The 49,502-nt window shown below is 67.3% G+C and carries 50 protein-coding genes; 22 read left to right on the top strand and 28 right to left on the bottom strand.

The window, feature by feature from the left end; genetic code table 11:
* Window positions 1-198 precede the first annotated feature (198 nt).
* The 8 genes from CCS01_RS04625 (at window position 199) to CCS01_RS04660 (ending at window position 7,601) form a co-directional block, all read left to right on the top strand.
* Window positions 199-621, top strand: a complete 423-nt coding sequence (locus CCS01_RS04625) for a hypothetical protein (protein WP_104517657.1) — start codon at window positions 199-201, stop codon at window positions 619-621.
* Between the two features lie 257 nt (window positions 622-878).
* Window positions 879-1,073, top strand: a complete 195-nt coding sequence (locus CCS01_RS04630) for a hypothetical protein (protein WP_104517658.1) — start codon at window positions 879-881, stop codon at window positions 1,071-1,073.
* Window positions 1,074-1,536: 463 nt separating this feature from the next.
* On the top strand, window positions 1,537-4,044 hold the full coding sequence (locus CCS01_RS04635; protein WP_104517659.1) for a hypothetical protein: 2,508 nt from the start codon (window positions 1,537-1,539) through the stop codon (window positions 4,042-4,044).
* Window positions 4,037-4,354 carry a DnaJ domain-containing protein gene (locus tag CCS01_RS04640; RefSeq protein WP_158258234.1) on the top strand — a complete coding sequence of 106 codons (318 nt, stop codon included), beginning with the start codon at window positions 4,037-4,039 and terminating at the stop codon, window positions 4,352-4,354. The genes CCS01_RS04635 and CCS01_RS04640 overlap by 8 nt, the downstream gene beginning before the upstream one ends.
* A 27-nt stretch (window positions 4,355-4,381) precedes the next feature.
* A complete protein-coding gene (locus tag CCS01_RS04645) occupies window positions 4,382-5,056 on the top strand; it encodes a nucleotide exchange factor GrpE (RefSeq protein ID WP_104517661.1) in 675 nt (224 codons plus the stop codon).
* A complete protein-coding gene (locus CCS01_RS04650; RefSeq protein ID WP_104517662.1) occupies window positions 5,053-6,783 on the top strand; it encodes an Hsp70 family protein in 1,731 nt (576 codons plus the stop codon). Before CCS01_RS04645 ends, CCS01_RS04650 begins: the two co-directional genes overlap by 4 nt.
* A 3-nt stretch (window positions 6,784-6,786) precedes the next feature.
* A complete protein-coding gene (locus CCS01_RS04655; RefSeq protein WP_104517663.1) occupies window positions 6,787-7,050 on the top strand; it encodes a hypothetical protein in 264 nt (87 codons plus the stop codon).
* A gap of 191 nt (window positions 7,051-7,241) precedes the next feature.
* Window positions 7,242-7,601, top strand: a complete 360-nt coding sequence (locus CCS01_RS04660; protein WP_104517664.1) for a hypothetical protein — start codon at window positions 7,242-7,244, stop codon at window positions 7,599-7,601.
* Between the two features lie 64 nt (window positions 7,602-7,665).
* Here the strand turns inward: CCS01_RS04660 and CCS01_RS04665 are convergent, their stop codons facing one another.
* Window positions 7,666-8,178 carry a GNAT family N-acetyltransferase gene (locus CCS01_RS04665; RefSeq protein WP_104517665.1) on the bottom strand — a complete coding sequence of 171 codons (513 nt, stop codon included), beginning with the start codon at window positions 8,176-8,178 and terminating at the stop codon, window positions 7,666-7,668.
* Between the two features lie 584 nt (window positions 8,179-8,762).
* On the opposite strand from CCS01_RS04665, the gene CCS01_RS04670 reads away from it, so the two are divergent.
* The 4 genes from CCS01_RS04670 to CCS01_RS04685 all read left to right on the top strand — a co-directional run bounded on the left by CCS01_RS04670 (window position 8,763) and on the right by CCS01_RS04685 (window position 12,888).
* Complete coding sequence (locus tag CCS01_RS04670; protein ID WP_158258235.1) at window positions 8,763-9,917, top strand: GNAT family N-acetyltransferase; 1,155 nt, start codon at window positions 8,763-8,765, stop codon at window positions 9,915-9,917.
* A gap of 116 nt (window positions 9,918-10,033) precedes the next feature.
* Window positions 10,034-10,672 (top strand): YidH family protein, encoded by a 639-nt coding sequence (locus CCS01_RS04675; RefSeq protein ID WP_204848141.1) that lies wholly within the window; start codon window positions 10,034-10,036, stop codon window positions 10,670-10,672.
* Between the two features lie 67 nt (window positions 10,673-10,739).
* Complete coding sequence (locus CCS01_RS04680; protein ID WP_104517668.1) at window positions 10,740-12,233, top strand: arylsulfatase; 1,494 nt, start codon at window positions 10,740-10,742, stop codon at window positions 12,231-12,233.
* Window positions 12,234-12,339: 106 nt separating this feature from the next.
* Window positions 12,340-12,888: a hypothetical protein gene (locus CCS01_RS04685; RefSeq protein WP_104517669.1), complete on the top strand. Its 549-nt coding sequence runs from the start codon at window positions 12,340-12,342 to the stop codon at window positions 12,886-12,888.
* Window positions 12,889-12,911: 23 nt separating this feature from the next.
* On the opposite strand, the gene CCS01_RS04690 is transcribed toward CCS01_RS04685, so the two are convergent.
* Window positions 12,912-13,760 carry a CDP-diacylglycerol diphosphatase gene (locus CCS01_RS04690; RefSeq protein WP_104517670.1) on the bottom strand — a complete coding sequence of 283 codons (849 nt, stop codon included), beginning with the start codon at window positions 13,758-13,760 and terminating at the stop codon, window positions 12,912-12,914.
* A 120-nt stretch (window positions 13,761-13,880) separates the two neighbouring features.
* On the opposite strand from CCS01_RS04690, the gene CCS01_RS04695 reads away from it, so the two are divergent.
* Window positions 13,881-14,741, top strand: a complete 861-nt coding sequence (locus tag CCS01_RS04695; RefSeq protein ID WP_104517671.1) for an alpha/beta fold hydrolase — start codon at window positions 13,881-13,883, stop codon at window positions 14,739-14,741.
* Window positions 14,742-14,749: 8 nt separating this feature from the next.
* On the opposite strand, the gene CCS01_RS04700 is transcribed toward CCS01_RS04695, so the two are convergent.
* Both CCS01_RS04700 and CCS01_RS04705 read right to left on the bottom strand, forming a co-directional pair.
* Window positions 14,750-15,376: a DsbA family protein gene (locus CCS01_RS04700; RefSeq protein ID WP_104517672.1), complete on the bottom strand. Its 627-nt coding sequence runs from the start codon at window positions 15,374-15,376 to the stop codon at window positions 14,750-14,752.
* 21 nt (window positions 15,377-15,397) lie between these two features.
* Complete coding sequence (locus CCS01_RS04705) at window positions 15,398-15,856, bottom strand: acyl-CoA thioesterase (RefSeq protein WP_104517673.1); 459 nt, start codon at window positions 15,854-15,856, stop codon at window positions 15,398-15,400.
* 338 nt (window positions 15,857-16,194) lie between these two features.
* Here CCS01_RS04705 and CCS01_RS04710 point away from each other — a divergent pair, with 338 nt between their 5' ends.
* Window positions 16,195-17,412, top strand: a complete 1,218-nt coding sequence (locus CCS01_RS04710) for an acyl-CoA dehydrogenase family protein (RefSeq protein ID WP_104517674.1) — start codon at window positions 16,195-16,197, stop codon at window positions 17,410-17,412.
* A 435-nt stretch (window positions 17,413-17,847) separates the two neighbouring features.
* Here CCS01_RS04710 and CCS01_RS04715 read toward each other — a convergent pair whose 3' ends face one another.
* Window positions 17,848-18,249 (bottom strand): TraR/DksA family transcriptional regulator, encoded by a 402-nt coding sequence (locus CCS01_RS04715; protein ID WP_104517675.1) that lies wholly within the window; start codon window positions 18,247-18,249, stop codon window positions 17,848-17,850.
* Window positions 18,250-18,446: 197 nt separating this feature from the next.
* Between CCS01_RS04715 and CCS01_RS04720 the strand changes: the two genes are divergently transcribed.
* Both CCS01_RS04720 and CCS01_RS04725 read left to right on the top strand, forming a co-directional pair.
* A complete protein-coding gene (locus CCS01_RS04720; RefSeq protein ID WP_104517676.1) occupies window positions 18,447-20,600 on the top strand; it encodes a molybdopterin-containing oxidoreductase family protein in 2,154 nt (717 codons plus the stop codon).
* Window positions 20,601-20,620: 20 nt separating this feature from the next.
* Complete coding sequence (locus CCS01_RS04725) at window positions 20,621-21,364, top strand: SDR family NAD(P)-dependent oxidoreductase (protein WP_104517677.1); 744 nt, start codon at window positions 20,621-20,623, stop codon at window positions 21,362-21,364.
* A 9-nt stretch (window positions 21,365-21,373) separates the two neighbouring features.
* Here CCS01_RS04725 and CCS01_RS04730 read toward each other — a convergent pair whose 3' ends face one another.
* A complete protein-coding gene (locus tag CCS01_RS04730; RefSeq protein ID WP_104517678.1) occupies window positions 21,374-21,979 on the bottom strand; it encodes a tyrosine phosphatase family protein in 606 nt (201 codons plus the stop codon).
* Between the two features lie 1,027 nt (window positions 21,980-23,006).
* Between CCS01_RS04730 and CCS01_RS04735 the strand changes: the two genes are divergently transcribed.
* A complete protein-coding gene (locus tag CCS01_RS04735) occupies window positions 23,007-25,346 on the top strand; it encodes an Orn/Lys/Arg family decarboxylase (protein ID WP_104517679.1) in 2,340 nt (779 codons plus the stop codon).
* A gap of 165 nt (window positions 25,347-25,511) precedes the next feature.
* Here the strand turns inward: CCS01_RS04735 and CCS01_RS04740 are convergent, their stop codons facing one another.
* From CCS01_RS04740 to rplM, 3 genes are all read right to left on the bottom strand, one after another.
* The gene (locus CCS01_RS04740) at window positions 25,512-26,072 is read right to left on the bottom strand and encodes a cupin domain-containing protein (protein WP_104517680.1); all 561 of its coding nucleotides are present in this window, start codon (window positions 26,070-26,072) and stop codon (window positions 25,512-25,514) included.
* A 241-nt stretch (window positions 26,073-26,313) separates the two neighbouring features.
* Window positions 26,314-26,838 (bottom strand): 30S ribosomal protein S9, encoded by a 525-nt coding sequence (rpsI, locus tag CCS01_RS04745; RefSeq protein WP_104517681.1) that lies wholly within the window; start codon window positions 26,836-26,838, stop codon window positions 26,314-26,316.
* A gap of 5 nt (window positions 26,839-26,843) precedes the next feature.
* Entirely contained in the window at window positions 26,844-27,311 is a 468-nt protein-coding gene (rplM, locus tag CCS01_RS04750) for a 50S ribosomal protein L13 (RefSeq protein ID WP_104517682.1), read from the bottom strand.
* A gap of 215 nt (window positions 27,312-27,526) precedes the next feature.
* On the opposite strand from rplM, the gene CCS01_RS04755 reads away from it, so the two are divergent.
* Complete coding sequence (locus CCS01_RS04755) at window positions 27,527-29,182, top strand: flavin-containing monooxygenase (RefSeq protein ID WP_104517683.1); 1,656 nt, start codon at window positions 27,527-27,529, stop codon at window positions 29,180-29,182.
* On the top strand, window positions 29,182-29,433 hold the full coding sequence (locus CCS01_RS04760; RefSeq protein WP_104517684.1) for a DUF1272 domain-containing protein: 252 nt from the start codon (window positions 29,182-29,184) through the stop codon (window positions 29,431-29,433). Before CCS01_RS04755 ends, CCS01_RS04760 begins: the two co-directional genes overlap by 1 nt.
* A 455-nt stretch (window positions 29,434-29,888) precedes the next feature.
* Here CCS01_RS04760 and CCS01_RS04765 read toward each other — a convergent pair whose 3' ends face one another.
* The 6 genes from CCS01_RS04765 to CCS01_RS04785 all read right to left on the bottom strand — a co-directional run bounded on the left by CCS01_RS04765 (window position 29,889) and on the right by CCS01_RS04785 (window position 34,140).
* Window positions 29,889-30,305 (bottom strand): (R)-mandelonitrile lyase, encoded by a 417-nt coding sequence (locus CCS01_RS04765; RefSeq protein WP_104517702.1) that lies wholly within the window; start codon window positions 30,303-30,305, stop codon window positions 29,889-29,891.
* A gap of 205 nt (window positions 30,306-30,510) precedes the next feature.
* Window positions 30,511-31,128, bottom strand: a complete 618-nt coding sequence (locus CCS01_RS04770) for a Fic/DOC family protein (RefSeq protein ID WP_104517685.1) — start codon at window positions 31,126-31,128, stop codon at window positions 30,511-30,513.
* On the bottom strand, window positions 31,125-31,358 hold the full coding sequence (locus tag CCS01_RS32530; RefSeq protein ID WP_146101563.1) for a hypothetical protein: 234 nt from the start codon (window positions 31,356-31,358) through the stop codon (window positions 31,125-31,127). Before CCS01_RS32530 ends, CCS01_RS04770 begins: the two co-directional genes overlap by 4 nt.
* A 580-nt stretch (window positions 31,359-31,938) precedes the next feature.
* On the bottom strand, window positions 31,939-32,922 hold the full coding sequence (gene gshB, locus CCS01_RS04775; RefSeq protein WP_104517686.1) for a glutathione synthase: 984 nt from the start codon (window positions 32,920-32,922) through the stop codon (window positions 31,939-31,941).
* Window positions 32,923-32,994: 72 nt separating this feature from the next.
* Window positions 32,995-33,393, bottom strand: coding sequence for a glycosyltransferase family 4 protein (locus tag CCS01_RS04780; RefSeq protein WP_338049961.1), 399 nt, complete (start codon window positions 33,391-33,393; stop codon window positions 32,995-32,997).
* 384 nt (window positions 33,394-33,777) lie between these two features.
* Complete coding sequence (locus CCS01_RS04785) at window positions 33,778-34,140, bottom strand: hypothetical protein (RefSeq protein WP_146101564.1); 363 nt, start codon at window positions 34,138-34,140, stop codon at window positions 33,778-33,780.
* A 252-nt stretch (window positions 34,141-34,392) separates the two neighbouring features.
* Between CCS01_RS04785 and hslV the strand changes: the two genes are divergently transcribed.
* Window positions 34,393-34,959 (top strand): ATP-dependent protease subunit HslV, encoded by a 567-nt coding sequence (gene hslV / locus CCS01_RS04790; protein ID WP_104517688.1) that lies wholly within the window; start codon window positions 34,393-34,395, stop codon window positions 34,957-34,959.
* Complete coding sequence (hslU, locus tag CCS01_RS04795; RefSeq protein ID WP_104517689.1) at window positions 34,959-36,281, top strand: ATP-dependent protease ATPase subunit HslU; 1,323 nt, start codon at window positions 34,959-34,961, stop codon at window positions 36,279-36,281. Before hslV ends, hslU begins: the two co-directional genes overlap by 1 nt.
* A 925-nt stretch (window positions 36,282-37,206) precedes the next feature.
* Here hslU and CCS01_RS04800 read toward each other — a convergent pair.
* The 7 genes from CCS01_RS04800 to CCS01_RS04825 all read right to left on the bottom strand — a co-directional run bounded on the left by CCS01_RS04800 (window position 37,207) and on the right by CCS01_RS04825 (window position 42,665).
* Window positions 37,207-38,727 carry a 4-hydroxyphenylacetate 3-hydroxylase N-terminal domain-containing protein gene (locus CCS01_RS04800; protein ID WP_104517690.1) on the bottom strand — a complete coding sequence of 507 codons (1,521 nt, stop codon included), beginning with the start codon at window positions 38,725-38,727 and terminating at the stop codon, window positions 37,207-37,209.
* 92 nt (window positions 38,728-38,819) lie between these two features.
* Window positions 38,820-39,980 (bottom strand): MFS transporter, encoded by a 1,161-nt coding sequence (locus tag CCS01_RS04805; protein ID WP_104517691.1) that lies wholly within the window; start codon window positions 39,978-39,980, stop codon window positions 38,820-38,822.
* Between the two features lie 8 nt (window positions 39,981-39,988).
* Window positions 39,989-40,435 (bottom strand): SufE family protein, encoded by a 447-nt coding sequence (locus tag CCS01_RS04810; protein ID WP_104517692.1) that lies wholly within the window; start codon window positions 40,433-40,435, stop codon window positions 39,989-39,991.
* A gap of 84 nt (window positions 40,436-40,519) precedes the next feature.
* Window positions 40,520-40,900, bottom strand: coding sequence for a type II toxin-antitoxin system death-on-curing family toxin (locus tag CCS01_RS04815; protein WP_104517693.1), 381 nt, complete (start codon window positions 40,898-40,900; stop codon window positions 40,520-40,522).
* The gene (locus tag CCS01_RS04820; RefSeq protein WP_104517694.1) at window positions 40,897-41,121 is read right to left on the bottom strand and encodes an AbrB/MazE/SpoVT family DNA-binding domain-containing protein; all 225 of its coding nucleotides are present in this window, start codon (window positions 41,119-41,121) and stop codon (window positions 40,897-40,899) included. Before CCS01_RS04820 ends, CCS01_RS04815 begins: the two co-directional genes overlap by 4 nt.
* A gap of 148 nt (window positions 41,122-41,269) precedes the next feature.
* Complete coding sequence (locus CCS01_RS32535; RefSeq protein ID WP_146101565.1) at window positions 41,270-41,536, bottom strand: hypothetical protein; 267 nt, start codon at window positions 41,534-41,536, stop codon at window positions 41,270-41,272.
* A 697-nt stretch (window positions 41,537-42,233) separates the two neighbouring features.
* The gene (locus CCS01_RS04825; protein ID WP_104517695.1) at window positions 42,234-42,665 is read right to left on the bottom strand and encodes a cytochrome C; all 432 of its coding nucleotides are present in this window, start codon (window positions 42,663-42,665) and stop codon (window positions 42,234-42,236) included.
* 776 nt (window positions 42,666-43,441) lie between these two features.
* Between CCS01_RS04825 and CCS01_RS04830 the strand changes: the two genes are divergently transcribed.
* Entirely contained in the window at window positions 43,442-44,080 is a 639-nt protein-coding gene (locus tag CCS01_RS04830; protein WP_104517696.1) for a hypothetical protein, read from the top strand.
* A 707-nt stretch (window positions 44,081-44,787) separates the two neighbouring features.
* Here the strand turns inward: CCS01_RS04830 and CCS01_RS04835 are convergent.
* From CCS01_RS04835 to CCS01_RS32540, 6 genes are all read right to left on the bottom strand, one after another.
* Window positions 44,788-45,348, bottom strand: a complete 561-nt coding sequence (locus CCS01_RS04835; RefSeq protein ID WP_104517697.1) for an HPF/RaiA family ribosome-associated protein — start codon at window positions 45,346-45,348, stop codon at window positions 44,788-44,790.
* A gap of 11 nt (window positions 45,349-45,359) precedes the next feature.
* Window positions 45,360-46,448 (bottom strand): baeRF3 domain-containing protein, encoded by a 1,089-nt coding sequence (locus CCS01_RS04840; RefSeq protein ID WP_104517698.1) that lies wholly within the window; start codon window positions 46,446-46,448, stop codon window positions 45,360-45,362.
* 50 nt (window positions 46,449-46,498) lie between these two features.
* Window positions 46,499-46,726: a hypothetical protein gene (locus CCS01_RS04845; protein WP_104517699.1), complete on the bottom strand. Its 228-nt coding sequence runs from the start codon at window positions 46,724-46,726 to the stop codon at window positions 46,499-46,501.
* A gap of 415 nt (window positions 46,727-47,141) precedes the next feature.
* Window positions 47,142-47,288 carry a hypothetical protein gene (locus CCS01_RS33475; protein ID WP_158258236.1) on the bottom strand — a complete coding sequence of 49 codons (147 nt, stop codon included), beginning with the start codon at window positions 47,286-47,288 and terminating at the stop codon, window positions 47,142-47,144.
* Window positions 47,289-47,314: 26 nt separating this feature from the next.
* Window positions 47,315-47,674, bottom strand: coding sequence for a DUF2934 domain-containing protein (locus CCS01_RS04855; protein ID WP_104517701.1), 360 nt, complete (start codon window positions 47,672-47,674; stop codon window positions 47,315-47,317).
* Between the two features lie 1,370 nt (window positions 47,675-49,044).
* Window positions 49,045-49,200 (bottom strand): transposase, encoded by a 156-nt coding sequence (locus tag CCS01_RS32540; protein ID WP_146101566.1) that lies wholly within the window; start codon window positions 49,198-49,200, stop codon window positions 49,045-49,047.
* Between the last annotated feature and the right edge of the window lie 302 nt (window positions 49,201-49,502).

Below are 49,502 nucleotides of genomic sequence, written 5' to 3' on the forward strand. Positions count from 1 at the left end.
ACCCAACCGCTCCCTCACCCCCGGCCCCTTCGCGGACCGCCTCGCCGCCTTCCTGATGCCCTACTGGGCCGGCGTCACCAAGGACTACGACCTCGCCCGCGCCGCCATGGAGGCAACCATCGCCTCCTACGGCGCCCAGACCCGCGCCGACCTCTCAACGCCGTCCAGATCATCGCCAACAGCTTCGCCGCGCTCGAAATGCTGGCCCGCGTCAAGATCCAGGAACAGGACCTCTCACCCACCCTGCACCTGCGCTACCGAAGCTGCGCCAACAGCCTCAGCCGCGCCTGCCGCTACGCGCAAAACGCGCTCGACAGGCGCCTGGCCTGCGACTCCCCCGGCGCCCGCAAACCAACCCCGCAACCGGCGGCGGACCCGCCCGCCGACATCTCGGAGGCGGAAGCGGCCGAGATGCTCCGCCGCACCCAGGCGGCGATCGACGCCTGCCGCAACCGCCTCGCCAACGCCCAGCCGCCGACGCGACCGGACGGGACGCTGAACTTCCCCCCGGACCGCTCCCAGCGCCGCAGCGCCAGCGCGCTCATGCAGGCGCTGTCCGCCGGCGGCCCGCCCAAGGCGGCTGTGGGGTCGGCCACCGCGGCGGCCGCGTTCGGACCCTGACGCCCCCGGGCGGCCGATCGCGCGGCGCGGCCGGCGGCAAGCTGGCGCGCCATCCCGGCATCGGCCGCTCGGCCGGCAGCGTCCGCATGGCCCCGGGCGGCCGCGGCCTCCGGCCTCGGCTGCGCCGCCGCCACCGGCGCCAGCCCGTGTTCCCGCGCCGGCTGCGACGGGCGACGCGGACCGCCCCGCCGGCCCGGCCGTCTTCCACCGGGACCGCCGCCATAGTATAAGGCAATGGCCAGGACAGGAGACCGCTGATGGACCGTCCTTACGACGCTCCGCCGGACGAAGCCGCACCACCCATGCCGACCGAGGGGGACCTGCGCGCGGCGATGGCCGAAAGCGCCCAGGACGTCGCCGCCGGGCGTACCGTGCCGCTGGCCGGCGTCCTGGCGGAACTGGACGCCGTGGCAGACCGGATCGAAGCCCGGACTCGCGCCCGCCAGGCGTAATTCGCCCCGGAAGCCCGGCACGGCAGCACAAATGTGTGCGCCGATCCGGGTGACGACGGGATACCGGTGAAATCGCGGCTCCCCACCAGGACCGGGGACATCGTCAAGCCGCGGCGGCGATCCTCGATACGCCGCAACCCGGGCTGCCGGGGTAGCCGCAGCAACAGCACCGCGGTATCAGCCAGACCAAGCCGCTGAACTGCCAGACCCCTCGTGCCACCGGATGATCGGCTGCGTCCTGCGGCCAGTCGCGCCGAGGAAGGGCTCCAGCCAGACCCCGGCATCGACAGCGCAAGAGCGGTCCCCACCCGATTGCGCGCCCGAAACAGGGGATCGCGCACCCGCGCCGAACGTGCGAAGCTGCCCCCAGGGGCCTGACAAACGGCCCCGAGCGACCTAAGTCGCCGTTCTGGTGGACGCATCCGAACGTCAGCCGGTTGCAAGCTGTATGGAGAATTCACCTGTGAGCAAACCCCAGCGGCGTGGTTTCCCCGCAACCTCCGCTCCTGCCGATGTCCTGGCCGCACGGGGCGCCGAGGCGCTGGCGCAGGAGAAATTCAAGGAGGCCGTCGAACTCTTCAAGCAGCTGGTCCGCCAGGACCCGCGGCCCGACTGGAAGGACTCGCTCGCCGACGCCTACTGCGGCCGCGCCCGCGCCATGGCGGCCAAGTCCATGTTCAAGGAAGCCGCGATGGTGCTGGAGAACACCATCGCCCCCGACGGAACCGTGCGCGACTCCCGGCTCTATCTGACGTGCCTGCTGCGCGACGGCCAGCAATCGAAGGCCGCGGCCTATGCCCTACGCTGCCTGGGCAGCGACGCCGCCCCGGCGCCCGACCGGGCCGCGCTCGAGGATATGGCGGCGGCCCTGCTCCTGGCGGTCCCCGAGCTTCCCGCGCTGCCCCAGGGCGCGTCCTCCGAATCGTCCCGCTGGCGCGACCTCGCCGCCGCCGCCCGCGACGCGCTCGCCGCCTGGATCGATGGCGCATCCGCCGAGGCGATCGAGCCGCACCTCAACCGCATCTCGCTCCGCTCCGCCTTCAAGCCGATCCGCCTGCTGCTGAAAGGCCTCACCAGCCTGCCGGTGGACGAGGAGCGGGTGCGCCAGCTGCTGGCGACGATTCCGCCAACCTCGGCGTTCTACCCGTTCCGCCAGGCGGTGGAGGCGGCGGTGTTCCAGGCCGCCGCCCTGGACGCCGCCGGCTGGGAGCGCCTGACCCCCGCCCAGCAGGCCTTCGTCGCCGAAACCCGCGGCCTTCCCGCCGAAACCGCGCAGTTCCTGGCCCGCTCCGCCGAGGCCGCGCAGGCCGGCCCGGGGGCCTTGTTCAGCTTCCTGACCCGGCAGTCCGGCCTGCCCCAGGCCGAGGTCCGCAGCGCCTGCCTGAACCTCCTGCCGCAGATCCCCGATCGGCTGCCGCAGTTCGAACGGCAGTTCGGGCCGCTGCGGGAGCCGGAGCGCATGCGCGTCAAGGCGCTCGCGGCGGAGGCACGTGGCGACTGGGCGGCCGCGGCATGGTCCTGGCAGGACGTCGCCACAAACTTCGCCGGCAGCCCCGCCGATCGGCTGGCCAGGCTGTCGCAGGCGGTGGTGTACCGGCACCTGGCGCATCTCGCCCAGGTGCACGAGGAGGTCGAGGGCGAAAACCCGTTCGAGAATCCCGTCATCTCCTACCTGGAACGCAGCTACGCGGCCGATCCCGACCACATCCCCGCCATCCTGGAGCTGATCGGGCTTTACCGCGCGGAGTCGCGGACCAAGGACTGGCACCGGCTGGCCGACGAGGCGGTCCAGCGCTTCCCCGAGGACAGCCAGATCCTGCTGCAGGCGACCGAGTCCGCGGCGGCGCGCAAGGCCTACAAGAAGGCGGCCGGGTTCGCCCGCCGGCTGTTGCAGATCAACCCGATCAACCCCGGCATTCGCCGCCAGATGATCGAGCTGCAGGTCGCCCAGGCCCGCAAGCAGATGCGCGCGAAGCATCCGGACCTGGCGGCGAAGGAACTGGCCGCGGCGGCCGAATGGGAACGGCCGGACGCCCCCAGCGGGCAGCTGCGCATCGCCCGCGGGCTGGTCGGCCTGCAAACCGGCCCGCGCGAGCAAGCCGAGGCCTGGGTGCGCGAAGGCGTGGCGCTCGCCGGCGGCGGCGTCGCCGGCTGGTTCCGGGCCCGGCTCGAAGGCGAGCTGATGAAGCTCCCCGGCGCCGACCTCGCGTGGCTGCGCAAGGAACTGGACGCGGCGTGCGCGACCCCGCCGGCGAAAGAGGTGGTCATGGCGATCGTCGCGACCCTGGGCCAGCCGGAAGCGCGCGAGAACAAGCGCACGGTCACCGACTTGCTGGCCGGCGTGCGGGTGTGGCTGGAGCAGGGCGCCGCGCTCGACTGGCCGGAGGCGGAATTCCACACCCTGGGCGAGGCGTTTGCCCGCTTCGACGCCTTCCAGTTGCTGTCGGACTACGCCCGGGCCGCCAGCAGGCGCGATCCCACGAATCCGACATGGCGATTCCACGCCATCGTTGCCCGCACCAAGGCCAAGGCGGATCGCCTCACCCCGGCCGAAACGGACGATCTGTTCGCGATGGCCGAGGCCGCTGCCAGGCGGCAGGATTTCCACACCGCCCGGCGGGTCACCCAATATCTGGAGGGCGGAGGCCGCCCCGGCCCGCGCCGCGCAAACCGGGCCACGGCCGCCGCGATGGAGGCAATCGACGCGGAAGATCTGACAGCGGTTCTCCTGTCGATGATGGGCGACATGCCCAAGGCCACCGCCAGGGAATTGCGCGCGCTGGCGAACGATCTCGGCCGCGACGCGGCTGTGGCGGCCATGGTCGCCGAGATGCGCGTCGCCCCGTTGGCGCCGGACATGCCCGAGGCGGTAATGCGCATGCTGAGCGAGGCGCTGGTGGACCAGGCGCTTGCCGGCGACCGCCCGCGGCGGCATGGAAGGGCGCGAAGGAGCCAGTTTTTCGATGCGTGATCCGTTTACCGTGCTCGGCGTGACCGAGGATGCCGGCGACGCCGAGATCCGGCAGCGCTACCTCGCCCTGGTGCGCGACTTCCCGCCCGACCGCGCCCCGGATCGCTTCCGGGAGTACCGGGCGGCGTACGACGCACTCATCGACGAGCGGAAGCGGCTGGAGACCAAGCTGCTGCATACCAACGAAGCCGCACTGTCCCGGCTGACCGCGGTCACCTTGCAGGCCGCTTCGCCCGGCGCGGGACGGGCGGCGAAGCGGACCGTGGCGGCCCTGCTGACCGAGGGTGTCATGCGGACCTTGACGGATTGATGTCCCCGTCGCGGGCGAGGAGACAAGGTGGACGACAACATGAAGCAGGCGCTGCTGAGCCGGTTCAGCGCCTATCTGGACACGGTGGAAGACGAGCCGGAGCCGCCGGAAGACCCGGGTGAAACCACGGACCTGTATTCCGTGTTCGTCGAATTGGCGGGGCTGCGCAGCGAGCTGCGCACCGAATCGCGCCTGGTGAAGGACGCGCTGGACCAGTTCCGCGGCGTGTTCGACCTGCTGCGGACCAGCCAGGCGAGCGTGCAGCAGGAACTCGACCGCGCCCGGGCCGACACGCGGGATCGGGAACGCGCGGCCCTGCGCCCGCTGCTGCTGGACGTCGTCGATCTGCGGGACCGTCTGCTCGCCGCCCTGACCCTGGCCGCCGCCGCCCGCCCCGGCTGGGCCGCCCGGCTGCTGCGCCGGAAGCGGACAGGCGGGCAGGAATGGCAGGACGGCCTGCGCATGATCGTGCGCCGGCTCGACCAAGTTCTGCTCGACCGCGGCATCGTCGCCATGCGCCTGATCGGCCAGCCGTTCGACCCGCGGCGGGCGCGCGTCGTCGCCCTGTCGGCGGACCGGTCCGTGGCCGAGGGAACCATCATCGAAGAGGTCCGCACCGGCTTCCTATGGGATGACCAGGTGTTGCGGACCGCGGAAGTCGTCGTCAGCCGCAGCGGCGACGCGACAGGAGAACGGACATGACGGACGAAATCGTCGGAATCGACCTGGGAACCACCAACTCCGAAATCGCCATCTACCGCAACGGCCGGCCGGACGTGCTGGCCGACGCGCAGGGGCGGGTGATCCTGCCGTCGGTGGTCGGGCTGTCCGAAACCGGGGACCTGCTCGTCGGCGAGGAGGCGCGCAACCAGTTCCTGCTGTATCCGGAACGGACCGTGCGGTCGATCAAGCGGAAGATGGGCAGCGACGCGCGCGTGCACCTGGGCGAGCGCGACTACTCGCCGCAGGAAATCTCCGCCATCATCCTGTCGCGGCTGAAGGAAACCGCGCAGCAGCGGCTCGGCCAGCCGGTCCGCAAGGCGGTGATCACCGTGCCGGCCTACTTCTCCGACGCGCAGCGCCAGGCAACGCGTGAGGCCGGGGAAATCGCCGGTCTGGAGGTGGTGCGGATCATCAACGAACCCACCGCGGCGGCGCTGGTCTACGAGGCAGCGCAGCAGCAGGGCAAGCGCATCCTGGTCTACGACCTGGGCGGCGGCACCTTCGACGTCTCGGTGGTGCGGATCGAGGCGGGGGTGGTCGAGGTCATCTCCAGCCACGGCAACAACCAGCTCGGCGGCGACGATTTCGACCACAAGCTGGTCGAGCATGTGCTCGAGCACCTGAAGCTGAAGCACGAGGTCGACGTCTCGGGCCAGCCGCGGGCCATGGCGCGGATCCTGCGCAGCGCCGAGGCCGCCAAGAAGCAGCTCTCGGATCATCCCTTCGCCCGGATCGCCGAGGAATACCTGACCGAGATCGGCGGCAAGGCAATCAACCTGGACCTGGAAATCAGCCGGGAAGAGTACGAGGAGATGATCACGCCGTTCATCGAGGAGACGCTCGGCGCGATCCACATCGCCCTGGAATCGGCGCACCTGGTGTCCTCGCAGGTCGACGAGATCCTCCTGGTCGGCGGCGCCACCCGGACCCCGCTGATCCGGCGCCGCCTGACCGAGGTATTCGGCAAGGACCCCCGCGGCGAGGTCGATCCCGACCTGTGCGTCGCCATGGGCGCGGCCATCCAGGGGGCCGCGATCGCCGGCACCGAGGTGTCGGCGGTGCTGGTGGACGTCACCCCCTATACCTTCGGCACCAGCGCGCTGGGCGAGCTGAACGGCGAACTCTACCCGTATCAATACGTCCCGATCATCCCCAAGAACACGCCGATACCGGTGCGGCGGAGCGAAGCGTTCTTCACCGTCGTCGACGGCCAGAAGAGCGTCCAGATCCTCATCTACCAGGGCGAGAACCCAGACGCGCTGGAGAACATCAAAATCGGCGAGTTCCGCGTCGACGGCCTGAGCGACGTGCCGGCCGGCAACACCGTGATCATCGACCTGGCCCTGGACCGCGACGGCATCCTGCAGGTGTCGGCGCGCGAGAAGAAGACCGGCCTGGAACGCCGCATCACCATCGACAAGGCGGTGTCGCGCTTCGACCAGGACCAGCTGGACCAGGCACGCGAGCGCATCGGCTCGCTGTTCGAAGGCCGGGAGCAGGATGCCTCGGCCGGTGGCGCCGGTTCGGCGGTCGACGCCCTGCTGGCGAAGGCGAGCGGCAAGCTCGACCAGGCCGGCGAGGAGGACCGGGCGGAGATCATCGACCTGATCGAGACGATCAGGGACGCCAGGGCCAGCGGCGACAGCGCCGCCCTGGAGCAGGGGCAGCGGCAGTTGCAGGACCTGCTGTTCTACCTGGAGACCTGATGCATGGAGCGCTGTCCGGTCTGCCGCGCCGCGCTGAACGGCGCCGAGACCTGCCGCCGGTGCCGGGCCGAGCTGCAGTCGGCGATACGCGCGGAACGCGAGGGGCGGATGCTGGTCGACGCCGCCCTCCATCGCCTCTCGCTTGACGACACCGGCACGGCCGAACGCTTGCTGCGGCGCGCGCTGACGGTTCACGCGACGCCGGAAACCCGGGTCCTGCGCCGGCTTGTGGAAGCGTGGCCGCGGCGAACCGTCCCGTCGTCATGACGGCATCGTGCGGCCGGGCTCTCCATGACTGCGCCACATGCGGCGGTTGTTCGCGGACAGGTCCTTAATTTGACTGTGTCAAAAACTGAGAGATAGTCAATGTTATCAATGGGTTATGGGAGCTCTAGTTTGCGAGAAAACGTCGTAATTTCAATGTGTTAGGCGGAAACTGACACAGTCGAATTAATCATTTGGAAATCATTGATCGCTATGCTGCGCCGATGGCCGATACCCGCATTCGGAATTCACTGACGTTCGCCGTGCAACTGGGATGGCTCGAGTTCCACGATGACGGGAGCGACAGGATCGCCCGCATCCTGCGCTCCAATGCGTTCAGGTTCTACTGCGACCAGCAGGGATTGGCGGTGCTGGCGACCTGCCGTGCCCACGGGATCAAAGGCGTCCCCGACTACATCATCCATGAGGACGTTCACCCGGATCTGCCGCTCGTTCTCAAGCTTTCGCTCGAGGAAGTCGCCCTGGTGCGCGTGTATCACCCTGACGTTCGGGTCTGGTGGGAGGATGACTGCGGCAATACCGGAAGAGCCTGACATGGCGGACGACCGGGCTGCGTGCCTGCGCCGCCCCATGACGGCGCAACGGGCCGGTTGCCGGCTATCCGTCCACGGGTGGCGCCGAAACAGCCCCGGTTTCAATCTTTCGAACGTAACGAAAGGCAGGAAGCCGTGACAACTCGTCCGTCACGGCAACCGGCCTGGGCGAGATGGTTTCCACGGCGACGCGCTGGGACGCTTCGTTGCCGATCCCAACGAACGCTTCGACGTAGAATGCCGGGACTCCCACCCGGGAAAGCTCGTGGCGCACGTCGGCTATGGCGACCTTCACGGCGCTCCGCGCGCGTCCCTGGTTGCGGTAGGCTTCGGGAACCGCGTATCCGATCTGAAAGCACGGCTTCCCGTCGATGCAACCATTGTCTGCAAGCATCACCAGCGTGGTCAGTAGGCCGTCTTCGATCCGCATGTAGGACAATCGGGCCTTGCCGTCCGGATGGTCGATACAACAGAAAAGTTCCTGGTCGACAGTCCCGCGCCGAAGCGGTATCTCGCCACGGGAAAGGGCCTGCTGAAACAACATCAGCGCGTCGTGCGGGTCGATCGTTCTCGCCATTGCCGCCTCCTAGCACGGGGCGGTTGTGATCGGCACCGAAAGAATGTTCCTCGCCTACGGTGCCGCTGGTCGGTGCGTGGATCGGCAGCCTGTCGTCGAGGCGGACGCGGGCACGGCCGAGCGGTTTGAACCTCACCGGAGCGCCCAAGGCCTGGTTCCCATTGTTGCCAAACGCGAGCAGAAGTGGGCCGGAGCGCGCCCGCTCCGGGAAAATGTTTCAACAAAGATACGAAGTGGCAAGTGCATCGTTCCGCTGCACGACTCTTGTGGCCGGATTCTCTGCCGTCGCCCGCGGCGCCCGGCCGGTAGCGGCTGGACGGCGGCGCGGCTTGCCAGGCCTCGCGCCTTGCGTCTGCCAACGTGCCGTGACCCCGCGTACCGGCCCGGCCGCTAATGCCGCAGATGTGATTCCAGTAACGGTCCAGAGCGGGTTGGATCAGGCATGCTCCGTCGCGTAGAGGCAGCCTTACTCGATGTTGCCGAGTGACGACAGTGCGGCACAGATCCACAGCGGATATTGGCACGCCCACGAGGACAGGCAGCCGCGGCGGTCGGTTCGTCGGAAGGAGTTGAAGGTCAGCGTAATGGACGAACTGCGGATCAACGTCATCGACAACCTCGCGCAGATCGAGGCTTTGTGGCGCCGCGCGAGCCGCGAACTGGCCGGCTACGTCTTTCAGTGCTTCGACTGGCTGGTGGTCTGGAATGCGACAGTCGGCATCCCAGAGGGCATTACCCCCGCCCTGGTTCAGGTCAGCAATACCGCGGGACAGACCCTGATGCTCATCCCGCTTGGCATCCGGCGGCTGCACGGATGCCGCGTGCTCGGCTTCCTGGGGGGCGAGGAGTCCGATTACAAGGCGCCGCTGATCGACCGGGCCTTCGCCACTTCCTGCTGCGCTGCGGCGTTCGCTGAACTCTGGGCGATGATCCTGCGCCGGCTGCCGCCCGTCGACATCATCTGGTTTTCGGGGATGCCGGCGACGGTCGCGGGCGCCCCCAACCCCTTCGTCACGCTGCGTGGCGCGGTAAGCGTCGGCTGCGCCCACGCGGCAACGCCGCTGCCAGATAATTTCGAATCATACCGAAAGGCGCACAAGTCGGCCCTGTTCCGCAAAGCGGCGCGTCTCTACCGGAACGGCGCGGGCAACAACCCGGTGCGCCTCGAACGCGTCGCCGATCCCACGGAGATGCTTGGGACGCTCGACCTGACGCTGGCGTGGGGACGCAGACGCTATGGCAACGACTTCATGAGCGCGAGCGTCGAGCGATTTTACCGTCAGATCCTGCGGTCGCGCCTCGATGCCGCCACGCCTTTCGTTGCGCGCCTATGGATCGAGGATGTGGTCGTGGCAACCGAGGTCGGCATGGTGCAGGGCAATCGGTTCTATGGGCTGCTGACGGCCCACGAGTCCGGTCCCTGGGCCCGCCTGTCCCCCGGACGCCTGCTGATGGCGGAGATCGTCAGATGGTGCATCGCCGAAGGGATTGAAACTTTCGATCTTGCCCGCGGTGACGAGCCGTACAAGAAGGATTTTACCGATACCGAAATGTCCCTGCATGCCTACAGCCACGGCCCGAGCCGCAAGGGTTGCATCGTCCTGTTCTGTTACGCAATGATGACGCGCATCTATCGGCAGGCCCTGAAGAACCCACGCCTGCGCACGCACATCGTGGCCCTGAAGGATCGGCTGCTGGCCGTCATCGGCGGGCTCCGGTCAGCATCCGCTTACCGGTAGCCTGGCGCACGGCGCGTCCTGGCAGCGTTTGCGCGTCTGGACCATTCCGCGCCGCGGTGTACCGAGACCGCCGTGCCCGCCCCGCAGCGGTCATCGCCCGGTCTCGCCGATCGGCGATGCGGCTTCTGTTTCTGCATAGCCAGGGCGCGATCCCGGTGTCAGGCTCATGGGCGCATTCAAGACCCGACATCCCGGGGACGGACTCCCGGAGCGGGAGAAGGTATTTTGATATCAAACCTGTTTTCGATGCGGCCGATCGATACGGGCATGGGCGATGCTGGCTGCCGTTGCGCAGTCCGGCCATGAGCGATTCCGGGACGACGAAACACGCGCCGATCGGCGGCCGGTTCGAGGCGCGGGTGACGGCGGACAGCCACATGGCCTGGGTCCGCACGCGTCTCGCCCTTGAGCGTACGATGATGTCCTGGCTGCGAACGGCCGTCTCGCTGATCGGCTTCGGCTTCGCGATCGTGCAATTCTTCGAGCATCTGCAACAGTTTTCCGGCGCCCAACCGGCGCTTCTTCCACGCGGGCCGCTGTATCTGGGACTGGCGCTGATCGCCTGTGGCGTCCTCGCGTTGCTGGTGTCGATCTGGCAATACGTCTGGACCGTTCGCTACATGTGGAACGAAATGTTCGTGCCGATCGCGGGGCTGAAACGGGACGGGATGAAATCGCCGGTTGTCGCGGTTGCCGTTCTGCTCGTCTGCATTGGCCTGTATGCTTTTGCCGCAGTGCTGCTGCGTCTCGTCTAGCTGCCTGCGCCAGAGACTGCGTCTGCCGTGATCTTTCTTCCGCCTTAGCAAGAAAAGGGATAGCGATATGGCTCGATCAGGCAAGCCGAACATCCTCATCCTTTGGGGGGACGACATCGGTTGGTGGAACATCAGCTACAACAACCGTGGCCAGATGGGCTACCGGACCCCTCATATCGACCGCATCGGAAACGAAGGCGCGACCTTCACTGACTATTACGGCCAGCAAAGCTGCACCGCCGGCCGTGCCGCCTTCATCACCGGGCAGAACCCGATCCGCACCGGCCTGACCAAGGTCGGCATGCCCGGCGCCGATGTCGGGCTGCGCGCGGAAGATCCGACCATCGCGGAATTGCTGAAGCCGCTGGGTTACGCCACCGGCCAGTTCGGCAAGAATCATTTCGGCGACAAAGACGAGTTCCTGCCCACAATGCACGGCTTCGACGAATTCTTCGGCAACCTGTACCACCTCAATGCCGAGGAAGAGCCCGAGAGCCCGGACTATCCGAAGGACGCGGCCTTCAGGCAGCGGTTCGGCCCCAGGGGCGTGCTGCACGCCTGGGCGGATGGCAAAGGCGGACAAAGGATCGAGGACACGGGCCCGCTGACGAAGAAGCGCATGGAAACCATCGATGACGAGGTCACCGAACACGCCCTCGGCTTCATTGACAAAGTCCACAAGGAAGGCAAGCCGTTCTTTATGTGGTACAATACCACCGCCATGCACTTCAGGACCCATTGCGCCGAGAAGCACAAGGGCAAGAGCGGGCAGGGCGACTACAACGACGTCATGGTCGCCCACGACGAGAACATCGGACGGATGCTGGCCAAGCTCGACGAACTGGGCATCGCGGACGACACGATCGTGATGTACTCGACCGACAACGGCCCGCACTACAACAGCTGGCCCGATGGCGGGATCACGCCGTTCCGCAGCGAGAAGAACACCAACTGGGAAGGCGGCTGGCGCGTGCCCATCTTCGTGCGCTGGCCAGGCAGGATCAAGCCGGGCACGGTGCTGAACGACATCGCCTCGCACCAGGACTGGCTGCCCACTCTGCTGGCTGCCGCGGGCGATCCGGACATCCCGGCGAAGCTTCTCGAGGGCCATAAGGTTGGAAACAAGACCTTCAAGGTCCACATCGACGGCTTCAACCTGCTGCCCTATCTCACCGGCGAGGCGGAGGAAAGCCCCCGGAAGTCCTTCTTCTACATCAGCGACGACGGCGACATCCTGGCGCTGCGGATGGGGGACTGGAAAGTGGTGCTGATGGAGCAGAGAGCCAAACAGCTGATGTGCTGGTTCGAGCCGTTCGTGAAGCTGCGGGCGCCGAAGATTTTCAACCTGCGGCGTGATCCGTTCGAACGGGCGGACGAGAACTCGAACACATACTGGGACTGGGTGATCGCCCATGCCTACCTGTTGTACGAGATGCAGGCGATCGTCGCGCAGCAGATTGACGGATTCATGAAGTTCCCGCCACGCCAGAAGCCCGCCGCGTTCAACCTGGACGCCGTGCTGCGGCAGATGCAGGACGCATCCGGCAGCGGCTACCATTAGGCGGGGAAGGGGCCGTTGCGGACCCGTTGCATATCGGCAGGGCTGCTTTGCGGCCCTGCCGGGCGCAAGGGGCTTCACAGGTCACGGATTCATCGTGGAGATTGCCATGGGTGAGCAGTCAGCAGCCAAGATCCCACTGCATGAGAGAGCGCTCGACGAATTCAAGGAACTCCTGGTTCTGACCGCCTACCTCTATGTCTGCCTTGGCGCCCTGATGTTGCAGAAGACCGCGGTGCTGCAGGACGCGGGCATCAGCTTCGACATGTGGGGCATCGCCCTCGTGAAGTCGTTGCTTCTTGCCAAGTTCATGCTTGTCGGGCGGGCCCTGCACATTGGCCAGCATCGGTTCCGGAACGAGGCGCTGATCTGGCCTACGCTGTACCAGTCGGTGCTGACCCTGTTGCTGCTGCTGGTCCTGGACACGGCCGAGGAGCTGCTGGTCGGCCTGATCCACAAGCGAGCGCTGGTGGATTCGCTCGCCCATGTCGCGGGCCCAACGCCTTTGCAGGTGGCTGCGAGTTGCCTGATCATGCTGCTGATCCTGATACCGTATTTCGCATTCCAGAACCTTGGCGAGGTGCTGGGTGGCCGCACCCTGGTCCGCTTGTTTCTGGCCGATCGGCGCACGCCGGTGGCGCCGCCCGGCCAGATCTGACATGGCGGCCTGGCGAAGCATTCTCACGATGCCGGGGGCCATTCAACGCGCCGTGCGGGGGATTGTGCCAGGGCACAACGGTGATCCTGCAGCGCCTCACCCCACTTGCTGCCACGGTCCGGGCTGGTCCGTCCGGCGAGCAGAATGAATCCCGGGCGCCGATCCGCGCCGGTTTCGCCCGTGACGACCAGGCTTTCTTCACCCATGGCCGCGCGGGCTTCGGGAAGTCCGGCCAGCAAGCGAAACGGATTGACTCCGGAAAGATCGGCGCTGTCGATCCGCCTGGCGAGATACGGTTCGCCAGCCAGCAGAACCGGAAATGGCGTCCAGTGCGGGCCAATCGCCCTGGCATGGGCGCGCAGCGCAGCCTTCACGGCCGGCTTGATGCAATCGATGTGGATGTGCAACTGATCCTGGGTGCGCCCGTAAACCGAGTTGACCGCCAGGCTGAGTTCATCCCGCCCGAGGACCCGGCCAGCACGCTGGTCGACATAGCGGCGGGCGCGCCAGGCCTCCGCCCAGTAGTTCGACGCATCCGGCGAGAGCAGCACAGGGTCCTCGATCCCGCTGATGCGAGTCGTCGGGACCAGCAGGAAGTGCGTCTGGGCAAAGGGATCAGGGTCCCTGACGATCGCATAGCCGGCGGCGAGATCGACCGCGGTGCAAGGGACCGGACTTGCGAATATCCGCTGATCCGGCACGCAGACATTATGCACCACGTGCCAGAGAGCATTGCGTTCACGCGCGATGCCCTGCGCCATCGATGCGCAGGCGGTCAGCAGAGGCACACATATCATTGCGATCCGCAATACGAATCGTCGCTGCATCAATCCACCTCTGTCCCGGCGCATGATCCGGTCGGTTGTCGCCACTAATATGGCTGCAGTAGGGCGCCACGGCCAACGCCGTCCGATGACGCGACAGGGGGGGCCGACATTGACCCGCCGGCGCCGCAATGCTGTGGTCCGCCACCCACAGCGTCCAGGGTCCCGATGCTCACCACGCGCACCATCCAGACCGCCCCCGGCCTCGCCTTCGACACCTCCGTCGCCGGCCCTGCCGACGGGCCGCTGGTGCTGATGCTGCACGGCTTCGGCGTCTCCCGCTTCCTCTGGTCCGACCAGGTGGAAACGCTGGGGCAGGCGGGCTATCTCGCCGTGGCGCCGAACCAGCGCGGCTATGCCCCCGGCGCCCGGCCCGACCCGGCCGATCACGCCAGCTATCGAGTCCCGCACCTGCTGGCGGACGCGCTGGCGATCGTCGCGGGGCTCGGCCATGGCGACCGCCGCTTCCACCTCGCCGGGCACGACTGGGGCGGCAGCCTGGCCTGGCACCTCGCGGACGCGCATCCCGGCCGCATCGCCTCGCTGACCATCCTGTCCCGCCCGCATCCCCTGGCCTTCAACCGCGCCATCGACCTGCCGGACGGCGAGCAGAAACGCCGCTCGGCCCACCACACGCGGTTCCTCGACCCGCAGGCCGGCCCGGACAACCTCGCCGACGACGCGCGCTGGCTGCGCACTCGCCTGAAGGCCAACGGCGTGCCGGCGGAAAAGATCGAGCAGCACCTGTCCGTCATCGGCAATCCGCCGGCGATGGAGGCGGCGCTCGCCTGGTATCGCGCCCGCGGCGTCCGCCACGACCCGGCGGGGCCGACAAAGGTCCCCACGCTCTACATCTGGGGCGACGCCGACGACGCGGTGGGCCGCGCCGCGGCCGAGGGCACCGGCGATTTCATTGCCGCACCATACCAATTCGAAATCCTGCCGGGCGTCGGCCACTATCCGTCAGACCAGGTCCCCGGCCGCGTCACCGCCCTGATGCTGGCCCACCTTGGCCGCTACCCGGCCTGACCCTCCGCTCAGGCCGAAGCCAGCATCGCCCGGATCTCCGGCAGATGCTCGCGTCCCCAGAAGATTTCGTCTGCAACCACGAAGGTCGGCACGCCGAACACCCCCCGGGCCTCGGCGGCGCGGCTGATCGCCACGGCCTCGTCCCGCAGCGCATCGGCTTCCACGGCGAAGCCGGCGCCGTCCGCGCCCGCCTGCGACAGCACCGCCGCCAGCGCGTTGACGCTTTCAATGTCCAGGTCGCGCTTCCAGAACCGCTCGAACACGGTGTCGTGGTAGCGGCGGAACACGGCGTCGCCGATCCGCTGCGCGTACAGCATCCCGGCGGCGGCCAGCGCGGAATCCCAGATCTTCTGCGTACCAAGGATGGTCAGGCCGCGCTTCCGCGCCTCGCGGCGGCAATCCATGTAGCTGTAGCGCACCCGCCGCCACTGATGGGCGTTGCGGTCCTGTTCCAGCACCGTGCCGGCATTGTCCACCCGGGCCGAGCCCAGGTAGCTCGGGATGTCCAGGATATAGGGCCGCCAGTCGAGCCGCACCGGGCAGTCCCGCTCCAGCTCGTAGGTCGGGTCCTTGGCCAGAAACGCGTAGGGACTCTTGTAGTCCGTATAAGCAACGACCACCTGTGTGCCGGCCATGTGTCCTCCCTGTCCGGTTCGTTACTGGTCCTTCAGAAGATCACCCGTCGCCGCGATCCGTTCCAGCTTCGCCCGGGCGTCGTCCGGAATCCGCACCGGCTTCTGCGCCCCGCGCTCGACGAACACATGCACGAAGTGCCCCTCGGCCGAGGCGACATCCTCATCGTTGCGGAACACACCGATCTCGTACCGAACGGACGACCGGCCGATGCTGGCGACGCGGATGCCGACATGCACCACGTCGGGGAACGCCAGCGAGGCATGGTAGCGGCACGCCACCTCGGCCACCACGCAATGCACCGGCCCTTCCAGCAGGCCGACAACCTGCTCAGTCATTTCATACAGTGTCACTGCGGTATCGAAGTAGGAGAAGTAGTTGACGTTGTTCACATGCGCGAACACGTCGTTGTCCATCCAGCGGGTGGTGATGGTGTGGAACCAGCGGTAGTCGGCGCGTTTCCCGGGCGGGTGGCGAGTCATCGATGCGTCGGTCCTGAACGTTGGCGATGCCGTCTCCATACCCGACCGCCGCGCGAATGGACAGCGACCGCGCCGCCGCCGGATGGTGTCGAGCCATGACGGTCGTGCAGCGGATTGCTGGCGTGCGCGGCTTGCGGAAATGCCGCGTTGTCTGATCAAGTGCTGTCCGGGAAACGCGGGGACGCCATCGGGAAGCGGATGAACAGCCATCAGCACCAGGTTCGGATGCGCGGTTCGGGACCACCTCCGGACAACCGTGATCGCGTCGTGGCCTCGGCCGGAGGACCGGGCGCTGACAGGGCATTCCCCCGCATCGACGGCAGCCGCAGGAGGAAGCAATGGACGCAATCGCCGAACCGATCCGCCTGCCGGCGGATGTCGACGCGCAACCCCTGGTGCGGGCCGCCCTCGCGCTGCAGCCGGTGCTCCGCGGCTGCCACGCGCAGATCGAGCATGAGCAGCGCATGCCGCCGGACCTGCTGGCGCGGCTGCACGCGGCCGGCCTCTACCGGATGGTGGTCCCGTCCTCGCTGGGTGGCATGCAGGCCGATCCGCTGACCTACCTGCGCGCCGTGGAGGTGCTGTCGGAGGCCTGCGGCTCCGTCGGCTGGAACATCGCCAACAACGGCATCGCGCAACTGGTCACCCTGGGCCTGCCCGACGACGGCGTCCGGGAGATCCACGGGCGCGGTCCCGCGGTCGTTGCCGGCACCGCCGTGCAGGGCGGCGGACAGGCGGTGCCGGTCGAGGGTGGCTACCGCGTCAGCGGGCACTGGACCTTCGGCAGCGGCTGCCAGCAGGCCGCTTGGATGCTGGGCAGTTTCCAGATCCTCGACGCCGGCCAGCCGCGCCGTGGTCCGGACGGGCGCCCGCTGTTCTGGCGTGGCCTGTTTCCCCGTGCGGAAGCCGAGATCATCCCGGACAGCTGGGACGTGACCGGGCTGCGCGGCACCGGCAGCCTGGACTGGACGGTGAACGACGTCTTCCTGCCGGAGCGGCGGTGCATGGTTCACGCCGGCGCCCCGCTGGACAACCAGTGGGCGCGCTGGCCCGGCGTCACCTACGCCTTGCCAACGCAGTGTTGGGTCGGCCCGCATCACAGCGCGGTGATCACCGGCATCGCGCGGGCCGGGATCGATGCGCTGATCGCGCTGGCCGGCGAGAAGACGCCGCGCGGCCGGACCGGCATGCTGTGCGAAAACCCCCAGGTGCAGGAGGCTGTCGGGCGGGCCGACGCGATCCTGAACGCCGGCCGCCTGTATCGCAGCGCGACGATCGCCGATCTGTGGAACAGCATTGCGGCCGGCGGGGACACCACGCTGGAGCAGCGCGCCCGCTGCCGATTGGCCTCGACCTATGCCGCCGACAGCGCGCGGGAGGCGATGGACCTTGTGTACCGGCATGGCGGCAGCACCTCGTTCAAGCGCGAGAGCCGTCTGGCCGAATGCTGGCGCGACCTGCATGTCGTGGGGCAGACGGTGACGGTCGCGCCGGAATGGTATCCGATCTGCGGGCGGGTCTACCTAGGCATGGACCCCGGGTCGCGCCTGCGGTAGGGCGGACGCGGGTCGGTCAAGACGGGGCGACGGCGTTCCTTCATTGTCATGGCGGGCGCAGGCCCCATTGGCGTTAAAATAGCGTGGCGGCGGCACGATGCTTGCCATTCCGTCATGGCCCGGCTTGTCCGGGCCACCTGTCGCGGCACAGTGCTGGAATAGGTGGCCCGGACAAGCCGGGCCATGACGAGGAGGCAACAGCCAGCCCTATTTTAACGCCAATGGGGCGCAGGCCCACCATCCACGCCTTACGGTGGTGGTATCGGCAAAAGGCGTGGATGGTGGGCCTGCGCCCACCATGACGGCGCTGCAACGGCCGTGCCCCTGCTCCCCGTGGAGTCAGCGCCTATACGGACAAGCCGGGCCATGACGGTGAGGGCCAGGGCCGCGGCGGCACGGTTGGGTCCAGCACCAGCCGCCGCACACGGGCGGCGCTCAGCTTCCCGGCCGTTCCCGCCGCGCCTGGGCTTCGGTGGTCAACGTGGCGGTCGGTTGCGCATCCAACCGGCGCAGCTTGATCGGTTCGCCGGTATCTTCGCAGTAGCCGTAGGAGCCGTTGTCGATCCGGGCGAGCGCCTGATCGATCTTGTGCAGCGCAGCCTGGGCACGCTCCCGGTTGACGATGTCGAATTCCCGGTCCACCGCGGCACTCGCCTGGTCGGCCTGATCGCCCTCCCGCAGGGCATCATCCGCGCCGGCGGCGGGATTTGCGGCCAGTTCACGCTCGGCGTCCGCGCGCAACTGCAGCAGCTTGCGGCGGAAGTATTCCACCTGCAAAGGGTTCATGAATTCTTCAGCGTCCGACGGCTTGTAGTCGGCGGGCAGGGTCACGGTCATGTTTGGTAGTATAGCAGCCGCGCGTGACATTGAAAAGGGGCCGGAATGAGCGATTGACCGGCCGCGCTGCACGGCTGCCGGTGGCGCGGCGTTCACGATCGAACGGCCTGCCACCGATATGGATTGATCTTGCAGCCGATCACAGCCTAGCGTCCGAAGTATCGCAAAATGCGCATTGTCCAACGGGAGGAATTGCCATGACCGCAGACGCCGGCGGAACCAGCCTTGTCCGCGTTGCCTGCCCGCATGATTGCCCGGATACCTGCGCCATGCTGGTAACGGTCGGCAACGGGCGGGCGTTGGCCGTGCGCGGCGATCCGGATCATCCCTTCACCCGCGGCGGCCTGTGCGTGAAGGTCAACAACTACGAAAAGCGTGTCTACAGCGCCGATCGGCTGCTGTATCCGATGCGGCGGTCGGGGCCCAAGGGCAGCGGCCGGTTCGAACGGATCACCTGGGACCAGGCGCTGGCCACGATAAAGCAGCGATGGTCGAACATCATCGAGGAATCGGGGCCGGCCGCTATCCTGCCGTACAGCTACCTCGGCACCGAGGGAATCCTGAACGGCCTGAATGCCGGGGACGCCTTCTTCAACCGGCTCGGCGCCACGATCAGCGAGCGGACATTCTGCGATTCCGCCTCGTGCACGGCGTATTTCATGACGATCGGCCCGTCCCCGGGCATGGACCCGGAAAGTTTCAAATACTCCAAATACATTATCCTCTGGGCCTGCAACACCATCAGCACCAACCTGCATCACTGGCCGTTCATCGCCGAAGCGCGGCAGAACGGCGCGAAGCTGGTGGTGATCGACCCGGTCAGGACGCGCACCGCGCGTGAGGCCGACTGGCATATTCCGATCCGCCCGGGCACCGACGCGGCGCTCGCCCTGGGCATGATGCACGTCATCATCAACGAGGATCTCGTCGACCGTGACTATGTGGCGCAGTACACGGTCGGCTTCGACGAACTGAAGCAGCGCGCCGGCAGCTACACACCAGAGCTGGTTTCAAGCATAACCGGTATTCCGGCCGACGACATCAGGACCCTGGCGCGCGAGTACGCGACGACTCAGCCCAGCGTCATCCGCATCGGCGTGGCGATCGAGCGCCATGCCGGCGGCGGCCAGACCGTGCGCGCAACGGCCTGCCTGCCGGCGCTGGTCGGCGCCTGGCGGCGCATCGGCGGCGGCATGCTGCAACTGCCGATCTGGGCGTTTCCGGTGAAATGGGAGAACCTGATGCGGCCCGACTGGATCACGTCCGGCACGCGGGTGCTGAACCAGTGGCGCCTGGGGGCGGCCCTGATGCAGGAGGAACCGCTCGATCCACCCATCCGGTCGCTGTTCGTCTACAATTCCAACCCCGTCGTCGTCTCGCCGGAGCAACAGAAGATCGTCAAGGGGCTGGAGCGCGAGGACCTGTTCACTGTCGTCAGCGAGCAGTTCCTGACGGACACGGCACAATACGCCGATATCGTCCTGCCGGCGACGACGCAGCTGGAGCAGTTCGACATCATGTTCTCCTGGGGGCACCTGTACCTGACGCTGAACCAGAAGGCGATCGAACCGCTGGGCGAGGCGGTGCCCAACACCGAGCTGTTCCGGCGGCTTGCGCGGACCATGGGCCTGGACGATCCGCACTGGATCCGCAACGACGAGGACATGGCGCTGGACGCCCTGGACTGGACGCACCCGGCCATGCAGGGGATCACGATGGATTTGCTGAAGCAGAAGGGCTGGGCGCGGCTGGCTGTCGGAACGCCTGAAACCTATCTGCCGCACGCCGAGGGCAACTTCCTGACGCCATCGGGCAAGTGCGAGTTCAAGGCGTCGATGGCGGCGGGCGGCAACTTCGTCCTGCCGCTGTTCCGCCAGGGGTCCAATGAATTCCAGCCGGGCGACCCGGTCGATCCGCTGCCGGCCTATACGCCGTCGCGTGAAAAAGCACCGATGGCGACATCCGGCCGGTATCCGCTCAACGTCATTTCGCCGAAGAGCCACGCCTTCCTGAATTCGTCCTACGGCAACCTGCCGGCCCAGCTTCATCACGCCGGGGAGCAGGTCGTGCTGGTCAACCCGGCCGACGCCCGCGCGCGCAACGTCGGCGACGGCAGCCCGGTGCGGATCTTCAACGACCGCGGCAGCGTCGAGGCCGTGGCGAAGGTGACCGAGGACGTGATGCCGGGGGTGATCGTTGCGCCGATGGGATACTGGCGCAGCCTCAGCCGGGGCGGCGCCACGGTCAACGCGCTCAATCCCGCATCTTATGCGGATTTCGGCCGCGCGCCGGTGTTTTCCGACACGCTGGCCGAAATGGTCGTGGCAGGCGCCGCAATGGCCGCCGAGTAGCACTGGAGAAACGACCCGGCATGGAACGCAGGAACGCAACGGCCGCGGTGATCGGCGCAGGCGACTTCATCGGCGGCGCCATCGCGCGGAAATTCGCCGCCGAGGGCTTCACCGTCTTCGCCGGCCGGCGGAACGGCGAAAAACTGGCGCCGCTGCTGGCGGAAATCGAGGCGACCGGCGGGCGGGCAACCGGCCGTTCGCTCGACGCAAGGAAAGAGCACGACATCACCGCCTTCCTGCAGGAGGCGGAGACGGCGGCGCCGCTGGACGTCTGCATCTTCAACATCGGCGCGAACGTCAACTTCCCGCTGCTGGAAACAACCGAGCGGGTGTTCCGGAAGGTGTGGGAGATGGCGTGCTACTCCGGCTTCCTGGCCGGGCGCGAGGCCGCGCGCCTGATGCTGCCGCGGGGGCGGGGCGCGATCTTCTTCACCGGCGCCACCGCCAGTCTGCGCGGCGGCAGCGGCTATGCCGCCTTCGCCGCCGCGAAATTCGGCCTGCGCGCGGTGGCGCAAAGCGCGGCGCGTGAACTGGGGCCGAAGAACATCCACGTCGCCCACCTGGTCATCGACTCCGGCGTCGATACCGCGTGGGTGCGCGAACGGATCAGGCAGCGCGAGGGGGACGAGGCGCTGAAGAACCTCGATCCGAACCGCCTGATGCGGCCGGAGGCGGTGGCGGAAGCCTACTGGCAGCTCTATCGGCAGCCGCGTGATGCCTGGACGTTCGAGATGGAGATCCGGCCGTTCGGCGAAACGTGGTGACGGGTAGCCCTATTTGCGTAGGGTGTTCTGGCCGAGGGCCACCGCCACTTCCCGGCCTCGTCCACCGGCCTGCATCTGCCGGGCAAGGTCCGGGTCAACCGCCAGCCGCGTGCGGTAGAGGCTGCTCGCCGCCATGACGAGGTCGCCGTCCCGCCCGAGCTGTCGGTCGCCGATTTCCAGAATGCGCAGGTTCGGCCAGGCCTGCGGGCGGAGGCGCAGGATCTCGTCAATGATGCGCGCGCCGGAAACCGCGGGAAGCGCCTGGGCAAGCAGGAGCGCCATCGACGCGGTGGAGCGCGAGATCCCGGCATGGCAGTGCACGAGCAGGTGCGCATCCGTCCGCGGCTCACGCAGCAGGTCGCGTCCGAAGGCGAGAAGTTGCAGGACGTGCGCCTCCTGCGGCGCGGCGGCCCCGGGATGATCCGGCTCGATCACGTCATGGAAGCGCAGTTCGAGCTTCGCGTGCTCGCCGAATGCGCCGAACGCTTCCGGCACAGGCCAGTCCGGGTCGAGAATGGACAGGACATGGCTGACCCGGTTCCGGCAATGGCCGGCCAGTTCCTCGAGGCCGCAGATGCTGGTCCTGAACGGCGCGAAGGTATCTGTTGACGGCATTCGCAAGATCGCGATCCACTGTGCTGTAAACTTTGACGCAGCGCCATGATAACCGCAATGGGAATTCCAGTGGTTAACGTTGCATGAAACATGACTCGATGGCGTTACATTGTGTCATTTGATTTACGGAAAGTAATGTGCGGAGACAACCGCAAGATCGGACGCGTTGGCAAACGGCAGGTGGGTTGAGACGAATGTGCCGGATCGACAGCGACAGCCAATGGCGGCACGGATGCCGTCTATCGGGCGGCAAGGTCACGTCCACGCAGCGCCTGGCTGCGGCGTTGGCGGCCGATCGGCGATGTCGTACTGGCGGAAAATCCGCGGACTTCACCACAGAGTTAGCCAGCCGGCGCGCCGGCACCGCGATGGCCGAAAATGGGCGAAAGGTCCGTTGTCTCTCCGTCATGGCTGGGCGTGTCCCGGCCATCCACCCCCCCGCCGTTCGTGCGCAGATGGCCGGGACACGCCCGGCCATGACGATGAGGAAACGACCTGGCCCCACCCTGCCATTGGCGCCTGTGGGTCCGCATTTTCATAGGAGACACAGAGCCACAGAGATCAGAAGCGCCGCGCCGCCGACGGCTTCGTTGCAATCTCTGTGTCACTGTGTCTCTGTGGTGAACCATCGTCGGCCGCAGCAAGCACCGGCCATGACAGGGACGCACGTCGCTGACCGCGCCGTCATGGGGTCTGGACGGGTACTGCATGAACGCCTTCGTGCCGTTTGGCGCCAACAGGTATCGCAATGAGGCGACCGAGGCAGGCACGAGGCGCCATGACGATGATCATGCGTACGGTCCATGATTGCGGCAGGGCAGTGACGGTGCGCCTTGTCGGTGGTTCGTGCGGTGGACGGAACCGATGAAACGCCAAGACGCCAAGTTCATGGCCAGCGATTTGCCGCCTGCCGCGATCAATGCCATGACAGGCCGGCGGCGCCCGGGGCAAATGTCACAAAATTGGATCGTTGCCGGCGATCAATTCGATGCTATCAGCACCACCGTCCGACGCCGGAGGTGCGCCAGTGGAGTATTCGCGTCATTTCAAGTTCCTGATCTGCGCCCCGGCGTTCAACCCGACGGCCCTGGAAGGCCAGCGCGTCCAGAGCATCGTCGAGGAGATCGAACGCGACGGCTATGCCGTCATTCGCGCCCGCAAGGCCGAGGACGCGGAACTCGTCATCCAGGCCGATGTCGCCGTCGGCTGCGTCCTGCTGGACTGGGGCAAGCGCGGGCCGCAGGGGAAGATGGCCGGCCTCGTCTCGTTGATCCGCAAGCGCGGCCTGGACATGCCGATCATCATCCTGGTACGCCGCCAGCGGCTGGAGGACATCCCGGTCGCCGTCCTGCAGGAGGCCGACGGCTACGTGTTCCTGGCCGAGGAGACGCCGGACTTCATCGCCAAGCACCTGATCAGCCGCCTGAAGGCGTATGCCGAGACGCTGCGCACGCCGTTCTTCGGCGCCCTGGTCGACTATGCCGAGGAAGGCAATCAGCTCTGGACCTGTCCCGGCCACAACGGCGGCGTCTTCTACGCCCGCAGCCCCATCGGCCGCATCTTCGTGCAGCACCTGGGCGAGGCGGTGTTCCGCGACGACCTGGACAATTCCGTGCTCGACCTCGGCGACCTGCTGACGCACGAAGGCCCCGCCCTGGCGGCGCAGAAGGAAGCGGCGAAGATCTTCGGCGCCGAGCGCACCTGGTTCGTGCTGAACGGCACCTCGGCCTCGAACAAGATCGTGCTGCAGGGCCTGGTGTCGCAGGGCGACCTTGTGTTATTCGACAGAAACAACCATAAGGCCGCGCATCACGGCGCGCTGTATCTCGGCGGCGGCATTCCCGTCTTCCTCGAAACCGATCGTAACGTCCAAGGACTGATAGGGCCGATCGACTACGAGGCGCTGGATGAGGAGTCGATCCGCGAGAAGATCCGCAGGCATCCGCTGGTCACCGATCCCGATGCCTGGCGCAGGCCGCGTCCGTTCCGAGTGGCGGTGATCGAGCAGTGCACTTATGACGGCACTATTTACTGCGCAGAAACGATCCTGCGAAAGCTCGGTCCGCTGTGCGAATACATCCTGTTCGACGAGGCCTGGGCCGGCTTCATGAAGTTCCACCCGATCTACCGCGGCCGCTTCGCCATGGGGCTGGAGGGGCTTGGGCCCGACGCGCCCGGCGTGATCGCCACGCAATCGACGCACAAGCAACTGGCAGGCTTCAGCCAGGCCAGCCAGATCCACGTCAGGGACCGCCACATCGAAGGCCAGCGCCGGCGCCTGGAACACCGGCGGCTGAACGAGATGTTCATGATGCACGCCTCGACCTCGCCGTTCTATCCGCTGTTCGCCTCGCTCGACGTCGGCGCGCAGATGATGAAGGGGCGGCAGGGCGAGGTGCTGTGGGACGATACGATCCGGCTCGGCATCGAGCTGCGCAGGAAGATGCGCCACCTCGCCCGCGAGTTCGCCACCAGCGAATCCGATCCCGATCGACAATGGTTTTTCGAGCCGTTCGTGCCCGACCGGGTGGAGCACGACGGCGTCGTCAAGGCGTGGGAGGACGTGCCCACCGACGACCTCGCGGCCGATGCGCGCTACTGGCAACTGTCGCCCGGCGCCGCGTGGCACGGGTTCCGCCATGTCACGAACGGCTATGCGATCACCGATCCCAACAAGCTGACGCTGCTGACGCCGGGCTTCGACCGCGGCAGCGGGCACTACGGCGCGTATGGCATCCCGGCGCCGGTGCTGGCGCAGTACCTGCGGGAAAACCAGATCGTTGCCGAAAAGAACGACCTGAACAGCATCCTGTTCCTGCTGACGCCGGGGGTTGAGTCGAGCAAGGCCGGCACGCTGCTCAGCGCCCTGGTGTTCTTCAAGCGCCTGCACGACGACAACGCGCGGCTGGAGGAGGTGATCCCCGAGTTCGTCCGCCGCCGCCCGGACCGCTACGGCGGCCTGCGGCTGCGCGACCTGTGCCGGGAGATGCATGCCTTCTACCGCGACCACGGCACCAGCGCGCTGCAGCGCGCGCAGTTCCGTCCGCAACATTTCCCGACGCTGGCGATGCGCCCGGACGAGGCGGTTCGGCGGCTGGTCAGGAACGAGGTGGAGTACCGGCCGCTGGACGAACTCGACGGCCAGGTCGCGACCACGCTGTGGGTGGTCTATCCGCCCGGCATCGCAACCATCATCCCGGGCGAGCGCCTGGATGAGCGGGCACGGCCGATGATCGACTACCTGAAGGTCTTCGAGCAGGGATCGAACCTGTTCCCGGGCTTTGAGAACGAGGCGCAGGGCGTCTATCGCGAGAAGCAGCCGGACGGCTCGACGCGGATGTTTACATATGTGACGACAGCGCCCTGATGCTGGGGACGCTGCCCGCCACGCCGATCGGCGGGTCCGCTGAACCGGCGGTGATCAGGCGGAACAGCGCTGCCGGGCTGGCCGCGCCGCCGAAGCCGCCACGACGCTGCGCGCGCGCAACTTACGGCCCGTGCGTCGTGGCGCCGGCGGCGCCCGGCCACGGCCTCAGTTCATCGGCCCGCGGCGGTAGGCCTTGCCGGCGATATAGGCCACGCCTTCCGGGCCAACCTGCTCGGCGTGCATGCAGCCGGCCGGGATTTCGCAATGGTCGCCGGCGCGGAAGGTTTCCGGCTTGCCGTCGCGGATCAGCGTGATTTCTCCGCCCAGGACCATGATCCGGACATCGAAGTCATGCGCATGAGCGTCCCCGGCGTGGTTGGCCTGCTGGCCGCCGTGGATGACCTCGAAACCTTCGCGGCGCAGGTCGCTTTCGAACGCCTCGCGGGTCAGCGGCCCGCCATTCCGCCGGCGGCCTGAAATGTAGGCGACGCCCTCGGCCCCGACGTCTTCGGCGTGCATGCAGCCGGCCGGCACCATGCAGCACTGTCCGGCACGGAGGGTTTCCGGCGCGTTGTCCCGGGTGATGGTGAGTTCGCCGCCGAGCACCATAAGCTTGGCGTCGAAGTCATGGCAGTGATTGCCGACGTGCAGGTTGGGTTTCAGGCTGCTGTTGACGATCCGATAGCCTTCGGCCCGCAATTCGGATTCAAATTCGAGACGATCCATTGACGTTCTCCCGAGTTCTTATCGCCAGCATTGTATTCGGGGGCAGCAGGATAACCGGGGTATTCAAATTCCCCGCGCGGGTCAAGCCGATCGCACGATCGGCGGACGGCTTAAAGCAGGCGGGATATATCGAATTCAGAACAAATTCGGCCGTCTGTCGCGTCCTGGCCGCAGACGCCGTACAGCGGAACGGCCCCTTCCCGCGGGAAGGGGCCGTTCCACCAAGCCAATGGACCGATGATCAGCGCTTGCTGAACTGGAAGCTGCGGCGGGCCTTCGCCTTGCCGTACTTCTTGCGCTCGACCGCGCGGGAGTCACGGGTGAGGAACCCGGCCACCTTCAGGATGCTGCGCAGTTCCGGCTCATAGTACGTCAGCGCGCGGCTGATGCCGTGCCGCACCGCGCCCGCCTGGCCGGACAGGCCGCCGCCGGTCACCGTGCAGTAGACGTCGAACTGGTTGTAGCGGTCCGCCACCAGGAACGGCTGGGTCAGCAGCATGCGCAGCACCGGACGGGCGAAATACTGCACGACCTTCTTGCCGTTGACGGTGATCTCGCCCTTGCCCGGCTTGATCCAGACGCGCGCAGTGGATTCCTTGCGGCGGCCGGTGGCGTAGGAGCGGCCCTGGGCGTCGCGCTTCGGCTCGCGATGAGGCTGGGTGCCGGGGACGGGCGGTGCGGCGGTGCTTTCGGCCTCGGTGGCGGCCTGGCGGGCGGCCAGCGCGTCCTTCAGGTCTGCCAGGGTGCCGGTTGTGGTTCCAGACATCGGTCTCAGCCCCTCTTGTTCTTCGGATTCAGCGCAGCGACATCCAGTGGCTTCGGCTGCTGGCCGTCATGCGGATGCTCGGCCCCGCCATAGACATACAGGTGCTTCATCTGCTTGCGCTGCAGCGGGCCGCGGGTGATCATCCGCTCCACCGCCTTTTCCAGCACCCGCTCGGGGTGTTTCGAGTCCAGCCGCTGGCGGATCGAGCGGCCCTTGATGCCGCCGGGATAGCCGGTGTGGTAGTAGAACACCGACTGTTCCGCCTTGTTGCCGGTGACCTTCACCTTCTCGGCGTTGATCACGATGACATTGTCGCCGCAATCGACGTGCGGGGTGAACTGCGGCTTGTGCTTGCCGCGCAGGCGGTTGGCGATGATGACGGCGAGGCGGCCGAGCACGACGCCGTCGGCATCGATCAGCACCCAGTCCTTCTTCACCTCCGACGGTTTCAGAGAGGCCGTGGTCTTGAGCATGATGGTTATGTCTGTCCGGTGATACAGAAGGCGCGGGTTATGGCGACGCAACCCGCGCCGGTCAAGCGGTTTTCCGCTGTGGTAATATGATACCACAGACCCGGAAGGCGCCGCGGCGGCCGTTTGACTGATTGGTTGGAAAATCTACTCACCAGTTGACATACGCGCCCATCCCGGTATTCATGCCTCCGTCATCAATGAATGCAGGAGCTTTCATGGCCCAGGCGACCACCCCCCAACGCGCGCCCGTTCCCGCCAGCGTCGACGTCGTGATCGTCGGCGCCGGGTTCGGCGGCATGTATATGCTGCACCGGCTGCGCGGCCTGGGCCTGAGCGCGATTGTCTTCGACGTCGCCGCGGGTGTCGGCGGCACCTGGTACTGGAACCGCTACCCCGGCGCCCGCTGCGACGTGGAGAGCATGCAGTATTCCTACTCCTTCGCCGATGCGATCCAGCAGGAGTGGCAGTGGAGCGAGTTGTTCGCCGGCCAGCCGGAGATCCTGCGCTATGCCAACTACGTCGCCGACAGGCTGGACCTGCGGCGCGACATGCGGTTCGAGACGCGGGTGACCGCGGCGGAGTTCGACGAAACGGCCAGCCGCTGGACGGTGCGCACCGACCGCGGCGACGTCGTCTCGGCGCGCTTCTGCATCATGGCGACGGGGTGCCTGTCGGCGGCGCGGATGCCGGATTTCCCGGGCATGGACAGCTTCACCGGCAAGATCTACCACACCGGCCACTGGCCGCATGAGGGCGTCGATTTCACCGGGTTGCGTGTCGGCGTCATCGGCACCGGGTCCTCGGCGATCCAGTCGATCCCGGTGATCGCGGCGCAGGCGAAGCACGTCACGGTGTTCCAGCGCACGCCGAACTTCAGCATTCCCTCGCGCAACGGTCCGATGCCGGAGGCGTATGCCCAGTCGTGGAAGCAGGACTATGCGGCGAAGCGGGCCGAGGCGCGGATGAGCCGCAACGGCATCGTGGCCTATCCGCTCGACCGCTCGGCCATCGAAACGCCGGAGGCGGAACGGCTGGCGATCTACGAGCAGCGCTGGGTCAGTGGCGGCACCACCTTCATGGCGGCGTTCAACGACCTGGCCGTGAACAAGGCCTCGAACGACACGGCGGCGGAGTTCGTCCGCGGCAAGATCCGTGCGATGGTCAAGGACCCCGCCACCGCGGACCTGCTGGCGCCGACCAACCATCCCATCGGCACCAAGCGCATCTGTGTCGATACCGACTACTATACCACCTACAACCGCGAGAACGTTTCGCTGGTGGACGTGCGGCAGCAGCCGATTGAGGCGTTGACGCCGGCGGGCCTGCGTGTCGGCGAGCGGGAGTATGCCTTCGACGCCATCGTCTTCGCCACCGGCTTCGACGCGATGACCGGCGCGCTGACCCGGATGGGCATCGCCGGCCGCGACGGCGAGACTCTGGCGGCGAAGTGGGAGGCCGGGCCGCGTACCTATCTCGGCCTGATGACCGCGGGATTCCCGAACATGTTCATGATCACCGGCCCGGGCAGCCCGTCGGTGCTGAGCAACATGATGGTCTCGATCGAGCAGCACGTGGACTGGATCGCCGACTGCCTGGCTTCCATGCGGAAGCGGGGGCTCGACCTGATCGAGGCGGACCTGGATGCCGAGGACGCCTGGGTGCAGCACGTGAACGACGTGGCCCATACCACGCTGTATCCCGCCGCGGCGTCCTGGTACATGGGCGCCAACATCCCCGGCAAGCCGCGGGTGTTCATGCCGTATATCGGCGGCGTCGGGGCCTACCGGCAGAAATGCGACGCGGTGGCGGCCAACGGCTACGAGGGCTTCATCCTCGGCGAACCGGCGCCCGTGGCCGTGGCGGCCGAGTAGTGCTGGAACTCCGCCCCAACTGCGAGTGCTGCGACCGGGACCTGCCGCCGGACAGCCTGGAGGCGCGGATCTGCTCCTATGAGTGCACGTTCTGCGCCGATTGCGCCGGGGACAGGCTGGGCGGCATCTGCCCGAACTGCGGCGGTGAACTCGTTTGCCGCCCGATCCGGCCGCCGGCCATGCTGGCGAAGCATCCGGCTTCGACGAAGCGGGTGCTGAAGCCGGCGGGGTGCGGGGCGGGAAGGGGCTGAAGCCCGGGCGGAAAGTGGGTGGAAGACCGTTGCTCCTCCGTCATGGCCGGGCGTGTCCCGGCCATCTGCGCTTCGACGGCTGGGGGTGGATGGCCGGGACACGCCCGGCCATGACGATAAAGAGACGACCTTGCCCCTGAGCGCCGTGCCGCCCGGGGAAGGGCAGGGGGGATTCGCGGCCGCGCTTTCAACACGGAGAAAACGAAGAACACACGGAGCACCACGGTGAAAGATTGTATTGCGCTTCGCGCGAAGCGCCCGAAACCGTCCGGCGGGGCCAGTGGAACGACCATGTCGTTACAAAAAAAACTTCGTGGCCCTTCGTGGGTTCTTCGCCTTCCTCCGTGTTGAAAAACAGCTGGTGAAGCAAGCGCCGCCGGCACCTGTCACCCCCCGGCGCCACCGCCCACGATCCCGCCGCCGCGCCTGTTTCCAGCGTAACGACTCAACCCCGCCTATGTCACCGCCGCCGGCGCCGCATTGTAATCCTCATCCGACACATGCTCGAACCACGCCGTGCCCTCGCCCTTGTCGTTCAGTTCCGACATCGCGAGGTGGGCAAACAGCTTGTCCGGCGCGGCGCCATGCCAGTGCCGCACGTTCGGCGGAATGATCACCGTATCGCCGGCGCGGATCTCCTGCGCCGGTTCGCCGTCCCGCTGCACCCGCCCGGCGCCGGACAGGCAGAACAGCGTCTGGCCAACCGGATGGCTGTGCCACGCGGTCCTTGCCCCCGGCGTGAACGACACCACCGAGGCCCGCATCCGCGACGGCGCCGTGCCGGCGACGACCTCGTCGGAAAACACCGTGCCGGTGAAGTTGGCGGCCGGCGCGCGATTGGTCTTCCGGGCGGAAGAACGGAGGATCTTCATGGCGGTTTCCTCATGCATGTTTCCGCCAAGCCTGGAACCGCACGCCCTGGAACGCAAGCCTGTTTCCGATGGCCTGGTCCGGCAACCGTTCTCGATTCGAAGCCAACCTCCGCACCGGGGGGCCGCACCAGGAAGGCCCGGAATGATCGATGGCCGAGGCTTGGAGCATGATTCCTGAATTCTGCAATGCCCGCGGTGAACGATGTCAGGCTGGATCGTGAGGTCTGAGCCTGCTTTGAATCAAACGCGCCATTGGCCGGTGATCCTGTTTGATAAAGCCAATGCGGGATGCTTCGTTCCAACGCTTCCTGTCCCGGGAACCAAGCGCAAGGTCAAAGCCCGCGTTGTCTGCCAACATACGAAGCCAAAACCGCTGCGCCCTCCCGTTGCCGTCGATGAAAGGATGACCTGCGTTGATCTCATTGACATACCGCACGGCCTCGGCGGCAAAATCGCGTTTGCTTCGGCCAACCAAATAACGATCACCCGCAAGCTGCTTGAACAGGTCCTCCATCCAGCCGCTGATATACCCCGGCACCGCAAATGGAACCGATCCTCTGCCAGTCGTATAATTCCGCTCCCGCCCCGCCCATTGATACAGGTCTTGGAAGAGATGGCGATGAATCGCCTTGAATCCCGCATAAGTTCTATAGTGGGCGCGGACCGGAAAGCCTTCAGCGGCACGCTGTTCGGTCAGGCGCCGTTCGGCTGCCTCAAGAAACCCGAGGTCACGTATGCCCAACTTGTTGATATAGACTTCGGTATCCCGATAGAAAGTCCGACTGTAGGCGACACGTTCATTCGCATTTCTTAAGGAACTCACGAGCCTCCCGCTTCAGGAGCCTGGCGCGCCCTGACGTATGCCTTGAGCCTTTCAATCCGCTGACGCGGTGCAACGCCTGACGCTTCCATGTCATCGACAAACCGGTCGATCCCCGCGTCACGGCTTAAGCCTTCGATGTCGGCATCCACCTGCGCCTGTTGCGCCCGCCAAGCGGCATCGGCGGGGTTTTGCGCATGAAGGCGGCCAACGCGCTTAGTGGATCGCGGCATGGGTTGCTCCTTTTGCTCACATCCTATCGGGAATGACGACGCAATCAACACAGCTCAAACCGTAGAGGGTCAAAAACAGCAAGAAGGCCGCGTTGCAAGCGATTTCATCACGTGCTGTGAAAGTCTTGACTTGTGCGCCAGTCCTCATGGGCCAGTCCTCATGGGTTCGTGCCGGGTTCGCCGGGATCACTGAACATCGGGCTTTGTCCCCATTGGCGTTAAAATAGGGCTGGCTGTTGCCTCCTCGTCATGGCCCGGCTTGTCCAGGCCACCTGTCGCGGCACAGTGCTGGAATAGGTGGGCCGGACAAGCCGGGCCATGACGATGGTGGAACGCTCTTGGCGCCCAGGCAAGCACTTGATTTTACGGTCATTTCCGACTCGTTTCCAGGATGTGTGCATTGCGTAGGGACAAGCCGGGCCATGACGGAATGGCAAGCATCGTGCCGCCGCCACGCTATTTTAACGCCAATGGGGCTTTGTCCCACCGGTCATCGGACGCGTCCGCCGGCATCTTATTTGTTTGGCGCGCGGCCGCAGGATGCTCCCCGTTAACAACCCTGCGCGCCGCCCCGCCGGTATCAGCCGCCGATCCTTGCCTCGATGCGGTCCCAGATCGCCTTCTCGATGTGCACGCCGTCGAACCGCGCGATCTCCTGCAACCCCGTCGGCGAGGTCACGTTGATCTCGGTCAGGTAGTCGCCGATGACGTCGATGCCCACGAACACCAGCCCCTGCGCCCGCAATGTCGGCCCGATGGCGGCGCAGATCTCTCGGTCGCGCGCGGTCAGCGCGGACTTCACCGCCCGGCCGCCGACATGCATGTTCGACCGCGCCTCGCCCTCGGCCGGAACCCGGTTCACCGCGCCCATCGGCTCGCCGTCCACCAGGATGATCCGCTTGTCGCCCTGCCGCACCGCCGGCTCATAGCGCTGGAACATCAGCGGCTCGCGGGAGCGGGCGAAGTGCATCTCCAGCAGCGCGGCCAGGTTCTCGTCGTCCGGGCGGATGCGGAACACGCCGGCGCCGCCGTTGCCGAACAGCGGCTTGACGATGATATCCTGGTGCTCCAGCCGGAACGAGCGGATTGCCTCCAGGTCCCAGGTGATCAGCGTCGGCGGCATCAGGTCGGGGAAGTGCGTCACCAGGATCTTTTCCGGCGCGTTGCGCACCGAAGCCGGCTCGTTCACCACCAGCGTGCCGGGCTGGATGTGCTCCAGCATGTGGGTGGCGGTGATGTAGGCCATGTCGAACGGCGGGTCCTGGCGCATCAGCACCACGTCCATGGTGCCCAGGTCGCGCGTCTCCATCGGTCCGAACTGGTAGTGCGCGCCCTGCCGGCGGACCACCTGCACCGCGTGGCCGCGGGCGAACAGCCGCTCCTCGCGGCCGCCGCCGTCGGGGCGGGAGACGCCTTCCTTGAGCGCCATGTGCCGCACCTCGTAGTGCCACAGCGTGTGGCCCCGCGCCTGCGCCTCCAGCATCAGGGCAAAGGTGGAGTCCGCGTCGATGTTGATGCTGTCGATCGGGTCCATCTGGACCGCGACCTTGAGCGGGCGAGCCATGCAACCTCTCCTGTCCGGCCTGTCTGGGGCTGTCCTTAAGGGGTGAACCGGGCCAGGGGAAGAGAGAGCCGGTCAGGCGGCCTGCCGCAGGCGGGGCGCGATCGTCTCCGCCATCGCGCGCAGGCGGTCGCCGACTTTATTCCGGTTGAAGCGGGCGGCGTTGCGGCCGTGCCCCGCCAGGCCCATGCGCCGCGCCAGCGCCGGATCGTCGAACAGGCGCCGCAGCGCCGCGGCGATGGCGGCCGGGTCGTTGACCGGCACCAGGATGCCGGTTTCCTGGTCCGTCACGGTCTCGAGGAAACCATCGATCCGCGTGGCGACCACCGGCAGGCGGAACAGCGACGCCTCCAGCGCGGCAATGCCCAGCGGCTCGATCAGGCTGGGCATGCAGAATACCGACGCGGACTGGTAGAAAGGCGGCATCCGCGTGCGCGGCATGACGCCCGCCACGGCGATGGCGGGCCCGGACACCGCGGGGCGCGCAGCCGACGATGGTCAGCCTGGCGTCCGGATGATCCCGGGAAACCTGGCGGAAGCCTTCCAGCAGCGCCGGGGCGCCCTTGCGCTCCCACTCGACGCCGACGAACAGCACGTGCTTCGCGGCATAGCGCGGGAGGCCGGTCGGGACGTCGCGGGCGTCGACATTGGCGCCGATGTGGATGGTCCTCACCCGGGCCGGATCGCAGCCGTAATGCTCGACCAGCACCCGCTCGACATGGCTGCCGCTGGTGGCGATCGCCTCGGCATGCCGGTACAGGTCCGCCTCATGGCGCAGGTACGTCTCGGAACGGAAATAGCGCCTGTCATAGCCCGCGGCGTCCAGATTGTTCCGCAAGGTGTCGTCCGTGTAGATCATCAGCGGCGGACCGGGGAGGCGCGCGCTGAACAGGCCCTGGGTTTGCAGGACGAAGTCCAGATCGGGGCCAGCGAGGCGTACTGTTCGACCAGCAACTGGTTCAGGCGGCGGAACATGAACGGCGTGCGGAAGAAGAAGGCATGCCGCTCGCCGCGGGTGCGGAACACCGACGGCCCGAACAGCGCGAACTCGGCCAGCAGGTTGTAGAAGAGGCTGAGGTAGCTCCGCTTCACCATGTCCTTGACGTCGGCGACGACAAGATCGTGGCCGGGGACGGTCCGTGTGAGCTGAGCAATGACCGCGTCATTGATGTAGGAGAACCGCCCGAGCTTGGCGAAAAGGATGCGTCTGTTGCGCTGCATCGAGATCCTGTCGGATGGCAGGCCGGGCCGCACGGAACGCCCGTGAAAGAGCAGACCCTGTCATAGCGGCGCATTCGCCAGACGTTGCGATCACGCCTGGTTTATTCCGGACTCCGTCCCCATTTGTCCGCCTGCGGCGCTGCCGGCCTGCTCCTGCATGACCCGTTGGAAATCCGGAAGGCTCCGGGGGCAGATCCCGGACGGAAACACCGCTCTTGCCGCAACGCCATCACATCGCCATGTAAGGTCGTCATGCAGAACCATCTTTCCGCCGCGGCCGATCCGATCGGATGGCACGGCACCACCATCCTGTGCGTCAGGCGGGATGGACACGTGACCATGGCCGGCGACGGCCAGGTCAGCATGGGGCAGACCATCGTCAAGGGGAATGCCCGCAAGGTCCGGCGCATCGGCGCGGGCGGCACGGTCATCGCCGGCTTCGCCGGGGCGACCGCGGATGCCTTCACCCTGCTGGAACGGCTCGAAGCCAAGCTGGAACGCTACCCGAGCCAGCTTGAACGCGCTTGCGTGGAACTGGCGAAGGACTGGCGGACCGACCGCTACCTCCGCCGGCTGGAGGCGCTGATGGCGGTGGCCGACAAGGACCGCAGCTTCACCCTGACCGGCAACGGCGACGTGCTGGAGCCGGAGGACGGCGTCATCGGCATCGGCTCGGGCGGCAACTACGCTCTGGCCGCGGCGCGGGCGCTGATGGCCATGCCCGACCTGTCGGCCGAGGAGATCGCCCGGCGGTCGATGAAGATCGCCGCCGACATCTGCGTCTATACCAACGGCAACATTGTTGTAGAGTCGATCTGATGGACGTTCCCACCTACTCCCCGAGAGAAATCGTCTCGGAGCTCGACCGCTTCATCGTCGGCCAGGACGACGCCAAGCGCGCCGTCGCCATCGCCCTGCGCAACCGCTGGCGCCGCCAGCAATTGCCCGAGGCCATGCGCGAGGAAGTCGTCCCGAAAAACATCCTCATGATCGGCCCCACCGGCTGCGGCAAGACCGAGATCGCCCGCCGCCTGGCCAAGCTGGCGCAGGCGCCGTTCCTGAAGGTGGAGGCGACGAAATTCACCGAGGTCGGCTATGTCGGCCGTGACGTGGAGAGCATCGTCCGCGACCTTGTGGACTCCAGCCTGAACATGCTGCGCGAGTCCAGCCGCAAGAGCGTGCAGGCCAAGGCGCAGACCGCCGCCGAGGAACGGCTGATCAGCGCCCTGGTCGGCGACGAAGCCGCCGCCGACACCCGCTCGAAATTCCGCCGCATGCTGCGCAACGGCGAGTTCGAGCAGAAGGAGATCGAGGTCGCCGTTTCCGATGCTGGCAGCTCGCCCATCGGCCAGCTCGACCTGCCTGGCATGCCGCCGGGGCAGGTGATCAACCTGAACGAGATGATGAAGGGCCTGATGGGCAACCGCCCGATGCAGAAGCGGCGCATGACCGTCGAGACCGCCCGCCGTATCCTGGAAGCCGAGGAGGCCGATCGGCTGCTGGACAACGAGCAGCTGACCAAGGACGCGGTGATGCACGCCGAGAACAACGGCATCGTCTTCCTGGACGAGATCGACAAGATCTGCGCCCGCACGAGTGAGGGCGGCTTCCGCGGCGGCGACGTCAGCCGGGAAGGGGTGCAGCGCGACCTGCTGCCGCTGATCGAGGGCACCACGGTGAACACCAAGTATGGCCTGGTGAAGACCGACCATATCCTGTTCATCGCCTCCGGCGCCTTCCACCTGGCCAAGCCGTCCGACCTGCTGCCGGAGCTGCAAGGGCGGTTGCCGATCCGGGTGGAGCTGTCGCCGCTGTCGCGGGCCGATCTGCGGCGGATTTTGACCGAGCCGGAGCACTCGCTGCTGAAGCAGTACGCGGCGCTGCTGGGCACCGAGAGCCTGACCCTGGACTTCCGCGACGATGCGGTGGACGCGCTGGCCGATCTGGCGGCGGACATCAACGACAGGGTGGAGAATATCGGGGCACGGCGGCTGCATACGGTGCTGGAGCGGCTGCTGGAGGATGTCAGTTTCACCGCGACCGACCGGGCGGGGGAGACGTTCACCATCGATGCCGCCTATGTGGCGGAGAAGGTGGCGCCGCTGGCGCAGAAGGGCGATCTGAGCCGGTTCATCCTGTAGCGCGGGTCCGCTGGAGCGCGAGATACGTGGGCTGTCGCTGCGCGAGCGGCGTGGCCGCGTTCTTGCGGCGTGCGTGGACCGGGAACCTACGGGGTGCACACATCTCGGAAACAAGCCGGAAACGACTGTAAGGGTAAATGTTTGCCCGGCCGCAGGGAGCGTTCCTCCATCGCCACGGCCCGGACAAGCCACATAGCGTGGTCGTCTCCCTATCGTCATGGCCGGGCGTGTCCCGGCCATCTGCGCTTCGGCGGTTGGGGGTAGATGGCCGGGACACGCCCGGCCATGACGGAGAGGCAACGGACCTGATCCGGCCTCCTTATGGTACAGCAGACCGCAGGTCGGTTGGGACACTGAGGCCCCCTGTCCTCATCGTCATGGCCCGGCTCGTCCCTACGGGATGCACAGATCTCGGAAACGGTCCGCCGCGGCGTTTCCCTTTCGTCATGGCCCGGCTTGTCCGGGCCACCTATTCCAGCACTTGTGCCGCGACAGGTGGCCCGGACAAGCCGGGCCATGACGATGAGGGAGCGCCGTCGCCCTGTCTCAATCGACCTGCGGCCTGCTGTAGTTGGGACGGAGGCGGCCTGTCTGCATCGTCATGGCCCGGACGAGCCGGCGCCGGCGGATGGGGGGTTTCGCCCCAGGCCCGTAGCGGCACAGCCTGCGACGTTGCGTTCATCAAGCCGTTTCAGTGTCCGGGGCAGCCGGCTGCCGTGCGCTTCACCGGCGACGCTCGCCATGCCTGCGACGGCCGGGCGGCGGCCGGGCCAGAGCGCCAGCAGGCCGACGAAGAGACGGCGATGTCGTCGGCCTTGACGGTTGCGATGGCGTGAAACGGCGCGATAAACGCAACCTCACAGGCTGTCTGCCCGGCGAATTCACGCGGATCAATTACAATCCGGAGCGTCGCCAGAGCCCCGCTCTATGACCAGGTGTCGTCGGTCCAGCCGGTTTCGTCATATTCCGCCATGCACTGCTCCACCAGCGCCTCCATCCGCGCCATGTCGCCGCCTTTCTGCGCGCTGGTCAGCGCCTGGGACCGGATATCCTCCCAGCCGCCGGCATAGTTGCGTTCATACAGCTCATGCCGCCCGCCGAACTCGGTGCCGACGCAGTCCCACAGCAGCTTCATGATCTTGATCCGCTCTCGGTGGCCGATGCCGTAGGAGCCGCGGACGTACTGCTGCAGATACGGCTCGATCGCCGGATTGGCGAAGTCCCGCGCCGACGACGGCAGGTAGATCAGGCCGGAGGTGACCGTGCGCTCGACGATGTCCTTGATCCGCGGATAGGCGTCCGGCGCGAACACCCGGTACGCCTGGCCGGCCTTCAGGTCCGGCAGCACGGCGTCGCCGATCCAGGGGTTCGGATTGTGCGCCATGGCATTGGACAGCGACCAGAACAGGTTGCGCCAGGCCACCGCCTCGCCCAGCAGCACCTGGTTGCCGCGGGCGTCGTCGCCGCCGGTGCAGCGCAGGGCCTTCGCCAGCAGGCCGACGATGAAGTCCAGCTTGACGGCGAAGCGGGTGCAGCCCTGGAACTGGAAGCCCTGGGTGAAGCCGGAGCGCGGATAGAAGCTCAGCACCCGCGCCGGGTCGCGGTAGATGAACACGTCCTCCCACGGGATGAAGACGTTATCCAGGATGAAGATCGCGTCGTTCTCGTCGAACCGGGACGACAGCGGATAGTCGAACGGGGTGCCGACGCGCCGCGCCGCGTATTCATACGACGCCCGGCAGATCAGCTTCAGGCCGGGCGCGCTGATCGGGACCATGAACATCAGCGACATGTCCAGATCCTCGGTCGCCGTCTTCGAGGACTGGCCCATGAAGTTGTAGTGGGTGAACGCCGCCGAGGTGGCGACGACCTTGGCGCCCGAGACGATGATGCCGCCGTCGACCTCCTTCTGCACGCAGACGAAGACGTCCTTGCTCTGCTCGGCCGGCTTGTGGCGATCGACCGGCGGATTGACGATCGCGTGGTTCATGAACGGCACGGTTTCCTGCGCGCGGCGGTACCAGGCGCGGGCGTTGTCGGCGTAGGGTCCGTAGTAGTCCGGGTTGCCGCCCAGCGTGTTGGAGAACGCCGCCTTGTAGTCCGGCGTGCGGCCCATCCAGCCATAGGTCATGCGCGACCATTCCGCGATCGCCGCCTGCGCGCTGACGAGGTCCTCACGCGATCGCGGCACGCGGAAGAATTTGTGGGTGTAGCCGCCCGAGCCGGTATCGGTCGGGCAGGTCAGCACGTCGTGCCGCTTCGGGTCGTGCAGCGCGTCATACAGCCGGGCGATCGAACGGATGGCATTGCGGAACGCCGGATGCGTGGTCACGTCGGCGACGCGTTCGCCGTCAAAATAGACTTCCCGGCTGTCCCGCAGGCTTTCGATATACTCCGCCCCCGTGTACGGCCGCCGCCGATCGGCGATGACGTCTTCCGGACGCATGGCTCTTGTCCTCCCGTTTGTTGGACGGGACGATAGCGCGGGCGGCGTGGATCAGGCCAGCGCGGCGGCCGATGCGGGTTTCAGGGCGGGTTTCAGGCCGCGTGCCCGGCAAGCCGCTGGGCGGCGGACGCTGTCTCCCGCGCCAGCGGCCGGACCAGCAGCAGCGCGGCGCCGCCCGTGGCGGCCATCGCCAGGAACGCCAGCCCGCCGAACCGCGCATACAGCCAGCCGCACAGAATCGTCATCAACCCCGTCGGCGCGCCGTAGCCCAGCGCCGAGTGCAGCGCCTGCGCCGTCGCCGCCCGCTCGGGCGGCACATAGCGGCTGAGCAGCGGCATCGCCGACAGGTGCTGCATGGCGAAGGTCGCCGCATGCAGGATCTGCACGACGGCCAGCACCGGCAGCGGCGGCGCGCAGGCCGTGACACTCCAGCGCACGATCGAGGCGGCGGCGGCGCAGGCGGTCAGGCCGGGCGGGCCGAGGCGCTCGACCAGCCGGCGGCCGCGGGCGAACAGCAGGATCTCGGCGACGATGCCCTCGGCGATCAGCAGGCCGATGACGGTGTCGCTGATGCCCTGCGAGCGCCACAGCAGGGCGGCGAAGCCGTAATAGGCGGCGTGCGCGCCCTGGATCAGCGCGGTGCCGGCGACGGCGAGACGGAAGGCCGGGTTACGGACCAGCATCAGCCCGGCGAGCGGCCGTGGCGGCGCCGGCAGCGTCGCGGCCTCGGGCAGCACCAACCCGAGCATCGAAGCGGCCCCATAGCCGGCCGCCTGCAGCCAAGGCACCAGCCACGACCCCGCCCGGCCCACCAGCCAGCCGGTCATCGCGGTCGCGACCATGAAGGTCGCCGAGCCGACCGCCCGCACAGGGCCGTATTCGAGGCGTCCTTCGCGGGCCAGGGCCAGCGCCAGCGAATCCGACAGCGGGCCGATGGCGCTGGTCGCGATGCCCTGCGCCGCGACGACCAGCAGCAGCGGCAGGAAGCCGGAGGCGGCGACGAGCGACACGGTCAGGCCCGACGCGGCGGCGCCGGCGAGCACCAGCACCGGCCGCCGCCGCCCCAGCGCATCGGCCGCACTGCCCCAGGCGGGACCGGTCAGCACGCGCAGCAGCGCCGCCGCGCCCAGCATCTGGCCGATCTCCCCCGCCGACAGCCCCCGATCGGCGAACCACAGTGGCAGGAAGGCCGCGATCGCATTGGCGGCGAAATACGCGCCCAGGAACGCGGCGACCCGCGTGGCCGCCGGCATGGCGGGGGTCAGGCGGCGCGCTGCAATGCCGCGACTTCCCGCACCTTGCGCGCCATCGCCGCGATGCCGTTGCCGCGGTTGGTGGACAGCGCCTCCAGCAGGCCGAGGTCCTTCAGGAACACCGGGTCGGTGGCCAGGATCTCCGCCGGCGAACGGCCGGAATAGACCCGCAGCAGCAGCGCGATCAGGCCGGAGACGATGGCCGCGTCGGACACGCCGGCGAAATACACGGCGCCGTCGCGCAGCACCGCCTCCATCCAGACGCGGCTCTGGCAGCCGGGGACGCGGTGGGCATCGTCCGCCCATTGGTCCGGGAACGGCGGCAGCTTGCGGCCCATGCCGATGATGAACTCGTAGCGCTCCATCCAGTCGTCGAACAGGGACAGCTCGTCGCCGATGGCCTCGATGGCGGCGGCGGCGGTGGGTTCTTCCGGATGGACGAAGGGATCGGTCATGGCTGGGATGTGCTGACGGGCACGGCCGGCGTCAAGCAGGGAATGCAACGCGCGAGGGCGAGGCTGCTTGTCGGGCATGGCATGTCAGGCAGCGGCGGTGTTCAGGCGGACCCAGGCGATGAACTCGCCGTCCGGCAGTTCGCCCGCCGCCATGGCGAGCATGACGACGACCGCCTCGGCATCGCCGGCGCTGAACCGGCAGCCGTTGAGCCGCAGGAGGACTTCCAGCGCGACATAGGCGGTGCGCTTGTTGCCATCGACAAAGGGGTGGTTCTGCGCGATCGCCAGTGCATAAACCGCCGCCAGTTCGGCAATATCGGGATCGCCATACCCGGCCCGGTTCAGCGGCCTTGCCAGCGCGCTGTCCAGCAGTCCGGGATCACGGAGGCCGATGGAACCCCCGTGTTCCGCCAGTTGCTCGTCGTGAATGGCGAGGATGAGCTGCGGCGACAGCCAGACGGTCACTTCGCCAGTTCGCGCAGCACCGCCCGGCGTTCCTTCATCACCTGGCGCGCGACATCCATCTGCGCCGCGAACTCAGGATCCGCCACGGTCAGCCGGACGCCATCCGGCTGATCGACGGCATAGATCGTGTCGCCCTTGACCAGGCCGAGGCGGACGATCATCTCCCGCGGCAGGATCACGCCCATGGAATTCCCGATCTGTGTCAGCTTCAACGCCTGCATGATAGGCCCTCCTGGCCTTGCGAGGTGTTATAACACAGGTTACACCACAAGGCCAGCCTGGGAGCGATCTGGCTGGACGATCGCGCCGCACCGGCGTTGGCCGGCCGTGCGTGCGCAGGGGCGCCACTGTGGCCCGTCCCTGGTGCGTTCACACATGGCGGAGACAGGCCAGGCCGCCGTTGGCCGGATACTGCGCGGGTGCCTTCGTGCTGATCGGGCACCCGGTGCGCCTTACAATGCGATGATCGAGGCAGGCATGATGGGGCCTGAGGTCGTTCGTTCGCATGATCTGTGAATGCCGTGAGGCGGTGATGGGTGCGCCCCGCCAGTGGGTCATGCGGTGGATGGTGTTGATAAAGCGCCAAGACCCCAGGTTCATGGCCATCAAGTCGCGGCCTGCCGCGATCAAGGCCATGACAGGCGACCGCCCCACGCCGGACGGTGACCTGTGCCCCGGTATCTTGGCGTCTTGGCGTCTTACAGCAGACGCAGGTCGGTTGGGACGCACAGGTGGCCTGTCCTCATCGTCATGGCCCGGCTTGTCCGGGCCACCTATTCCAGCACGTGTGCCGCGACAGGTGGCCCGGACAAGCCGGGCCATGACGATGCGGGTGCGCCGTCGCCCTGTCCCAACCGGCCTGCGGTCTGCTGTAGCGTTGAACAGGAACCGTGCAACCGCGCCGGGCGGTGGCGGGTGCGCCACGCCGATGGTTCGTGCGGTAGATGGCGTCGATGAAACGCCAGGATGCCACGTTCAGGGAAAGCCCACCATCCACGCCTTTTCCGATGCCGGCACCGCAAGGCGTGCGTGCCGGCGTGGAGCTTGTGCCCAGGCTTGTCCCGGGCAGGCGCCATGACGACGGGGCGGTGGCGCCGCTTGCGCCCCTGGATGGAATCCAATCCTGACACCAATGCGGCTGACGCAGGCCATCATCGCCCATCGGGCGCTGCTTTGATTCAGCCCCGGATTTCCTCGACAGACGCACGATCCGGTACCGACGATGCCTGGTCTCCTTGACTGGATACGCTCCTGCTCAGGCAGGACTGCGCCAACAGCGGAAGCCGCTGGGGCGGTTGCCTGCACAAGCGAGGATGCGCGTCCAGCCGGGCGCTTATTTCGGCGTGCCGCCGATCTCCACTTGCTGGCCCTTGGCGATGGATCCCAGGTACGCGGTGATCGCGATCAGGTCGGGACTGCCGAGTTCGGGTGGGGTGCCCTCCAGCGCGCCCTTGATGCAGCCCTGCACCTGGCCTTCCAGCGTGACGACCCGGCCGGCGCCCCGGCTGAAGCGGGGGAAAATCGCGGCGGCGTTGACCAGGCTGGGCAATTTGCGGTCGTTGAACTGGCCTGGCGCCTTGCCGCCGTCCAGATGGCAGCTCTCGCAGGTGCGCCCGTTGCCGCCGAAGGTCGCGGTGGCGAACAGGTGGGCGCCGGTGGCCACGGCCGTGTCCAGCGGCGTTTCGGCGGCATTGGCGTACTGGGCGGCGGACAGAAACAGAGCGGCGCCGAACGTGGTGGCGACCAGGATGCGGATTGGCAGCATAGGATTCCCCCTCAAAGGCCGTTTTCGTGCCTGGGATGGCAGTGTAGTCCAACCAAGGGGCCTAGGGAATTCGATTCGGGTTCCACAAGGAGATAGGTCGCGCCGGCGCGTGATCGGCTTCTTCCGGGCGACAGTCTTGCCGGCGTGACAAGGATTGTAGGGCTCGGGCATGTCCCGTTGCCCGGTTTCCGCCGGAAAGATGAACCGGAAGGTGCGCACGGACCGTCCCTGGCGCATTCCCTGGCGCCGCTACAGCAGACCGCAGGTTGGTTGAGACACGGCGACGGCGCACCTCACTCGTCATGGCCCGGCTTGTCCGGGCCACCTATTCCAGCACGTGTGCCGCGACAGGTGGCCCGGACAAGCCGGGCCATGACGATGAAGACAGGCCATCTGCGTCCCAACTAACCTGCGGTCTGCTGTATTTTAACGCCTATGGGGCTTGCGCCCGACATGACGACGAGCCGATGCGTCATCCCGGCCTCGCGCAAGCGTGCACGGGCAGCCGATCGGCGGGGCGATCCCGCTTTGGGAGGCCGCGTTAGAGCGGTATCGGCCCATACCGGGAACGATCCCGGACGGGTGGAACCGGCGCACGCCCGTCCTGGACGACCGTGCGGCGGTGCCCCGACGGAAACATCGGCCCAGCCAGGGAGACGACCGACGAGAGCGTGACATTGACGGGGCCGGCAGCGCCAGGGCGCAGAACCCGCGGCCAGGCCACGACACGACCGGCTGCATGGGCCCGGACCGCCAGCCATCAAGGGGAGGACAAGATGCGCGTTGTGCCAACACGGACCCATGCGGTCCTGGATTATGTTCTCGGCGTTGCCATCATCGCTTTTCCCTATATCGGTCATTTCGATCAGCACGGCGCGCTGGAATGGGGGCCGGTCCTGCTTGGCGGCGGGCTGATCCTGTACAGCCTGTTCACAAACTACGAATACAGTTTCGCCTCGCTGATCCCGCTCAAGGTTCATCTGGGGCTTGACCTGGGCGGTGGCATCCTACTGATCGTCGTGGCCCTGCTCTGGGGGCCGCCGCCAGCCGCCTGGGGCACCCTGCTCGTGCTGGGGCTGATCGAAATCGGCGTCAGCCTGGTGACCCGGACGGTCAGCAGCGATGGACCGGGGCTCGCCAGCCCCGCCATCCGGGACGCGACGCGGCGCAGCAGGATCGGCATGCCGGAAGCGCCGGGGCCGAAGACCGCCGACGGACGGCCGGATTATCCCGTGCCGCCCGGCGGGCCGGCGACCGTCGAGCAGTTGCGCGGGCAGATCGACAGCGGCCGGACCCGCGACAAGATCGCCGTCACCGATCCGGCCGCCGCGCCCCTGGGCAGCGACGACGAGGCGGCCCAGCCGCATGACGAGGAAGGGCTCGCGGTGGCGCGGCGCCAGTCGGGACAGAGGTGACCGTCGAGCGAGGCTACAGCGGACCGCAGGTTCGTCGGGCGGCAGAGGCGGCCTGTCTTCATAGTCATGGCCCGATTTGGCCGCACAGGCGCTGATTGAGAGAAAGCCCGGTCCGTTCCTATATAGTGATGGAATGGCGTGTCCCGGCCATCTGCGCACGAACCCCGCGGGGTAGATGGCCGGGACACGGGCTGCCGCATGCACAGATCTCGGAAACGATGCCTCACCAGCGGCGAGCGAGGGCATGATAATGCACTCATCCGCCCGCCCGGACGGCGCTTTGTACCCCGGTATCTTGGCGTTGAACAGGAACCGTGCCGCCGCACCAGGCGGTGACGGGTGCGCCCGGTCGGTGGTTCGCGGGGTGGATAGCACCGATAAAACGCCAAGACGCCAAGTTCATGGCAGCCAACCCGCTGCCTGCCGCAACCAAGGGCATGACAGGCGGCCGCGCGCGTCCGGGCCATGACGATGGGGCGACGACCGCGCACTGTTCCCCTTTAGCCGGCTGCGGAAAAAGCGGGTTAGCGCGCAATATTCGTCCATGAGGCAGCGTTGCCCGGGAACATTATGTTTTGCCGGGCTGCCACGGGGTCTTGGAATTGCGTCGCGGGAGTTCGTTTCAGGCATTTTCCGCAGCCTGTTAAGTCAGCGCCTGTGCGGACATGCCGGCCCATCCCGGGATGGGCCGCGATACCGCGATCCGGCTACGCCGGGACACGGACCTTGGTTGCCACCGGCCCGGCGTCGCCTTCTTCCTCGACGTAGTGCACCGACTGGCCGATCGTCAGGTCCTCGAATGCGCCGTTGGTCACGCTGTCGCGGTGGAAATACAGCTGGGTGCCGAGGGCGTTGAGGATGAAACCATGGTCTTCGCCGGGCAGCAGCTGGGTGACCTGTCCGGTCAGCGCCGAGCCGCTCGGCCCCGAGGTGTCGGCACGTTTGACGCCTTTGTAAGTTTCAAGCTGCCGCTCGGCCGCCTCGAAGGCGTCGCGCAGCGCCGTGCGGATGTCCGGGCGGGCGTAACGGTCCCCGGGGCGGTGCGGCTCCCGCGAGACCGCCAGGTCGCGGCCGGGCACCGACAGGACGATGTGAACCTCGTGCATGTTGCCGGTGCGGTGCTGGTTGTGCAGCGCCTCGACAGTCACACGGCAGCCAATCAGGTTGGCGTAGCGGCGTTCCAGCTTGTCCACGCGCCGGCGGATTTCGGCCTCGACCTCCGGCGACGGCGGCATGTTGTGGAAGCCGATATCCAGCGGACGTTCCATATCCTTACTTCCTAGTAACGCAACAGCGCCGCGGCGGGCACCTGGCGCGGCAGGCGGGCGCGCGGCACGGCGAAGACGCGGGCGCCGTTGCGCATGGCCAGGACCGTTGCCTGGTTCAGCAGGTCCTCGTCAAGCGGCCCGCGCGAGCCGTGCCCGGCCAGGGTGGCGCCGGGCGAGAAGCGGCCCCAGATTGTTTCATCCTCGGCCACCACGAGCACGTCCACCCGGCCGTCCTGCGCGGCCACCAGGATTTCCTCCAGTCGGATCGCCACGGTAGGTTCGGCGGTGCCGAGGCGGGCGTTGAGGCGATCCAGGATGGTGGCAAGCTCCGCCGACAGGATTGGCCGCATCACCGTCAGCGCCCGTGCCAGCAGATCCTGATCCGGAAGGGAAAACGGGTTGCAGGCGACGAAATCCGGCAGCAGTTGCGGCAGGTTCGCCGCGCGGAGGAAATGGCCGGCGACGTGCGGGTCCGCGACCACCACCACCGGGGCGGGATCGTTGCCCAGCGCCGCCTTGACGGCGCCGGCGATCCGGATCGCGCTTTCCGCCAGCAGCGCGCGCCGCTGCTGCTCCACCGCCGCGGCCGGGGCGCCCCTTTCCGCCTCGCTGTCGAGCAGCGCCTGCGCGTCGGCTGGCAGGTCATCGAGCGGCACGTCCTGCAGGGAGAACGGCGTGGCGGCGATCAGGCGGATCTTCTCCTTGCTCAGGGCCAGGATGAAGAAGCGCCGGTTCCCGGCCAGGAACGGCAGCAGCGGCTTGAGGTGGAAATCGGCCGCCACGCTGACCGATTCCGCGACGTCCGTCGGCAGGGTCTCGGCGATCGTGACCTTGTCCGAGGTGAACAGGGCCAGGGTGGGGTCGCGGTGGGCGGTGAAGTCCATGCCGCCGACGGCCGCCTGCACCGGAGCCAGAAGCTGGTCCCTGCGGCGCGGGTCCAGGCCGTCGCGCTGCATCATGGCGTCGGCCTGGCCGATAAGCTCGCGCAACCGGGCGTCCACGGCCCGCAGGTCGCGCTGGTCCGGGTCCAGTGGCATGTAGATCGAGATGGCCGGATCGCCGCCGTCGAGCAGCCGCCTGATCGTTTCATCGTTCAGCATACCAGGTCCTCTCCAGGCCGGACGGCGCCGCCCGGCCTGGGCTGTTGCGGTCACGACCGGTCGCCGGTATGGGTGTGATGGCTGTCGCGCTCGCCGCCGCCGCCCGAGACGCGGCTGTCCGCCTGGTTGGTCGGGCTGCCCGGTGCGGGGGCGGTGCCGATGCGGTCTCCGCCGCCTTTCCTGCCGGTGGGCTGGTGGTACCGGCCGGGATGCGCGCGATCCTGATGGCTGCTTCCGGGGCCGCCGAACCGGCCGGTTTCCTCGTTCGTGTCGGTCATGTTCTTGGTCCTGCTGGTCTCGTCCCATGCTGGCGGAGCGTCGACTCCGCCTTGCCGCGGGCGCGGTGGCTGCTGGTGCAAAGGCCCCCCGCGGTACCAGAACGAGGTACGGTGGACCGGGTTCGGGGTCGTCTGTCGGGGGCGGCCGGTGGTGGAGCGGCCTGGCCGGCACCCGCCTGGCTGGAGGCGCAAGCGGAAAGCCGCTCCCTGCGCCTGCCGATCAGGCCGGCCTGCCCGAGCCGCCGCAGCGCACAGGGGACCTTGGGGTGCAGCGGCATGGCCTGTTCCGCAACCACAGTTCCTCCCGGTCCCGGCCGGTGACCGGAACCTGCCTGGCCTCGGCGCGCATGCGCAGCGGGCCGGCGGCGGTCGTCCCGAACGGCGTGTCGATCTCCGCGCGCGGCACCGCCTCGGCCTACGGGATCACCTGCGCGGACCACTCGCGCAGGACGCTTTCGGACCCGAACAGCCTGCAGAACAGAGGCTCCGGTGACCGGGCGTCCAGCAGGTTTTCGTTCACGTTGAACACGACGATCGGCCGGGCGGCAGGATCGGGTGGCATGGGCGTGCGGGGGCATCCGGGAGGCGTCAGGGGGCGTCGCCGCGGGTCGGCTGTGTTTTGCCTGCCTCGTCGTCGCGCATTTCCTCGCGCGTCATCGGCGTCTGCCGCCGGTCGCCCTGGTCGGTCACGCGATCGGGGAACTCGCCGTAGTTTTCCTGGATCTGGGCTTCCTCGACGGTGACGCCGGGGACCGGCTCGTCCCGGGTTTCCGGGTTCGGCAACAGCCCGGCGCCGGCGCTGTCCTCCATGCCGACGAGTTCCTCGGCGCGCTCCCAGAATTCCGCGTCGCGGCCTTCCGGGCGTCCGTCCGCTTCCCACAGGTGGTAGGCGCGCTGCCGGATGCGGTCCTCGCGGTCCGGCGTGTCGATCAGGGGGTTTTCCGCCATGTGGATCAGCTCCCGTTGCGCTTCTGGAATCCCGTGCCGCCACCGCCGCCGAGGGCGGCACCAGGGCGGTCGCCGGACCGCGTGCCACCGCGCTGCAGCGACGTTGCCTCATCGCCGGCTGGCGCTTCGCCGGACGACCGGCAAGGCGCCGGGCGCGCCGCCTGATCCCCCGCCAAGGCACCGGCCCTGCCGGCGGATGGTCCTGCCTGCCTGTCCGGCCGATCAGGGGTCTTGGTGCCGGCCATGTCCGCGTCTCTCCGTGTTGGGTCAGCCGTGGTCATGGAGGCAAACGCATGCCGCCGCGGAAAGATGGCGGCACACGCACATTCGTGCCGCAGCGGCGGGGCCCGGCGGGGCTGATCCTGGCGCGCAACGGCCTTGGCCGGCTGGCGACGCCGGCACAGCTCTCCCGTTATGGCCGGGCAACAGTCCCAGCCATCCTCCAGCGTTGAAGCGCAGATGTTCGGGACACGCCCCGCCGGATGCGTAATTCTCGGGAACGCTTGACCGCAGCCGTGCCTCAGCCGTGGCGGCCGATTGGCAAGGTCATACGGGCGAATAGTCCGCAGGTCTCACCGGAGACACAGTGACACAGGAATCAGAATCGCCGCGCTGCCGGCGGCTTCGTTATGATTTCTGTGTCACTCCTGTGAAAATACGGCTCAGGGCGCTGGTTCGAGAGCGTCAAGGCCTGGCTTGTCCGGCATAGGCGTTAAAATAGCGGCTGGCGTTGCTTCTGGGTCATGCCGGGTGCAGGCCCGGCATCCATGCCTCTTTCTATAGCTTCGTTCTCATTGTCTTGAATGCCAGGCCGCGCGTTGCAACAGGAACAACCCGGTCGCGTTTGAGCCATCGCGACCGCAGGCCGCAACAAAATCGGCTTTGCACGCTCTGCGCGCCGCTCTGCGGTCTCTGCGTTGAATCGCCGTGGCCGGGGCGCCACGGGCTTTGATGGCCGGGCGACTCACCGGCAACGCCACTCTTTGCGGCGGCTCCGCATTTTTGCAACGCAGAGACCGCAGAGCGGCGCGCGGAGCACGCAGATAAGCGATTCGGATGCCCTGCGGCTGCGGTGCCTGTGCGTTGATCACCGTAGCCTTCCATCATGGCCAGGATCATGCGGGCCGATCTATAATATCGCGCCGCACGGCGTGGATGGTGGGCCTGCGCCCCATTGGCGTTAAAATAGTGCCTGACGGGATAAGAAACGGCTGGCTTTCGCTTGCGCCTTGTATTGGCCAGTTGCCGGTGCAGGTCCGGCCCGGCGTTGAGCATGCAGCTGATCAGAACCGGCCCCAGCACCGCCAGGACCAGCAGCAACAGGGCGGTCTTCTGCACCCGCCACAGCGACGGCTCATAGGCGAGGTCAATCAGATCTGAGGGGAAAAAGCCAGGAAATCCCGGCTGAGCTCGTCGCATAGCAGGGCCAAAATCAGGTGCGCATACAACCAGCTCTGCGAGGCCGCCCGCGTGCGGGTTGGCAGCCGGTCGATGTGCAGCAGCGATTTCAGCCGCTTGAACGCCAACTCCATCTTCCCCCCTGAAGACGTCTGAAGAGCAATTCCCGGTGACTGCCCAGCCGCGGTTGGGTCGCGCCGCGTTACGCGCCTTGGTGACGCGGGTCGCGAGGCACCATGACGGGAGCACGCCCGACAACGGCCATGACCTGGGCACAACTGCCGGCGCCGACACGCCGGCGGCTCGCGGTCCTGCTCAGTCACCTTCTCCGTCGCCCTCTGGCGCGCGCTCCCGTTGCGGAGGATCGCGGTCATGACCGGTTCCCATCTGGCAATGAAGGGCACGATGTTCCTGTCGGAGAAGGTGCAGG

The organism is Rhodopila globiformis (assembly GCF_002937115.1).
In the GTDB taxonomy this organism is placed as follows: domain Bacteria; phylum Pseudomonadota; class Alphaproteobacteria; order Acetobacterales; family Acetobacteraceae; genus Rhodopila; species Rhodopila globiformis.

Coding starts and splice junctions, on each gene's coding strand:
- CCS01_RS04845 (WP_104517699.1), bottom strand. CDS start 46,726: ATGACCGACACGAACGAGGAAACCGGCCGGTTCGGCGGCCCCGGAAGC.
- hslU (WP_104517689.1), top strand. CDS start 34,959: ATGGACGTTCCCACCTACTCCCCGAGAGAAATCGTCTCGGAGCTCGAC.
- CCS01_RS32530 (WP_146101563.1), bottom strand. CDS start 31,358: ATGCCGCGATCCACTAAGCGCGTTGGCCGCCTTCATGCGCAAAACCCC.
- CCS01_RS04640 (WP_158258234.1), top strand. CDS start 4,037: ATGCGTGATCCGTTTACCGTGCTCGGCGTGACCGAGGATGCCGGCGAC.
- CCS01_RS04675 (WP_204848141.1), top strand. CDS start 10,034: ATGCGGCTTCTGTTTCTGCATAGCCAGGGCGCGATCCCGGTGTCAGGC.
- CCS01_RS04785 (WP_146101564.1), bottom strand. CDS start 34,140: ATGCAGCGCAACAGACGCATCCTTTTCGCCAAGCTCGGGCGGTTCTCC.
- CCS01_RS04665 (WP_104517665.1), bottom strand. CDS start 8,178: ATGGCGAGAACGATCGACCCGCACGACGCGCTGATGTTGTTTCAGCAG.
- gshB (WP_104517686.1), bottom strand. CDS start 32,922: ATGGCTCGCCCGCTCAAGGTCGCGGTCCAGATGGACCCGATCGACAGC.
- CCS01_RS04655 (WP_104517663.1), top strand. CDS start 6,787: ATGGAGCGCTGTCCGGTCTGCCGCGCCGCGCTGAACGGCGCCGAGACC.
- CCS01_RS04810 (WP_104517692.1), bottom strand. CDS start 40,435: ATGACCGATCCCTTCGTCCATCCGGAAGAACCCACCGCCGCCGCCGCC.
- CCS01_RS04835 (WP_104517697.1), bottom strand. CDS start 45,348: ATGGAACGTCCGCTGGATATCGGCTTCCACAACATGCCGCCGTCGCCG.
- CCS01_RS04825 (WP_104517695.1), bottom strand. CDS start 42,665: ATGCTGCCAATCCGCATCCTGGTCGCCACCACGTTCGGCGCCGCTCTG.
- CCS01_RS04695 (WP_104517671.1), top strand. CDS start 13,881: ATGCTCACCACGCGCACCATCCAGACCGCCCCCGGCCTCGCCTTCGAC.
- CCS01_RS04670 (WP_158258235.1), top strand. CDS start 8,763: ATGGACGAACTGCGGATCAACGTCATCGACAACCTCGCGCAGATCGAG.
- CCS01_RS04705 (WP_104517673.1), bottom strand. CDS start 15,856: ATGACTCGCCACCCGCCCGGGAAACGCGCCGACTACCGCTGGTTCCAC.
- CCS01_RS04715 (WP_104517675.1), bottom strand. CDS start 18,249: ATGACCGTGACCCTGCCCGCCGACTACAAGCCGTCGGACGCTGAAGAA.
- CCS01_RS04820 (WP_104517694.1), bottom strand. CDS start 41,121: ATGCAGGCGTTGAAGCTGACACAGATCGGGAATTCCATGGGCGTGATC.
- CCS01_RS04710 (WP_104517674.1), top strand. CDS start 16,195: ATGGACGCAATCGCCGAACCGATCCGCCTGCCGGCGGATGTCGACGCG.
- CCS01_RS04755 (WP_104517683.1), top strand. CDS start 27,527: ATGGCCCAGGCGACCACCCCCCAACGCGCGCCCGTTCCCGCCAGCGTC.
- CCS01_RS04730 (WP_104517678.1), bottom strand. CDS start 21,979: ATGCCGTCAACAGATACCTTCGCGCCGTTCAGGACCAGCATCTGCGGC.
- CCS01_RS04740 (WP_104517680.1), bottom strand. CDS start 26,072: ATGGATCGTCTCGAATTTGAATCCGAATTGCGGGCCGAAGGCTATCGG.
- CCS01_RS33475 (WP_158258236.1), bottom strand. CDS start 47,288: ATGCCACCCGATCCTGCCGCCCGGCCGATCGTCGTGTTCAACGTGAAC.
- hslV (WP_104517688.1), top strand. CDS start 34,393: ATGCAGAACCATCTTTCCGCCGCGGCCGATCCGATCGGATGGCACGGC.
- rpsI (WP_104517681.1), bottom strand. CDS start 26,838: ATGTCTGGAACCACAACCGGCACCCTGGCAGACCTGAAGGACGCGCTG.
- CCS01_RS04725 (WP_104517677.1), top strand. CDS start 20,621: ATGGAACGCAGGAACGCAACGGCCGCGGTGATCGGCGCAGGCGACTTC.
- CCS01_RS04855 (WP_104517701.1), bottom strand. CDS start 47,674: ATGGCGGAAAACCCCCTGATCGACACGCCGGACCGCGAGGACCGCATC.
- CCS01_RS04805 (WP_104517691.1), bottom strand. CDS start 39,980: ATGCCGGCGGCCACGCGGGTCGCCGCGTTCCTGGGCGCGTATTTCGCC.
- CCS01_RS04830 (WP_104517696.1), top strand. CDS start 43,442: ATGCGCGTTGTGCCAACACGGACCCATGCGGTCCTGGATTATGTTCTC.
- CCS01_RS04765 (WP_104517702.1), bottom strand. CDS start 30,305: ATGAAGATCCTCCGTTCTTCCGCCCGGAAGACCAATCGCGCGCCGGCC.
- CCS01_RS04700 (WP_104517672.1), bottom strand. CDS start 15,376: ATGGCCGGCACACAGGTGGTCGTTGCTTATACGGACTACAAGAGTCCC.
- CCS01_RS04680 (WP_104517668.1), top strand. CDS start 10,740: ATGGCTCGATCAGGCAAGCCGAACATCCTCATCCTTTGGGGGGACGAC.
- CCS01_RS32535 (WP_146101565.1), bottom strand. CDS start 41,536: ATGGCCTTGATCGCGGCAGGCCGCGACTTGATGGCCATGAACCTGGGG.
- CCS01_RS04650 (WP_104517662.1), top strand. CDS start 5,053: ATGACGGACGAAATCGTCGGAATCGACCTGGGAACCACCAACTCCGAA.
- CCS01_RS04625 (WP_104517657.1), top strand. CDS start 199: ATGCTGGCCCGCGTCAAGATCCAGGAACAGGACCTCTCACCCACCCTG.
- CCS01_RS04630 (WP_104517658.1), top strand. CDS start 879: ATGGACCGTCCTTACGACGCTCCGCCGGACGAAGCCGCACCACCCATG.
- rplM (WP_104517682.1), bottom strand. CDS start 27,311: ATGCTCAAGACCACGGCCTCTCTGAAACCGTCGGAGGTGAAGAAGGAC.
- CCS01_RS04720 (WP_104517676.1), top strand. CDS start 18,447: ATGACCGCAGACGCCGGCGGAACCAGCCTTGTCCGCGTTGCCTGCCCG.
- CCS01_RS04840 (WP_104517698.1), bottom strand. CDS start 46,448: ATGCTGAACGATGAAACGATCAGGCGGCTGCTCGACGGCGGCGATCCG.
- CCS01_RS04685 (WP_104517669.1), top strand. CDS start 12,340: ATGGGTGAGCAGTCAGCAGCCAAGATCCCACTGCATGAGAGAGCGCTC.
- CCS01_RS04800 (WP_104517690.1), bottom strand. CDS start 38,727: ATGCGTCCGGAAGACGTCATCGCCGATCGGCGGCGGCCGTACACGGGG.